The organism is Streptomyces sp. 8N114, from assembly GCF_052245835.1.
Classification (GTDB): domain Bacteria; phylum Actinomycetota; class Actinomycetes; order Streptomycetales; family Streptomycetaceae; genus Streptomyces.
Genome location: NZ_JBQQBT010000007.1, coordinates 227,076 through 284,746 on the forward strand (window position 1 = coordinate 227,076; position 57,671 = coordinate 284,746).

Consider the following 57,671-nt stretch of genomic DNA (forward strand, 5'->3'; position numbering starts at 1 on the left):
AAGGTCGGCGACTTCGTCGTCGGGTCGTTCGTCATCTCCGACAACACCTGCGAGATCTGCCGCTCGGGCTACCAGTCCGGCTGCGTGCACCGGGAATTCGTGGCGCAGACGATCGGCACCCAGGCCGAGAAGGCCCGCATCCCCCACGCCGATGGCACCCTCGTTCCCACGCCGGGGCAGCCGGGGCCGGAGCTGATCCCCTCCCTGCTGGCCGCCTCCGATGTGCTCGGCACCGGCTGGTTCGGGGTCGTCGCCGCCGAGGCCGGCCCCGGCAAGACGGTCGCGGTCGTCGGCGACGGTGCGGTCGGCCTGATGGCCGTCCTAGCCGCGAAGCAGCTGGGAGCGGAGCGGATCATCGCGATGTCCCGCCACCCCGAGCGCCAGGAGCTGGCCCGGTTCTACGGCGCGACCGACATCGTCGCCGAGCGCGGTGACGCGGGCGTGGCGAAGATCAAGGAACTCACGGGCGGCCTCGGGGCGCACTCGGTGATCGAGGCCGTCGGGACCCAGGAGGCGACCATGCAGGCGATCGGCGCGACTCGCCCGGGCGGGCATATGGGCTTCGTCGGCGTCAACCACGGCGTCTCGATTCCGGGCATCGACTTGTTCTTCGCCGGCATCCACACGCACGGCGGCCCTGCCCCGGTGCGCCGGTTCCTGCCCGACCTGATCCAGCTCATTTGGGACCGCAAGATCGACCCCGGCAAGGTCTTCGACCTCACCCTGCCGCTGGACCAGGCCGCAGAGGGCTACCAGGCGATGGACGAGCGGCGCGCCATCAAGGTGCTCCTCACTCTCTGACCCGCCTGCGCAACGCCCGCTCCGCACCTGCGCACCATGTCCGCACGCTCCCACCAGGTGGTCGGGAAACGATCCACGTCCTCGCGGGAGGGCATGGGGCCAGGGGAAACCTCCTGACCGGGGCAAGCTCAACCACCGTCCGCGAAAGACCCACGGCTACCGCCCTCCGGCAGAGGTCGACGTTGACTTCCTGAACAGCGGTGATGCGCTGACCGCTTGAGCCCGCCGTCGTTTGCCGACACCCCTGAGCCGGTCGGCTAGCTCGGGCAGATTGCGGCCTCGATGTGGGCGAGTTGGGCGGCGAGGATCTCTTCGAACGCAGCGCGGCGGTCCGCTCCGAGGGGGTGGAGGTCGCGGGCGAAGTGGGCCAGGGCGGGGAAGCGTTCGGGGTCGGCGCCGAATACCGCGACGCGAAACAGCTCCATGCCCTGTTCGTACTCTCCGGGGGGGACGGTGCTGACCCCGGCCTCGGAGGCGATCAACGCGGCGATGAGGATCGCGATCCGGTGGTAGCGCGCCGGGATCTCCTCGTCGGGCAGTCCCGACGCGCGCAGAGCCTGCAGCACCTCTTCCATGACCAGCCGGGAACCGGTGCCGCCTGACGCGTAGCGTCCCCAGACCGCGGCGAGCTGGGGCTGCTGACCGAAGGCCTCTCTCACGCGCAGGGCCAGGGCCGTGATGCGCTGCTTCCAGTCGCCCTCAGGGCGGTAGCCGTCCATGGCGGCCAGGAGGATCCGGTCGGCGACCGCGCGCAGCAGTTCGGTCTTGCTGCGGAAGTGCCGGTAAAGGCTGGAGGAATCGGTCCCGAGCACCGCGGCGAGCTTGCGCACGCTGAACGAGTCGGCGTCGCTCGTGCGCAGCAACTCCGCCGCCGCATCCAGGATCTCCTCGGTCGACCAGCGCCTTCGGCCTGCCATCTCACCCCTCTCGCCGAGGCTCAGCCTAACCTATGCACTTGGTGTTGCACGCACCGCGTGCATAATGAGGGCATGAGCGTACCGAGCAGCCCGGCAGCAGGCGGGCCGGCGTGCCACTCGTGCCCTGTTGCCCGGGTCAGCCGGCCGATGTGGAGCTCATCCCGGGGAATACGAAAGGACGCATGCCGTGAGGAACCCGCTGGATCCCGCAAAGCTGAACGCCGCCATGGAAAACGTCCACCGCGCCGGGGTGCCGGGCCTGTTCGCCGAGGTACGTGACGGCGACCAGGTCTGGCGCGGCGCGGCTGGCGTCGCCGATGTCGCCACCCGACGCCCCGTCACCGCCGACATGCGGCACCGCGTCGGCAGCATCACCAAGACCTTCACCGCCGCCGCGGTGCTGCAGCAGGTCGAGAGTGGTCAGATCGGTCTCGACGCGCCGATCGGCCGGTATCTTCCGGGACTGGTTCCCGGAGACCGCGGTGACGCGATCACGGTCCGGATGTTGATCAACCACACCAGCGGCCTCGCCGAGTACCTCCCTTATGCCTACCCCTCCCTCAAGGCGTTCCCCGCCCTCGCGGACACCGGGCCCCAGAGCCTGGAGGACAACCGGCTCACGCGGTTTCACCCCACCGAACTGATCGAGATGGGAGTCACCGCACCTGCCGTCGGCGCCCCGGGCGGCACTCCGGGGGTGTACTCCAACACCAACTACCTGCTCCTCGGCGAACTCCTGGCACAGGTGACCGGCACTACGGCCGAGCGGTACATCACCCGGAACGTCATCGAGCGCGCCGGGCTCCGGGACACCGAACTCCCCGCCGAACCGTACGTCCACGGGCCGCACTCGCAGATCTACGAGGCGTGGTTCGGCATGATCGACCCGCCGCGCGACTACAGCGTCTACGACATGTCATGGGTGGGGCCGGCGGCCTCGCTGATATCGACCGTCACGGACCTCAACCTCTTCTTCGGCATGCTGCTTGCCGGCGAGATCATCAGCCCGTCGTCGCTGGCGCAGATGCAACGCACCGTCCCGGTCGTCTCCCAAGAGGGAAAGACGATCGAGTACGGCCTTGGCCTGCACCCGACGGAGACTCCCGGTCAGGGCACCTTCTGGGGCCACGGCGGCACGGTCTGGGGTGCCGGAACGCTGGCCATGACCAGTGCCGACGGCCGGCGGCAGATGTCCGTCGCGGTGAATCTGCAGCGGTGGAACAGGCTCGACTCCTCGGGCAAGCCGCAGCCCCATCCCATCGACGACGCGCTTGCGGCTCTCCACCGCGTCGCGATGTACGGCTGACCGGACCGGAGAGAGCCGCTTTCACCAAGCCGGCAAGTATGCCGGGACGGGATAGTCGCCCTACAGGGGGGCGCGGGGCGGGCGCATCGACCGTGCCCGCCCCGCGGTCTCTCCGGTTGTCAGCTGGGTGTCAGCGCTTGACCTGCCACTTGAGCGAGCCGCTCAGGAGCTTCCGCAGGTGTGGGTCGCGCACCTTGTTGGTCGGGTCCGTAGCCCGCACGGTCAGGGTGTGGGCGTGTCCGTCGTCCGGGACGCCCAATGCGCGGGGAGTCATGGAGCGTTCGCCACGGGCATCGCGTGCCTCGCGGCCGTCGACGTACCAGCGCACGCGTGCCTTGTCGGATGCCTCGATGCGTATTCGTTGGCGGCCGTTCACCTGGCGTGTCGTGGGTGTGGTGCTGGAGACGGCCGGGGCGTGCTTGTGGAATCCCGCGATCATGGCTTCCCGCCCGGGGAGGTTGAACTCGCTGCCCAGGGTGCGCATGATCGAGTTCTCGGTGGGGCGGTTGATGCCGTGCGCGTAGTAGCCGCCGCCCTCGTACGCACCCACCTTGCCGCCGTCCGGCGAGTCCTGGCCGAGCCACTGGTGCCACTTCTTCTTCTGCGAGGCCATCTCCTCGGCGCTGAGCTTGGAGAGGTTGGACTGGCCCGGTTCGGGGCCGGTGTACGTGTCGTCGTTGTCCCAGTACTCGTCGGCGAGCTTGCCGAACGAGTGGCCGGTCTCGTGGACGGCGACCTGGTCGGAGTCGGCGTGGTCGGAGGAGGCGGTGGCGATGCCGTCGTACCCGGACGGCGAGGTGATGTCGTTGTAGCCCGCGCCGCCGTACTTGGTCGAGTTTGCGAGGACGATGACGAGGTCGGGGTCGGCGGCCTTGCGGGCATACGCCTCGACCTTGTTGGTGTCGATGCACAGCAGCCGCTCGGTGCCGTCGCAGAAGAACGACGAGCCCAGCGCGGTGTTCTTGCGCACGTCGGCGGTCGGGTCGCCGGAGACGCCGGAGTCCTGTGAGTGGGTGTCGACGGCCCAGACGTTGAAGAGGTCCCTGTACTCGGCGTACGGCTGGACGGCGGAGATCTCCTTCCACTTGGCGCGCACGTCGGCGTGGAAGTCCTCCTGCTGGCCTGCTGTGTAGCCGTCGCCGATGAAGACGACGTCAACCTTGGAGCCGACAGGCCCGGCCTCCACGATGGGCACGACATCGCCATCGTCCTGGATCCTGTCCCGCTGTTTCTCGGTGAGCGGTTCGGAGGCAGGCACATACCGCCGGCCGGGGTGGCCGTCGGGGCCGGAGAAGTACTCGACCTTGACCTGGTCGGTGGAGGGGGAACCGCCACTGTCGCCCGAGTCCTGGTTCGCCGCGACGGGGGCGGTGGCGGTGAGTGCCGCGGCGGCGGCGATGCCGACGGCGACGATCAGATGTGTGCGGGATCTGCGCGATGCGTTTCTGCGCATGGGGCCTCCCGGGGCTGCGCGGACCTGGTCGGCGATCCGCGAGATAAGTGGGGGATTAAGTTCGCTTAATGCGATGCTTAACATAGAGGGCGTGCGAGGCCCGGACAATGGTCTGGACGTAAGCTGCCTGTCGGGATGGCGAGTTCGCGCCACGGACACCCGCGTTCATCGCTCGGGACCCGCAGGACACAGCTCGGCACCCGGTCCCGGAGGATCTGGGGAGAGGTGAAAGTGGCGAAGAGCGGATCTGATGGTGGGCGGCCCGACGAGCCGGCCGCGGTCGGACGGAGAGTTCAGCTCCTCCGGGCTGAGCGCGGCCTCACGCAACGGCAGTTGGCCGAGCCCGCGTACACGCCCGCGTACATCTCCACGCTGGAGGCGGGGAAGGTGCGCCCCTCCGAGGCGGCGTTGCGGCACCTGGCCGCGCGGCTCGGCGTCACCCCCGAAGAGCTGGCCCCGGGGCGCCCTGCCCACCTCGCCGCCGATCTGCGACTGCGACTGACCGACGCGCGGCGCGCTCTGGCCACCGGGGCGCCTGAGGACGCTGCGACGCTGTTCCGTGGCCTGCGTGCCGAGGCCGTCGAGCACTCGCTCCCCACGGAGGAGGCCGGCGCCCTCCTCGGTCTCGGCGAGTGCCTCCTCGAATCGGGCGAACTCGCCGAAGCCCGTGACTGCTTCGGCGCCGCCGAGCAGCTGCTCGCCGACGAGCCGCTGACGCGCCGGGTCCCGGCCGTACGTGGACGCGCCTCGGCCCATCGTCTCAGCGGGGAACTCCGCTACGCCTGCTATCTGCTGGAAACCACCCTCGACGAACTCAACGCCTCCGGTCTGCACGACCCCGACGCGCTGTTGCTCCTCTACACGGCGTCCATTGCGCCCTACCTGGACATGGGCGCACGGGTCCGCGCTGCGCGCGCGGCTGAGCTGGCGCTGGCGCTGGCGCCACGTGTGGACGACCCGGTGCTGCTCGCCGGCATGCACCGCGGCGTGGCCCGTACCCATATCGCCGAGGGGCGCATTGCCGAGGCCGACGCCTCCCTGGCCAAGGCCCAAGCCCTCTACCAGCAGCTGCACATCAGCACCGACCTGGCTCACTGCCACTGGATGCGCGGCTACGTGCACGCCCAGCACGGTGACCTGGAACGCGCCGAGAGCGAGCTGTGCACCGCCCGCGCCATGCTCACCTCGAAGCGCGCCGTGCTCTTCACCGAGCAAGTGGAGGTGGAGCTGGCGGACGTGCTGCGACGCCGCGGCAAGGTCCATGAAGCGGAGGAACTGCTCCGGCCGCTGCTCACCACCGGGGAGGCGGACACCGAGCCGTTGCGTGTCGGACGCGGTGCCGTACACGCGGGCGCCGCACACCGTCTGCTTGGCCTCATCGCAGAGCAGCGCGGCGACGACACGGCCGCCGAGGAGCACTACCACGCCGCTCTGCCATTGCTCGAACGTGCGGACGCGACCGGCGACATGGCCGACCTGTGCCGCCTCCTCGGCGATCTGCTGCGCCGTGCCGGACGCGTAGAAGAGGCCCTGGACACCTATCGCACCGGCCTCGCCCACCGCGCAACGCCCGGCACGATCACGCTGGGTCCCGCGCCGGCCGGACTGCCGATGTGACGGAGGCGCCCGTCGCTCCCCAGCTCCACCGCGCAGGGTGGGCAGCGACGAGGCCGGAGCTGAGGGTTTCAGGGGGTGCCCGACTGGGTGCCGGCTCTCGCATGGTGCGAGTTCGACCTGACCAGCGATCAGATCGGGGCATCGTCGGTCAGCGAAAGCATGGCGCATGGACGGAGGACCATGAGCGAACCTTCCAAGGTCGCCACCATGGCAAAGGGGAACCGGTCGACCTCAAGACAGAGTGCAACGTCATCAGAGTGGACTCCTTGACGCACACCCTCCGCCAACTCGGCGGCGGCGCGCGACTCGGCAGCGCGGCGGACGAACTCAGCAGCATCCGTCCCAGCATCCGTCCCAGCCTCCGCGGCCCTCCGAGCGATGTATTGAGCACACGCCAGATCTTCGTCGGCCTGCCCATCGTCGCCAGTGACCACGAACGTGACACCGTCACTCCTGCGCGTCCGCAAGAGCCGAGCCGTTGCCTCCGCCACCACGAAGCCGGCGCACAGCACCAGCGACGCCTCCTTGACCGCGAGGGCGCCGACCGTCCCTGCCGTGGTCTTCTGCACAACGGTCCGTCCGCCAAGGTCCACAGACCGCAGCAGTCCCGGCGAGTTGACCATGTCGAACCCGGGCGCGGGCGGACCGTCTTTGAGCGCCACCCAATCCGGGTGGCGAGCCTTGAGCGCCAGGGCTTCGTCCAGCGACTCAGCAAGAACGATCTTTTCCGCCCCCTGGGCAAAGGCCCAGGCAGCCACGGTGAAAGCACGCATAACGTCGACTACGACCGCCACGGACGGGGCTTCCACCAGCTCAGCGATGCCAAGGAAACGAGCGTCCATTCCGATCATGATTGCGCATGCCTGACCCGAAGTACCCACGGAGTGGTCCAGGTCACATCGAGAGTAAGCGTCGGCAACGCAACTCTCCCTCTGAAGGCTTTCGAGTTAGCTGTCCTCTTGTTTGTGGGGTACCCATTCGCGCTCGCAGGCCACTACGACATGTTTGCCCCGCACTCAGGGACACTGCGACCACGACCGAGTGCTACAACCAGCGGGATCCACGGCCAATCGATGGCAGGTGAGGTTACTTCCCGCGGCGGAAGTCGAGCTGCGTCACGCCGTTGTACCCGTAACTCTCCGGGTGCATTTCATACAGCGCCACGCCGGCGACGGAGGGCAGCAATCCCAATGTGCTCCGCAAGAGGTCGTAGGTCTGGCTGATGAAGCGGGCTCTTTCATCCGCGCTGTTGGTGCCCGCCGTGATGCTCACTTCAACGTGTGCACCAGTGGCCTCACCGACGGGCTCCCCTCCGACGTAGTAGTGGTCGGCAGGCACCAGGTTGAGATGGACGGTGGTGCGCTCAAGCGGCTTGTTCAGGGTGGTGACAGCCAAGTCGGTCAATCCCTTGACGAGGACCTCCCGGGTGGCAGGGTCAAGCTGCGGGTTACTGATCGTTGCGCGAATGAATGGCATACGCAGACACTGCCCTGACCGGGCGCGACTCGTCCAACGAAATCCGCTATAGGCCCCAGGGCGGTTTGTGTACTGCTCGGTGTGGCGAACGGATCGAAGAGCCAGCCCCCAGCCGTCGCCGCGAGCCCCGCCTGCGCGGGTGGCCGGCGATTGAAAGGGCGGTTTCCGGCCGTGGGCCGTCTCGTCCGACGCCGGAGTCCTGCCATCTCTTCGAGAGTCTCTGAGGACCGGCTCGACCACACCCAGCAAAGGCACCGCGGATCGGAAACAGCAGCTCAGCTTGTTGTTCAGCCGTTGTGATCTGGTCGGCGGAACAGGTGCGGATACCAGAGCGTTGTCGTTGCATGTTGCAGTTGCTGACGAGTCCGCTCATCGTGCTGGTCATCGTGGTGCCGTTGTTTTTGTTGGCAGCGCTCCGGAAGGGGGCTCAGATGGCTCAGCGACGAGGCTGGCTTCCAGGTCGATTCAGAGACCCGGACATCGGGGCCCGGGGACCGGGAGCGACTGCGGTTGAGGAACTCCATGCGTTGATCTACCCGAGCAAGCGGGTTCAACTGGAACAACGCCGTATCGAGCTGGTGCTTCGGGAGGACGAGCAGGACGGCGCGCCCAGAAAGACGGGTATCGATCTCGATGCCGGCAGGGCTCGCTTCACGCACGGCCGGTCAGACTGACGGGAAGCGCGCCGAAGAGCCGAGAGCGGCCATGCCGGGAGCCCGGTCGGCGACAGCCATGCATGCTGCCCGAGTTGCCCGAGTGCGGGCCGCCGAGTTCCGGGTGGCTGCACCGCCCGCCGGGAGACCGTCGCCATCACGCGGCGCGTCCGCGTCATGAAGTTGCGGACCGCGGGCCGAGTTCCGTCTCGATGAAGCGGTTCAGATGGCGGCGGGCGTCCTGGGTGCTCAGAGGCGGGGTCTGGCGGAGCCGTTGCAGGGCCAGCCCGTCGGCGAGGGCTGCGAAACGGGCGGTGAAGCCGTCCAGGTCGTCGCAGGTGAACTCGCCGTCGGCGAGGCCGCGTTCGGCCAGCGTGCGGATCTGCCGGTGCCAGCTCTCATAGCGCCGCTCCTGACCGCGGGCGAACGCCGGATCAGGGTGGTGCTCGCCGGCGTTCCAGTATTCGAACCACATCCGCCAGTGCCGGTCGGTGTCCTCGGTGAACAGGGCGTCGACGAGGAGCCGCAGCCCCTCGGCACCGTTGGTCGCCTGGTCCGCGGTCTCGCTGAGGGCCGCGTAGTACCGCTCGATCTGCAGCACCATGGCCTCCGAGAGGATCTCCTGGACGCTGCCGAAGTGGTAGGTGACCGTGCCGACGGACACCCCGGCCGCACCGGCGACGTCCCGCACGCCGACCGAGGCATACCCCCGCTCGGCGATCAGCGGAACGGCCGCCTCGACGATGAGGCGGCGGCGCACCTCGGTGGGCTGCCGGGTGCGGTCGGCGGCGGCAACGGCGCGGCGCGGGCTTCTCCCGCCGTTCATCCTGACGTCCTCGGGGTGGTGCGGTGCCATGCGCGCTCGGCCACTGTCTCGCCGTTCGCCCGTGCCTCGAGGTGACTGTCCATCACGAACTCCGCTGCCGTGGCCCTCAGTTCCGTCCGCGCGACGATCTCCGCGTCCCATTCCCCACCGCGGGCCAGCCGGATCCTCCATACGGAGACGGCCGAGGCCGACAGCGGGTCGTCGCTGCGAATACGGTACGTCTCCCGGGCGTTCTCCTCGTAGCGCAGCCCGTCAGGAAAGGTGCGGGAGCCGCCGTAGCGGGGGTCGACCTCGAGGGTCCACTCTCCTGCCGCGACATCGTGGGTGACGAGCCGCTCGGGACGCGGCCGGTCCGGGATGTCGTACGTCACCGGGAGCGGCGGTGCCTGCTCGGGCTCCTCGAAGTGGACCGGCTCCTCTTCTCCTCGTTCCCCGGGTATTCGTACGGGCAGCAGGAGGGCGCTGTGTACGGGGAGCACGGTCAGCTGGCCGCGCTCGCCGTGCGGCCACACCCACGGCCAGTACGCGTTCGAGAGGGCGACGCGGATGCGGTGGCCCGGCGGAAAGGCGTACCCGGTGGCGCTGAGCTCGAACTCGACGTCTTCGTATGTCCCCGGGACCCACTCGACGGCCCGGTCCCGTCCGTGCCGACTGAGCAGGTTGAGCACGCCCCGGGTGACGAGGGTGGACGAGCCGTCGGGAGCCACGTCGCAAAGGCGGGCGATCACGTGGGCGCGCGGGGTGGAGCTGTCCAGCCGGAGCCGGACCCGCGGCCGGCCGAGGATCTCGACGCGCGCGTCGAGAGGCTCCGAGTCGAAGCAGACCGCGCGGCCGTCCTCCTCCCGCTGGTCGGGTGGCAGGTCACTGGCATTGCCGAAGGGGAAGAAGCGGCCGGCGTCGATGCCGGTGTGCTGCGGGGAGTGGACCACCAGGGGCGTGTCGTCCGAGCCCAGCGGGCGTTCCCACCGGCTCATCCTCGGCGAGGGCCAGGCCGTCTCACCGACCCAGCGGCCCGGCATCACCTCGTGGGACGTGGCGGGCGGAACAGGGTCGTTGATCCAGGCCCGCAGCAGTGGCTCCCGCATCACCCCGGTGTCGGCGCCCTTGAGGTGCTGGTCCCACCAGCGCAGGGTCTCCTGGAGGAAGCCGATGGCGGGGCCGGGGGGCAGTCCGCGGTCCGGATACTGGTGGGACCACGGGCCGATCAGCCCCCGGACGCGATCCTGCGGAAGGTGTCCGACGAGCCGTAGCACCGTGTCGCGGTACGGGTCGTTCCAGCCGCCGACCGCCAGGACCGCCGCACCGATGGCGCCGTAGTCCTCGCACACGCTGCCGTGCCGCCAGTAGTCGTCCCGCTGCTGGTGGGCCAGCCAGGTGTGCAGGAAGGGTTCGAGGGCCTCGAGACGTTCGCGCCACATCGGCAGCCAGCGGTCGGCGCCGACGTTCTCCGGGTCCGGTGGGCGGGCTGCGAAGGCGAGCATGGTGCCGGCCCAGGCGAGCATGTCGATGCCGAGGACGGCGCCGCCGGTGTAGTGCACGTCGTTGTCGTAGCGGTCGTCGGTGGAGCAGACCGTCACGATCGCCTTGAGAGGGGCCGGGGCGAGGGCGGCGACCTGGAGCGCGTTGAAGCCGCCCCACGATATGCCGAACATGCCGACCTTGCCGGTGCACCAGGGCTGCTCCGCCAGCCAGTTGACGACGTCGATGCCGTCAGCGAGCTCCTGCGCGTCGTACTCGTCGCCCGGCACGCCCTCGCTGTCGCCGTGGCCACGGATGTCGACCCGGACGGAGGCATAGCCGTGGCCCGCGTACCAGGGGTGACGCTGGGCGTCGCGGGGCGCTGTCCAGTCGCTCTTGCGGTAGGGGAGGTACTCGAGCAGCGCGGGCACGGGGTCGCCTTCCGCGTCGGCCGGGCGCCAGATGCGCGCGTGCAGTTGGACCTTTCCGTCCCGGGTGGGGATCCAGACGTCCTCCCGCACGACCTGGCGTTCGAACTGCTCGCGGTACTTCACGAATCTCCTTCGGTGTGGGGGGTACCGGCAGGGCGCCAGCGCCGGACTCGGTGGCCGCGGCCGTGGTCGCGCCAGACGCCGTCGGCGTCTGCCGCGTCGGCCCAGTCGGGAATGTCGTCGACGGGTGGCTGCGCGTCGGGGTCGGGCTCCAGTGCCGCCGCCATCAGCTCACGGGTGTAGGGGTGCCCGGGGTCGGCGAAGACGGCCTCGGTGGGGCCCTCCTCGACCACCACGCCGTGGCGCAGAACGAGCACACGGTCGGCAATGCCCCGTACGACGGCCAAGTCGTGGCTGATGAACAGGCAGGCCAGCTGCCGTTCCCTGCGCAGCTCGTCGAGCAGCCGCAGCACGTCGGCCTGTACCGAGACGTCCAGGGCCGTGGTGATCTCGTCGGCGATCAGCACGTCCGGCTCGCCGGCCAGCGCCCGCGCGATGCCGATACGTTGCCGCTGGCCGCCGGAGAGCTGTGCGGGCAGCCGGTCGACGAGCGCCGGGTCGAGTTGTACGTCCCGCACGAGCTCGCGGGCCCGTGCGGTGGCCGCCCTGGGGTCCGGCGCTGTGCCGAAGAAACGCAGGGGGCGGCGGATGGCGTTGCCCACCGAGCGGCGCGGGTTGAGGGAGGTGTCGGCGTTCTGGAACACCAGCTGCACTCGGCGCCGCAGGGCTGGTGGACGTTTGCGCGCTGGACGGGCGAGGTCGCCCGTTTGGTGGGTCATCGTGCCGCCGGAGGGAGTGCGCAGACCGGCGAGGGCCCACGCAAGGGTGGACTTCCCGCTGCCCGACTCCCCGACGAGGGCGACGGTCTCGCCGCGCCGGACGTCGAAGGAAACGCCGTGCACGGCGCGGGCCGAACCGTAGTCCACGGTGACGTCCTTCGCGGAGACGGTCACGGGCGCTTCCGGTGACACCACGGCTCTGGCGCGGACCTCCCGCTCGCCGGATTCGCTCACCAGGGCGAGCCCGTCGTCCGTCAGGCGCGGCACGCTGGCCAGCAGCCGCCTGGTGTAGGGCTGTTCGGGGTGGGAGAAGAGCCGTCGGGTGGGCGCCGACTCCACGACCCGGCCCAGCCGCAGCACGCTCACCTCGTCGGCCATGCGCGCCACGACACCGAGGTCGTGGCTCACCAGCAGGGCGGCCAGGCCGAGTTCGTCGCGCAGGGAGGCGACGAGGTCGAGAATGCCGCGCTGGGTGACGACGTCGAGACCGGTCGTGGGCTCGTCGAGGACGAGGACCTTGGGGCGGGCCGCCAGGGCCATGGCAATGGAGATCCGCTGCTGCTGGCCGCCGGACAGTTCGTGCGGGTAGCGGCGCGCGAGGTCGGCGGGCCTCGGCAGTCCGACCTGCTCCAGCAGGTCGAGCACCGGCACGTCGCCGCCGGCCTCCGCGATCTGCCGTCCGACACGCATGGACGGGGTGAGCGAGTGGCCCGCGTTCTGGGAGACCATCGCCACGGTCCCGCCGCGCAGCCGCCTCAACTCTCCCGGGGCGAGGGCGAAGACGTCATGGCCGTCCACCCGGACGGTCCCGCCGTCCAGGCGTGAGCCGTGCCGCAGGTGACCGAGCAGGGTGGCCGCGACGGTCGACTTGCCGCTGCCGGACTCGCCGACGAGGGCGAGCGTGCTTCCCTCGGGCAGTTCGAAGGACACGTCCTGCACGACCGGGACGTCCTGCCCGCCCGAGCGGTAGGAGACGGAAAGGGAGCTGACGGAGACGAGAGGGTTCATCAGGAACCCTCCCTGATCCGGTCCACGCCCCAGGCTTTGGACAGGCCGTCGGCCGCGAGGTTGATTCCGACCACCAGTGTGGCCAGGGCGATGATCGGCGCGAGGCTCGCCATCGGGACGACGGTGATGGCGGTGCGGTTCTCGGCGACCATGAGCCCCCAGTCGGGGGTCGGCGGGTCGGCGCCGAAGCCGAGGAAGGACAGCGAGGAGATCAGCAGGACGACCCAGGAGGCCCGCATGGCGAACTCCACGCACACCACGTCGACGATGTTGGGCAGGACTTCCCGCCAGAGGATCGCCCAGGTTCCCTCTCCCCGGGCGCGGGCCGCGGTCACGTAGTCGGCGGGCACGACGGCGAGCGCCGCACCGCGCACCACCCGTACGACCTGCGGCACGAACACCACGGCGACGGCGCAGACGATGACCGTGTAACCGGTCCCCAGCACGGTCACGACGACGAGCAGCGCGAGGATCGCCGGTACCGAGAGCACCGCGTCCAGCACCCGGCCCAGGAGGTCGTCGAACCAGCCTCCGCGCAGGGCCGCAGCACAGCCGATCACCGTGCCGAGTACGACCCCCAGGACAGTGGACGCGGCGGACACACCGAGCGCGTACCGGCCGCCGTACAGCACCCGGGCAAGGACGTCCCTGCCGTACTGGTCCGTACCGGCCCAGTGTTCCCAGCCGGGGCCGAGGAGCGCATGCGAGGGGTTGTTGGCGATGGGGTCGTACGACGTCAGCAGCGGGGCGAGAAGCGCGACCAGCACATGGACGCCCACGATGGCGAGGCCGACGACCGCGGTGCGGGAGGAGCGCAGAGTGCGCCAGGCACGGGCGGTGCGTGCCCGGACCGTCGCGGATGCCGGGGACGGGACGGTGTCGAGGGGGGTCATCGGGTCCTCCCGCGCGTACGGAGCTTGGGGTTCAAGGCCATGGCGCCGAGGTCGGCGGCGAGGTTGCACACGACGTAGACGACGGCGCTGATCAGCGCGACGGCCTGGATGACGGGCAGGTCGCGGTTCTGCACCGAGGTGAGCAGCAGCTTGCCGATGCCCGGATAGTTGAAGACGTTCTCGACGACTGCGACCCCGCCCACGAGCCAGGCCACGTTCAGGGCGATCACATGCAGGGTGGGCAGGAGGGCGCCGGGCAGGGCGTGCCGGGTGACGACCCGCCAGGTGGACAGGCCCTTGAGCCTGGCCGTGGTGACGTACTCGCTCGCCATCACATCGATGACCGACGTACGGGCCATGCGGACGATGTACGCGGCCATGACGATCGCCAGCGAGAGCGCGGGAAGCCAGACGGCGGGCAGCAGTTGGCCGACGCTCGCGTCGGGGCCGTACAGAACGACGGCGGGGAACCACGGCAACGCGATCGAGAAGCACAGCACCAGCACCGTGGCGACGACGAACTCGGGGATGCTCATGCCGACGAGACCGACGGTCGAGATCAGGTGGTCGGCCCAGCGGTCGCGGTACAGACCGGCGACGATGCCCAGCACCAGGGACCCGGTCACCGCGAACAGGACCGTGACCAGGGCGATCAGCGCGGAGTTGCCGAGGTACCCGGCCACTTCGCCGGCGACGGGCTTTCCGGAGACCAGGGAGGTGCCGAAGTCCCCGTGCAGCGCGGCCTGCACCCAGTCGGCGTAGCGTTCCCAGGCGGGCCGGTCGAGCCCCAGCTGCTGCCGCAGGCCGGCCACGGCGTCGGGTGTGGCGTCCTTGCCGAGGATCTGGGTGGCGACGTCGCCGGGCAGGGCCTGGACGGCGAGGAAGACGAGGACGGAGGCCAGCAGCAGGGTGCCGAAGGCGGACGCCGTGCGACGGGCGATGAACGAGAGCATGCTCAGGCTCCCTTCAGGCCGATGGCAAGGTAGTCGAACTCGAACCCGTGCTCGGCATATCCGCGTACCTTGCGGGAGATCCCGACGAGCCGGTCGGCGAACATCGGGGTGATCGCCCCGCCCTTCTCGATCACCATCGTCTGCCCCTCGCCGTAGAGCTCGCGGCGCCGCTTGTCGTCGGTCTCGGCGCGGGCGCGGTCGAGGAGCGCGTCGAAGTCCTTGTCGGACCAAGCGGTCTCGTTGTACGACGAGCCGCTGCGGAAGATCTGGGTGAAGAGCTGGTCGACGGGCCGGCCCGTGTACCAGTAGGTCGCCATCAGCGGCTTCTTCATCCAGATCTGCGTGTAGTACGAGTCCGCAGCTGCCGTCTTGACCCGGACGCGGATGCCGGCCCGCCGGGCGGAGTCCTGGTAGGCCAGCGCCATGGGGGTGAACACCGGGTCGTAGGAGGAGGTGTAGAGGTCGACGGTCAGCCCCTCGTGGCCCGCCTTCTTCAGCAGGTGGCGGGCTTTGTCGGGGTCGTGCTGGGGGTGCGCCCGGATGTGCAGCGGGTCGTTCGGCGGCACGGGGTTGTCCCAGCCGGCGGTTCCGGCGCCCTGAAGCGCGACCTTGATCACGTGCTCGGGGTCGTAGGCGAGCTTCATCGCCTGGCGCACGCGTACGTCCGTGAAGGGCTTCTCCGTGGTGAGCATCGGCAGCACGTACCACTGGGAGTTCTTCACGCGGGCGATGGTGGCGCGGTCCGACGCCGCGACCACGCGGGCCGTCGCGAAGTCGAGATTGGTCTGCGAAAGCAGGTCGACCTGGCCTGCCAGCAGAGCATTGGCGCGGGCCGACATGTCGGCCACGGAGGAGAAGGCGATGGCGTCGAGAACCGGACGCCCGGCCCAATGATCCGCGAACGCGGTGACCCGGCCGGGGCCCGCGGGCGCGAACGACTCCAGCTTGAAGGGGCCGGTGCCGATGCCGGTGCGGCCGACGGACGTCCCGCTCCCGTCCGGGACGACGTAGCAGTTGTAGTGCGTCAGCAGGCTGGGGAACTCCGCGTTCGGTGACTTCAGCGGGACGACAAGCGTGTGGGCGTCGGGGGTGCGCAGCGTCTTCGGGTCGACGAGCGGGGCGAGGACGGCCGCCTGCGGGGACTTGGTCGCCTTGTCGAGGATGTGGCGCAGGGTGTACGCGGCGTCGGCCGAGGTGAACCTGCGGCCGTTGTGGAAGGTGACGCCCTTGCGGAGGCGGAACGTCCAGGTTCGGGCCTTGGCGTCCGCTTCCCAGGATTCGGCGAGGTCGGGGACGAGGTCGCCGTTCGTGTCGACGCGGACGAGACGGTTGTACAGGGCGCCCAGGTACTCGTACGCCGACAAAGAGCTCGCCGGGTCGAGTGTCTCGGCGTCCGACGCGGGCGGGCGGGCTATTCGGAGGGTGCCGCCGCGATCCGGAGCGCCCTTCGGCACCGCCGCGGGCAGGGCGGCGGTGGCCGCTGTGCCCGTGCATCCGGACAGCAGCCAGGACGCACCGAGGCCGGCGGCACCGGCAAGCAGTGACCGCCGTCCTGGGCGGTGGGTGTCGGTCATGGGGCAACCGTCCTCCCCGCTATTCGTTCAGCTGAACGATTGAGTGAAGTGCGTGAACGATAGCGGGCCGACGGTTTCCAGCCAACCCTCAAGCGCGGAAAATCAGAGCGCGGGGATGAAAAGGGGTAACCGGGCCGTGTGGGTCTAGTGGCCCGGCCCCCGCGGACGCCTGCTCGCCGCATCGGCGGATGTCCGCGGCCGGGCTCGGCGGGCTCGCCGCTTCGTGGCGAGATCTTGCCTGTCGCCCCCCCATCGGTCGGCTGGGCGGGGCCCGCGATCGGTGGTGCGCGAGTGTGGAGGGGGTGCCCCTATGCGCTGGAGCGCACCGGACCGTGATCGGCCGCCGCCTCCACCTGACCTGCACCCGTTCAGGGCGGCGGTGCTGCAGGCTGGCATGATCGGGGGATGTCAGAACGTTTGGTTGCGGCTTGTGACGGTGCCGCCAAAGTCAATCCCGGGCCGGCGGGCTGGGCGTGGGTGCTTGCTGACCCTGCCGGCACTCCGCAGCGTTGGGAGTCGGGTCCGCTGGGCCGTACGACGAACAATGTGGCCGAGTTGACCGCGCTCGCAGAGTTGTTGGAGGCCACCGATCCGGCTGTGCCGCTGGAGATCCGGATGGACTCGCAGTACGCGATGAACGCGGTCACCAAGTGGATCGCGGGGTGGAAGCGCAACGGCTGGCAGACCGCATCCAAGAAGCCCGTCGCCAACAAGGACCTGGTCGTCCGTATCGACGCCTTGCTCGAAGGCCGCGACGTGGTCTTCCAGCACGTTCTCGCTCACCAGGTGAACGGCGACCCGCTCAACGCCATCGCCGACGCCGCTGCCGGCACCGCGGCCACCGAGCAGGCCCCCGCAGGCACCGCACACGGCGCCACCGGCATTCCGCAGCCGCGCCCCGCGACCGAAGACAAGCCCCGCGTCACCCGCTCTGGGAAGGCACGGACTCGCCGCTTGCCGGGTGGCGGTGCGGGCCCGGTGGTCAAGGCGAAGTTCCCCGGCCGCTGCGGACACTGCAAGTCCCGTTATGAGACGGGCGAGCAGATCGCCAAGATCGCGTCAGGCTGGGGTCACCGGGCCTGCCGCGACAGCGCGACCCCGTAGCGGAAGGCCAGGGGAAGCAGCGGGACTGAAGAGCGGCAACCGTGTGAGGCGGAGGAAGACGCGCCCAGGCAACGCGGGCTCGTACCGGGGAAGGTGGGTGCTTCGCGGGGAGGGGTCCTTGCCGTGCCACGCGGTGTCAGTACCGCTGGTTAGGATGCCCGGTCATGAGCATGGGATTGAGTGTGTATCTGGTGGACTTGCGTGTCGCACGGGGTGCGATCGGCTCCGGCGATGTGAAGCTACGGCGGATGATCGGCGGCCGCTTCAAACGCAAGATAGCCTCCGCCGACGAGCAGTTCTCCCACGAAATCGAGCAGGGCGCGCCCAGCCGCTATGAGGCGCTGAGCGCGGTGATCGACGGCGGTCCCTTCGATGACCGGCACGGCTTCCAGTACGGATACGCCTACCAGTTGGTCTGCGAGTTCTATGGCAAGGCGCTGTTCAACAACGACTTCTCGCCGTACCGGGGCAGTTGGCTGGAGGACGTCGATGCCGGGCTCGCTCAGCTGGGCATCAAGGCGGTCGAGCTGACGGAGTTCGCGTACGGCTCTCCTCCCTCGCCGCTGCCGCAGCCCGAATGGGTGCCGGGGTACGGGGAATGGAGCCCTGAGTCCTGCCGAGAGGCGCTGGCGCAGTGGGAGAGCACCACGCCGGACCAGCGCCAGGACGTGGACCGCGAGGTGCGGGAGGCGATCGAGAGCTGCGTCGGCTGGTTCCGTGAGGCGCAGAAGAAGGACGGCTTCGGGATCGCGGGCTTCAATTACTGATGGGGTGCCAGGGCGGCGCGCCACCGCCGCAGGACGTCCGCGCACCGGCGCCCCCCCCCGGCCACCCTGACCGACGCCCGCGACACGAACTGCACAGTCGCTTACCTCGCACCACGGAATTTTGAACTGAGCGGTGGGTCGTTGTCATCAGTCCGCCAACGACCCACCGTCAGCAGGAATCAGGCTCAGACCTTCACTGCAGGGCTGTGGACGGCGCCCAGCCCATCACCACGGTAGAAGGTGACTTCATAGCGACCGCGCGGCACCTTCTTGGAAAGACTCTTTCCAACGTGAACACCGTACTTCTTACCGGTGGACGTGTTAACTGCCTCTATCCACACTACTGCACCATTTGCCGAACCCCTGGTGTAACCCTTGCCGTGGACTTTTCCGCCGGAGGCAGAAGCGCACACCTTCATGGTGTCTGCATCACCTGGTCCCCAGGCACTACACCGTTGAGCCGAATCCGCAGAAGCCGCAGGGACAGCCGCCAGCAGGGCAACGCCTGCCAGCGCCCCAGTCAATGCTGTACGGCCGAGAATACGAGACAACATTTGCACCTTTCGCAGTGATCGAGATCGCTGTCGCCGACAGGGCTGACCCGGTCGACTCGTTCAAGGACGCGCAGGTGAGGCTTGCGGTTGCCATGGATACGTACGCCCTGAACCTCGCAGAGGATGCGGTGGAGACCATGGAAGAGGTGTCTGTCGCGCACGGGCAGTCAGAAAGAGCAGATGACTGGACGGCGATCGCCGGCCTCGTGGCCCAGGCCGAGGCAAGGGCGTTGGGCGTGGCGGTGGTTGATGAGGGAGGTGCGAGGCCGAGGAAAGCTTCATGGATGTCGTCGCGGCGCTCCCAGCGGATGCGCAGGCGGCAGAAGCCGTGGAGCCAGGAGATGGTGCTTTTGACGACCCAGCGGAAGATGCCCGGGCCGGAGCCGTGCGGTTGGACGCGTACGGCGACCACCCGGCGGATGCCTCGCTTCCTGAGCAGACGCCGGTACTTGTCGTGGTCGTAGCCGAGGTCGGCCGGCAGTGTGTCCGACCGGTCGGTATGGTCGGCCGACAGGTCCGGCAATTGCTGGGACCTTGTCCGCAGGGGCAGCAGTTGGGTGACATCGTTGCGGTTGCCGCCGGTCAGGGGACACACCGCGAGCGGGATGCCCTTGGCGTCGGTGAGGACATGGTGCTTGCTGCTGCCCGGACGTGCTGTGACGCCCTCGGAAGAGGGTCGGTCCCCGTCCGTCCCGGCTCCGCCCGATCAGCGGAGCATTGCCTGTCGCTCCGTGATGCCATGGCGTGAGCGGAGCCGCCTGAGTTCCCACAGACTCACTGCGGTGATGGACAACGGTGCACCGAAGGTGAGGGCCATCCGCGCACCGAAGAACGCGGCGTCGTAGGCGCCGGTGAACAAGTCAGAGACGGCGAGTTCCCACACGAGCACCGTCGCCAGCAGCGGCGGCAGCGTTTCGTGGATATCAGCGGTGCGGAACACATGAACCAGGACCATGGCAATGCCGTAGAGGATGAACGGCACCACCCACATCAGGAAGAAGAGCGAGAAGGCAAGGCGTGCGTAGGCCCCAGGGGACGGCGTCGCGTCACTGGAGATGAGAACGTCCCCGAACACGCCGTTGCCGAGCAGCAGCACGAAGACGATTGAGCAGAGCAGCGCGCACAGCGCTCCCAGCGGTTTCAGCGCGCGCCACAGGAACAGCCGCCGGTTGGGCGGGCGGGTCGCCACGATGAACCCTGCCACGCAGACCGGGGGACGCTCTCGTATTCGACGGGATTGAGGCGGTGACCGCTGCCTTCGGCACGGTCGATGTAGTGGCGAGAGGCCGGACGGCCGGGCGGCATGCCCGGATTGCGAGAAGTACCGTGAGCTGGTCGCCGTCGCATGTGTCCTCATCACCCAGCGCGTGTATTGCACCGAGGACCACGTCACCTCCTGCGAAGATGGTGGGTGTGACCAAGGAGTAGATCGCCGAAGCGGCGCTCTTGGCCGCAGCCTGCGCGCCGGCAGCTCCGGTGCACACGGGGCTCTGCACTCAAGCTCTTCAACGCGGCGGAGAGGGACCGTGCGGACAGCGCCGGAGCTGGATAACTCCAGCGCGGGAACGGAGCCAACGCCAACGGTAGGGAGCCACCGCCTACTCCGGCCTTGGCGACGGCGGCGGAGATCGCCGGAGGGCTTCGCGCTCGATCTGTCCCGACACCGGTCAAGCAGCCTGACGTGACGTGACGTCGGGCGATGTTCCGAGGGAGGCTCGATGACTTACTACTACGACCTCGGCCGCTACACCCGGCCGGTGTCGACCGGGGTGGGCGAGGCGCAGACCTGGTTCGACCGCGGCCTGCTGTGGAGCTATGCCTTCAACCACGAGGAAGCGATCGACTGCTTCGAGCGGACCCGCGAACTCGACCCGGAGTGTGCCATGGCTTCCTGGGGCATCGCCTACGCCTTGGGACCCAACTACAACAAGCCCTGGGAACGCTTCGACCCGGCCGATCTCGAGACCAGCGTCTCCCGGGCGTTCGAGGCGTCTGCCCAGGCGGAGCGTCTCGCGCACAGGGCCACGCCCGTCGAGCGGGCGCTCATCGGCGCGCTCCGGCATCGTTATCCCCGGTCGGAGGCGGTGTCGGACCTCTCGGTGTGGAACCACCGTTACGCCGAGGCGATGCGCCCGGTGTACGCCGAACATTCCGAGGATCTCGACGTGATCACGCTGTTTGCCGACGCGCTGATGAACCTCACCCCGTGGCAGCTGTGGGACCAGCGCACCGGTGAGCCGGCCCCGGGATCCTTTGCTGTGGAGGCGCGTGCCGTACTTGACCACGCACTGGAACTGCCGGGCGGGCCGGATCACCCGGGCGTGCTGCACATGTACATCCACCTGATGGAGATGTCGTCCGTGCCGGAGCAGGCCCTGCCGATGGCCGATCGACTGCGCGATCTCGTCCCCGATGCCGGCCACCTCCAGCACATGCCCACGCACCTGGATGTCCTTTGCGGTGACTACTCCCGCGTGGTGTCCTCCAACGCGCGCGCGATCGAGGCGGATGAAAAGTCCGTGACGCGTTCCGGCCCGATGAACTTCTACACGCTCTACCGCTGCCACAACTATCACTTCAAGATCTACGGCTCGATGTTCCTCGGGCAGCGGGCAGTCGCGCTGCAGACGTGCAGCGAACTCGAGGCGGCGGTTCCTGAGGAGCTCCTCGGCGTGCAGGTGCCACCGATGGCGGACTGGCTCGAGGGCCTTCTCCCCATGCGCATGCACGTGCTGGTCCGCTTCGGCATGTGGCAGGAGATCCTCGACGCAGAACTGCCGAGGGACCCTGAGCTCTACTGCGTGACCACGGCGATGATGCACTACGCGAAGGCAATCGCCCACGCCGCCTCCGGCCGGCTGGAGGCAGCCGAGGCTCAGCGGGCGCTCTTCGAGGAGGCGGCGGGGCGGGTCCCGGAGTCGCGCACGCTGTTCAACAACACCTGTCAGGACATCCTTGCGGTGGCGGCCGCGATGTTGGAGGGCGAGGTGGAGTACCGCAAGGGCAACGTCGATGATGCCTACGCCGCGCTGCGGCGGTCGATCGAACTCGATGACAACCTTCCGTACGACGAACCCTGGGGGTGGATGCAGCCGACCCGACACGCCTACGGGGCACTGCTGTTGGAGCAAGGCCACGTCGAAGAGGCCGCAGCGGTGTATCGGGCCGACTTGGGCCTGGACGGCACCATCCCACGGTCCCAGCAGCACCCGAGCAACGTCTGGAGCCTGCACGGCTACCACGAGTGCCTGGTCCGGCAGGGCCGCGGGGGAGAGGCCGCCATCATCGAACAGCAGCTACGCCTCGCCCAGGCCAGGGCTGACGTCCCGATCAATGCCTCCTGCTTCTGCCGACTGTCGGCTGTCGGGGAATCGCCCTGTGGCACCGGGTTTGCCGGAGGCTGCCACTGACAGATCCCGCTGCCCGCGTGGACGGTCCGACGGCGGGACCGAAGCGGCACCGGCACACACAGCTCGTCCGGGAGGCGCTCGATACGGCAGTCACACAGCGCAACAAGTCCTTTCGCCGGCCTGTACCAGAGCAGTGCCGCGACTCCCACCGCCACTTGCGGCACAGACACCTGAGCGCGCAGATCGGGCAGGACAATGGGGCGCATGGTCAGGGGAGAGTGGACGTATGCCGGTACGGAGCTGGCGTGGCTCCAGGAGCGTCTCGACGAGTCTGATGGCGGGCAAGAGCACGTGGTGTCCGAGCTTGTGCCGGTCGGGTTCGAGGCGTACGTGCGCGTCTTTCACCGGTTCGAGGCCACGGACGGGTCGGGCCGTACCCGCACGTGGCAGGTGATGGCCGACGACCATGGCATCTCCTTCCACGCGGAGCTTTCGCATCTGTCGCTCCCCAACGAATGCCGCATACCAGGGGAGCTGCTGTGGCAGACAGAGGAAGGGGCTCTTGATGACCGCAGCCGGCGGGCGCTTGCGAGGCTCCTTGAGGCGGTAACGGGTGACCAGGCCGTCTACTTCGCTTATGACCTGGCGGCTCTCTGCCGTGGCGCGGAGGAGCCGCTTGTTTACTGTTCCTCGATGGCCGGCCTGGAGTCCGTGCGTGAGGGGACGGAGGAGACCGTGGGGGACAGCGGACCTGAGTTCTGGTGGCCGCAGGACCGCAGATGGGTGGTCACGACCGACTACGACCTTCTCTCTACGTACATCGGCTGCTCGGCTGCGACCGCTGAACTGATCCTGGGCGATGACGAGCTCGAGGCTCTGCCCGTCACACCCCGGACACGCGTCGACTGGTACGCCGACCGGCAACAGCCTCGGCCGTAAAAGCGATCCGCGGCCCAGCCGGCCGACGCTACGAGCCGCCGGACCGCGCTCACCAACGCGCGCTCGGTCACCACCCGGCTGTTTCACCCATGCCGAACAGGGCTACAACCACTGCCGGATCGGCAATTTCGGTGCCCCCCGGTGGAGGCGCGGGGTCACCCGGCCGCTTCTTTCAGTCTCTTGAGGTCCGCCCTGAGCTTGTCCTCCTGCTCGGAGTTGAGCGGGATGAACTGGGTGCTCGCCGTGATCTGGGCGTGATGCTCGACGAAGTATTCGACGAAGTCCTCCACCTCCGGACGCTTGAGCGCCTTGACGGTGGGATAGATGAACAGCGGCCGGGACAGCGGCTTGTATGTGCCGTTCTGCACGCTCGTGATGCTAGGGACGACACAGCCACCCCCACCGTTGATCATGAGGGATTTGAGGTCGCTCTGGTTCTCCTCGAAGTAGGAGAAGCCGAAGTAGCCCATTCCGCCCCGGGATCCGGAGACGCCCCGAACCGTGTCGTTGTCGTCCGCGGTGGACTTGTAGTCGGTGCGGGAGGCACCCTCTTTTCCGTTGATGGCCTTGGTGAAGTAGTCGAAAGTGCCCGAGTCGGTGTCTGGACCGAAGAGCTTGAGGGGCTCGTTGGGGAATCTCGGGTCGACCTGCTGCCAGTTCGTGATCCCAGAGCCGGGTTCCCAGATCTTCTTCAACTGCTCGGTTGACAGGCAGTCCACCCAGTGCACGTTCTTGTTGACCACGACGGTCAGAGCGTCATTGGCGACGGAGAGTTCGTCGTGCCTGACGTCGTTCTTCTCGCATGCCGCTTTCTCCGTGTCTTTGATCACGCGCGATGCATCGGCAATGTCCGTGGCGCCCGCACAGAACTTCTTGAAGCCCCCACCGGTCCCGGAGGTCCCCACGGTGACCTGGACCTTGGGCTGCTCATCGGCGTAGGACTCCGCGGCGGCCGTGGACAGCGGGGCGACAGTGCTGGAGCCGTCCACCGTCACCTTGCCCGCGAGTTCCTCGTCCTTTGCCGATCCGGACCAGGCATCGATGGTCCCGCATCCGCTCAACGCGAGGACGGTGATAAGGGCCAGTATGGTGATCCCGACGATCGCTCTCGGCCTCCTGGATGCATCCACGTTTCCCGTCCCTTGGCATCGGCCTAATGCAGACGGCTGGCGCGGAGGAATTGCCTGAGATGGTTCCCGGCCAGCAACTCGATAGAAGAGTGGCCATACGAATTCCAGGTGCACGGAGTGTGGCCCAGGAGTGAACCGTGGACGTGACCATATCGACGGTCCCTGTTACTGAGGGTGACTGCGACCTCTCTGGTCAGGGGATCCGGAACCCATGCTGGAACGGGGGGATCGCGCTGCGGCCCGTGCCTAGTTCAGCCTCCTCTCCGGGACACGCCTGTGCGTGATCGCCCCACGTCGAGGGAATCGCCGCCCGAACCGGCCACACCGTCGGCATGCCCGAGGGAGCCGCCGTACGGGACATGATCAGCACCTTCTCCGAGCATGATCAGTGCCTTCTCCGAGATGGACGAACGCCACGGCGGCCAGCACGGCCGCAGCGCCCTGGTCACCTACCTGCGCGATGACGTCGTCCCCTGTGCCGGGCCCGCTTCCCGCCCGCATCGACCTACAGGATCGGCCAGGGAGGGAGCGTGGGCTGTGCGGGAGAGGGAGCGGGTCCTGAGGCTGTCCATTCCGAGGGTTGCGACGGGCGGCAGTCAGGCCACCAGAGCGCGCCCGCGAGCTTCGTGGATGATCTGATCGGCAGTTTCGTCGGGAGTGAGAGCCGCGGTGTCGAACCACCAGCCGATCTCGCCGAGCTCGCGCTTCATGCCGGCGTCAAGGGCTTCATAGCCGTCGAAGTCGAACCGCTCGCGTGGATCCCTGATGGTGTTGCGGTGCCTGCACACGTTGATGCCCGGCGCAAGGACGACGAACAGGACCTGCCGAGCCGGGAGAAGGCTCAAGAAGAAGTCCAATTGCCTGCGGTCGGGAATCACCCAGTCGATCACGGGCGTGAAGCCGGCATCGGTGAAGTTGTTCGCCAGTATGCACAGGTTGCGGTTACACAGCTCCACTTGCCGCGCTGCTTCGTCGGCAGGTTCGCCCAGGGCTCCGACACGACCACTGACGATCAGCCTGCTGATCTGGTCGCCGTCGAGCCGGGCGGAGCGTGGCAGGCGCTGGGCGACAAGCCTGGTCACCGTCGACTTCCCGGCCCCGGGCATCCCCGTCACGATCAGGCAGCTCGACGTCTCAGCAGCGATCATGCCGGCAGCCTGTCAAAGGGGCGTGCTGGTCGACAACCGCCTTCCCAGGGCGTGATCACTGGCTCAGGAGAGGGGATGAGCTGCCTGGGCTGGGCGGCCGGGTGCGCCATTACTGGCGGTCTCGCCTTCCTCTCCCGCAACATCATCCCCGACCAGTTCACCACCTGGTTCGGCATGAAGCCGGCCACCGGCGGTCGTGTGGTCGGCGCTCGGGCCGACCGAGGACCACGGAGCAGGGTGGTCCCTTCCGACGTTCGTGACGGTGTCGCAGACGAAAGTTGCTAGTGGCCCGGACGCAGGCGGTGGTGCGGTTGTCGGCATGATCGAAACCTTCCATCTCACGAAACGACATCGAGCGATCACCGCTGTCGATGACCTCTCGCTCACCGCCCCGGACGGGAAGGTGACCGGATTCGTCGGACCTAACGGCTCGGGCAAGACGTCCACGATGCGTATGTTGGTCGGCTTGGACCGTCCGACCTCCGGCAGCGCCACCATCGACAGGCGTCCGCTGCGGGAAGGCCGGCGGCCGCAACATGTGGTGGGGGTCGTCCTCGATGCGCGCAGCGCGCCGGAGGGCATGAAGGCAAGGGCTCACTTGCGTTGGCTGGCTGCCGCCGGCCGCATTCCCGATCGGCGGGCCGATGAGCTGCTGGAAGAGGTCGGCCTCGCCTCGGCGGCGTCACGGACGATCGGCGCCCTCTCGATGGGGATGCGGCAGCGCCTCGGGATCGCGGCGGCCCTGCTGGGCGACCCGGGCACGCTCATTCTGGATGAGCCGGTCAACGGGCTCGACCCCGACGGTGTGCGATGGCTGCGCAGTCTCGTGCGCCGGCTCGCGGCGGAGGGCCGCTGCGTACTGGTCTCGAGCCACCTGATGGCCGAGATGCAGCAGACAGCGGACCGCGTGGTCGTGATCGGGGCGGGGAAGCTGCTGGCCGAGTTCGAATCGGCGATCTGGACGAGCAGACCTCGCTTGAAGACGCCTACATGAGCTCACCGCGGGCGTCGCCCAGTACCGTGCCGGCACGACGGGGGGGGGACCGGGCGTTGAGTGCCCCGGTACCCGTCGGGACCACCCAGGCGCCGGGGATCGAGGCGACGTTCCTCTCGGAGTGGCGCAAGATGCGTGCTCTGCGTTCGACCCCGATCGGCGTCGTGGTGATGCTGCTGGTCAGTGCCGGTGTCGGGGTCTTCCTGACGTTGGTCGGTGACAGCGGGGCCATCGCCAAGGCGCAAGCGCGGGGGGACTATTCGGTCATCTTCTACAGCTCGGGGGTGACCACATGGGCGTTCGCGTTCCTGGCCGCGGGTTTCGTCGCCTCAGAGTTCCGCGGGATGGGCGAATCGACGTTCGTGGCGACCACCCGGCGCGGCGTGTCCTCGCCGTCAAGCTCCGGGAGCGGTAGCGCCTCCAGCGGTCACGACCTGAGGTACGGCACAAGCCGGACCGGCGATATTCCATCGGCGTTTAGGGACGGCTGCACCGGTCTTGGTGGCGAAGGTGCGGTCGACGGGCACCTTCGCCGTCCGGCACCGCTCGCGGTCCCCGTACCGGCGTCGGCCGCCGGCCAGCGGCCGTGTTGGAGCAGGCGGGATCACCCTTCGGAGGAACAACTCTCCCAGCTCGTCCGGCACCATGCGCTCGACCAACTGTTCATGGGGGAGTGGGTGGTTGGGGTGAATTGTGTCAGGGGGTTTATGGGAATTTGCGCGGTGGCTGCTGCCACTTGCGCGGGTGGGGTCCGGGGCCGCACGGTTCGGGGCGGTCCTGTACGTGCACAGCGCCGCAGGCGGTGACGTTTGCGAGCGTCGGCGCCGCAGTACCGCGGGTCACCATCGGCCGACCGAGGCAATGGCGGCCGTCAGCGCCAAGGACAGTGCGGCGTACAGGGCGTCGGCCTTCGTGAAGCGCATTACGGTGCGCTCGGTGCGATGCTGGTGGGCGCCGAAGCCGCGGGCGTCCATCGCCAGTGAGACCCGCTCGGCGTGCCGGATGCCACCGGCCATGAGGGGCACCATCATGCGTGCCCATCGGCGCGCGGCGTTCAGCGGGCCGCGGCCTACAGTTGCCCCGCGGGTGCGGTGGGCGTCCTGGATGGTTGCGGCCTGTGCGCGGAAGACTGGGACGAACTGCAGCCCAGCCAGGGCCGCGTAGGCGAAGCGATAGGGGACGCGGGCCTGCGTGACGAGTGCGACGCGCAGCCGCTCGGGTGAGGTTCCGGCACCGGCCAGCAGGGACAGGACGACGATCGCCCCGAGCCGGAAGGCGATGAGTGCCCCGTAGCGCACGGCGCCTTCGCTGAGGTTCAGCGGTCCCCAGGAGACGGCCGTCGGGGTGCCGGCGGCCGTCTCCGCCGAGGCGAGCAGCGAGAACAGCACGGTGAACCAGCACAGGGCGAGACCGGCAACGGCCAGCGCCGCCACGGCGGGCCCGGGACGGGGCAGGGTCCCCGCGAGGTAGGCCACCGCCGCAGCGCAGAGCAGGCCCGCCGGTACGCGTGGGTCCTGGGCCAGGTAGGCGACGCCCATGGCCAGGAGGGCGACACCGAGCTTCACCAGCGGGTTGATGTGGCCTAGGAAGCCGCGGTGGGAAGGCGGAGGCGGGAGGGGGCCGGGTGTACCGGTGCCTGCGGAGTGGGTCGCGTGCGTCATGTCCGGTCCTGCTTGCGTCATGTCGGGTCCCGTTCGAAGGCGTTGGCTGGCAGATCCCGGAAGCCGCAGACCCGGCCCCATGAGGGATACCGACCGGCCAGTATGGAGGCGAACCTGCGTACTGGCGGGGGACGAAGGCCCGCCCGCTCCAGCAGCGCGTCGTCGCTCAGGAGCTCCCGCACTCCTCCCTGGGCGAGCAGGCGGCCGTCGGCCAGTACCGCGAGCTGCGTGGCGTGGTCGGCCACCAATTGCAGGTCATGGGTGACGGCCACCACAGTGGTGCCCGCTTCACGTATCTGTGCGACCAGCTCGAGCAGTTCTCGGCTGCTGGCCTGGTCCTGGGCGAACGTGGGCTCGTCCATCAGCAGCAACGCGGGACGGGTGATCAGGGCGGTCGCGACAGAGAGGCGGCGCTTCTCCCCGTGCGAGAGGAGGAAGGGGCTGCGGTCGGCGTGAGCGGTCAGACCGAAACGCTTCATGGCGTCGGCCACACGGTCTGCGGTCTCTTTCTCGCCCACTCCGCCGACTTGCAGGCCGTGCGCGAGCTCGGCCAGGACCGAACCGGTGACAAACTGGTGCTCCGGATTCTGGAAGACGTATCCCATCCGGGACGGGGACCGCACCGTTTGCTTTCTGCTGACAGGCTGACCATCCACCAGCACTGCTCCCGACGCCGGGCGTATGAGTCCCGCCATGGTGCGCAGCACCGTGGTCTTTCCCGCCCCGTTGGGGCCGACGACGGCGAGGAAGTCACCGGGCGCAGCGGCAAGGGAGACCTCCTTGAGCACGGTCCGGCCGTCGCGGCGCACGGTCACCTCGCGGAGCGCTGCTGCCGGGCCGTCACCGTCCGGCGTACGGATGGCGTCGCCGGTGCCCACCGGACGCGGCGGCTCCGGGACGGCCGCATGGGCGAGGACCGATTCGGCGAGGTCTTCCGGTGTCAGCGGCGGGTCCGTGGCTTCGGCGAGCGGGAACCCGGTGCGCTCCGCGATCTCCACAGCTGCCGGACGCCAGCAGCCCAGTTCGTGGAGCAGTCGGGCATGGCGGCCGAAGACCTGTCCGGGCGGGCCTTCGGCACGTACCCGGGCCCGGGCGTCGAGCACGATGACGCGGTCGACCGCGGATACGGCGTCGTCCAGCTGGTGTTCGATGAGCAGCGTCGTGGTGCCCTCGGTGCGTGTGCGGGCCAGTACGCGGTAGAAGTCGCGGACTCCGAGGGGGTCCAGATTGGCCGTCGGCTCGTCGAGGACCAGCACTGCGGGGCGTAGCGCCAGCGCGCAGGCGAGCGCCAGTCGTTGCCGCTGGCCGCCGGAGAGGGTGCCCGGATCGCGGGCAAGCCCTGCCGGGTCCGTGCCCAGTCCCACGGTGCGCAGTGCCGCGACAGCGCGCGGGACGATCTCCTCGGCCGGCACAAGAATGTTCTCCAGGCCGAAGCACACCTCATCCAGCACGCTGCGCGTGACCACCTGGGCGTCGGGATCCTGGAAGACCATGCCGACCTCCGCACACAGACGGGCGACCGTCGTGGTGCGGCTGTCCATGCCGCGAACGGTGACGGTGCCGTCCAGGTCGGCGGGAACGCTGTGCGGAACGAGCCCGTTCAGGGTGAGCGCGAGGCTTGACTTCCCCGCGCCGGAGGGACCGAGTAGCAACACGGTCTCGCCGGTGCGCAGTTCCAGATCCGTGCCGTCGCCCGTCCAGTCCTCGGATGCGTGATGACGTACCCGGACCCGGTGCAGCCGGACCAGTGGTTCGGCGCCCGGGAGAGCGGGGTCACCGGGCGGCTTCGGATGCGTCCGCGTACGCTCCATCAGCTGCGACCCTCCGTGGCCGAGCCGGGCGTGGGGGAGTCGGGCGCACGGTGCACGACCGTGCCGACACCGGCCTTGCGCAGCCGCGCGGCCAGCCGTGCCGATGCGACGGCGAAGACAACGGAGCTGGCCAGCGCGGCGACGATCATGCTGATGAGTACCAGCGGGGAGAGGCTGTTGAAGCCGAGGAACCCGGCTGTCCACAGGCCACTGATCACGCCGATCACCGCTCCGGAGAGGGCGAACATCCCGGTGCCGAGGCGGCGGAAACGCGTGATGAGGAAGGGCAGTTCCAGCAGCAGCCCCCACAGCGCCATCATCACGATCATGAAAGGCCCGTAGCCGGAGCCGAAACCGGCCACCAGGCCGGAGACGGTACTGGCCATGATGCCGGCGCCCGCCCTCGGCAGCAGGGCGACCGCGACGAGCGCGGGGAGCACCCACAGTCCGTAGCAGAGCGCTACCAGTACCGGGAGCGCTGCCGTCGCGTTGGCCAGCAGGTTCGCCGGGATCAGGACGAGGCCGAACGCGGCGCCGACGGCCACACAGGTCATGGATGTCCGGGTGTTGAAGGGTACGGCGTTCGAGGCCATGGCGACTCCAAGGTCGTGACTGGGTGACTGGGGCATGAGCGGTGCTCGGGGCCGTGAACGTGCGTACGTACGCGGCAGGTTGGGGTGCACCTGTGCCGGGCGGGGCAAGCGCGGCGACAGTTTATAGTATTGACAATCATTTTCAATAAGCCTTGTATGGGGTTGCGCGCCCATGCCGCTCCCGCACCTCTGGGCGATCGACGCACCGCGTGCACCGGGCGTGCGCTGCGGGCGGCCATGGAGCGGCCAAGGAGAGGAGAAGCTGTACGTGACGGACCGATGGTTGCGCTGCCGAACAGCGCGCACCGGCGCTGAAGTCCGCGTTGTCTGCCTGCCCCACGCCGGCGGCACGGCCGGTCCGTACGCGGCGTGGGGGACGGGGCTGCCGGAGAGCGTCGAGCTCTCCGCGGTGCAGTACCCCGGGCGCGAGGACCGGATCTCGGAGCCGCCGGTGGGGGAGCTGGAGCCGCTGTTGTCCGGCTTGTGCTCCGCGCTGCTGCCGCTCACCGACCGCCCACTGGTGCTGTTCGGGCACAGCCTCGGAGCCCTGGTGGCGTATGAGGCTGCCCGTCGCCTGACGGCACTGGGCGCCGCGCCGGCGCATCTGGTCGTCTCCGGGCGCCGCGCCCCGTCGCTGCCCGTCGGCGGTGATCTGCACACCCGCTCCGACGACGCTCTGGTCGCCGAGCTGCGCAGGCTGGGCGGCACCCACGACGCACTGCTGCGCGACCCGGTCTTCCGCTCGGTGTATCTGCCCGCCGTCCGCGCCGACTTCCGGCTCGCCGAGACCTACCAGCACGTGCCGGGACCGCCGCTGGACTGTCCTGTGACGGCCGCGATCGGCGACAGCGACACCGAGGTCGACAGCCCGCAGGCGGAGCGCTGGTCGGACCACACCGCCGGACGGTTCGCGCTGCGGACCTTCTCCGGCGGTCACTTCTACTTCAACCCCGGCCGGGAGCCGGTGCTGGGCCTGCTGCGGGACGTCGCCCGCTCGGCCGGCACTCCCGCCGTCCCCGGCCGCTCCGCGGAAAGCGAGACACTTTCGTGAGACACCAGCACGTCCTGCTCGAACGGCAACTCCTGTTCGACGGCGATCCCGTCGCCACCGCAGCCGCGTTGAGCGCGGAGACGGCCGAGCCGTACCTCCTGTACGAGTCGGGCGGTGCGGTCTCCTGGGCGGAGGGCGAGGCGGCCGTGGTGGAGGTCGGCGCCGATACGGTCCGGCTGAGCGGACGGGCCGCACCGCAGGAACGAAGCGTGCCCGCCGGGACCCATCCGCTGGCCACCGCCGGGCAGCTGCTGGACTCGCTCGCCGAGGGCGGCGCGGGTGTACACGGATGGATAATGTTCGAACTCGCCCACGCCTGCCTGGGCGTTGCCCCTGCGGGGCGGCCACTGGCCCGGTTCGTCCTGCCCGAACGGGAGGTCCGGCTGGGCGCTTCGGGGACGATCCTGCGAGCCGCGGACATCGGCGGCCTGGATGTGCTGGAGCGCCGCCTGTACGCGGCGGCCGAACGTGCCGAGGCCCCGGCCGCCTCCCGGATCAGCGTGGACCTGGACGAGAACGCGGCGCGTTACCAGGACGGCGTCCGTGCCGCAGTGCGTGCCATCCGGGCCGGAGAACTGGACAAGGTCATCCTCTCCCGGACAGTGCGGGTTCCCGGCGCTGTGGACCTGCCCGCCACCTATCTGGCGGGGCGCCGCTCGCATGAGCCCGCCCGGTCCTTCCTGCTGGCCCAAGGCGGTTGGGAGGCTGCCGGGTTCAGCCCCGAGATCGTCGCCAGGGTCGGCGCCGACGGCACCGTCACGGCGCAGCCCCTGGCCGGAACCCGCGCGCTGACCGGAGACCGGGCCCGGGACGCGGCACGCCGCGCCGAGTTGTACCGCGACGCGAAGGAGGTCTACGAACACGCCGTCTCCGTGCGGCTCGCCCAGGCCGAACTGGAGACGGTGTGCTCCGCGGGGACCGTACGCACCGAGGAGTTCATGGCCGTCAAGGAGCGCGGCAGCGTGCAGCACCTCGCCTCCGTGCTGCACGGCCGGCTCTCGCCCGGAGCCACCCGGTGGGACGCGCTCGCCACGCTGTTCCCCGCGGTCACCGCCTCGGGTATACCCAAACCGGCCGCCGCTGAGCTGATCCGTCGCACCGAAGGAGAGGCACGGGGCCTCTACAGCGGTGCGGTCGTCACCCTGGATGCCGAGGGTGTCCTGGACGCCGCGCTCGTCCTGCGCGCCGTACTGCGCCGCGACGGCCGCACCTGGCTGAGGGCGGGCGCCGGGATCGTCGGCGACTCCACACCGGAGCGGGAGTTGGAGGAGACCCGGGAGAAACTGCGGGCGGTCAGCGGCCACTTGGTCCCCGCTCCGGCGCCGGAGCAGCCGGCCCGTACTCGGCCCATGGCCACCGTGGAGGCCGCCTCATGAGCGCCCCGCGGCGACCGCTGCGGGTGGTCGTGGCCGGAACCGCCTTCGGCCGGATCTACCTGGATGCCGTACGTGCCGACCCGGCCGGCTTCGAACTCACCGGCGTACTGGCCCGCGGCGGCGACTACTCCCGCAACCTGGCCCGCCGGGCGGGCGTTCCGCTGTACACCGCAGCCGACCAGATACCCGACGACACCGATGTGGTGTGCGTCGTCGTCCGGTCCGGGGCGACCGGAGGCCCCGGCTCCGAAATCGCACGTGCCGTACTGCGGCGCGGCATGCATGTGCTCCAGGAGCACCCCGTACACCCCGGGGAACTCGCGGACAACATCCGGGCAGCGCGCGAGGGGGATGCGGCCTACGCGGTCGGCACCCTCTACCCGGACCTGGCGCCGGTGCGCGCGTTTCTCGCGGCAGCCGAGGTGCTGCGCGCCCGCGTTCCGGTCCGGTTCGTGGACGCCGCCTGCAACAGCCAGGTCGCCTACCCGCTGCTGGACGTACTCGGCCGAGCCGTCGGCAGCCTGCGCCCCTGGGCGTTCGACGCCGACGCGGCGCCCGGCCCGGAACTCGCCGGCCCCGCACAGGGGCCGCAGCCGTTCCGGACGCTGCATGCCGTGACGGGCGGGATCCCGGTCACCCTCCGGGTGCAGAACGAGGTGCACCCCGACGACCCGGACAACCACTCCCACCTGCTGCACCGCATCGCACTGGGCACCGATGCCGGGGTGCTCACCCTCGCCGACACCCACGGTCCCGTCCTGTGGAACCCCCGGCTGCACGCCCCCCGGGACGCGACCGGCCGCCTGGTGCTCTCCGGACCCGGTACGGAGCGTCTGGCCACGCCCTCCACTGTCCAGCTGTACGGCGCCGCCGACAGCTACCACCAGGTGTTCGCCCGGCTGTGGCCGGAAGCCGTGCTGGCCGCCTTGCACCGGCTGCGGGACGCGATCGCCGACCCGGCGCTGCGCCCCGTCGCCGGTCAATGGGCGCTGTCCGTCTCCCGCTGCTGGGCCGACCTGACGGCACGGCTGGGCATGCCGGAGCTGATCCGGCCCGGCGAACCGCCGACAGTGCCGGTGACCGAGCTGGAGAGTGCGGTCGCCTCCGCCGTCGCCTCCGCCTCCGCGGGGGGTGTCACCCGATGAGCGACAGCATCCCGGCCCCCGGCGGTGGGGCCACCCTCGGCTGCAGTCACGTCCTGCTCCGGGTGCACGATCTGCCCCGGGCGGTGGCCGACTTCCGCGCCGCCGGGTTCGAGGTTGCCTACGCCACCGCGCCGGAGGACAAGGCGCTGCACGCCCATGTGTGGTTCCCCGAGGGGCCGGTGATCGAGCTGCTCAGCACGCCGCGCGGCGCTCGCTGGTTGCGGCTTCCGGTCAGCCTCCGCTTCGGGCGGGGAGCGGGCGGGCGGATGGTGCGCTGGGCGCGGCAGGAGGAGGGCTTCTGCGATCTCGCGCTGCTCGTCGATCAAGCCGCTCTCATCGCCCGGCTGCGTGAACTGGCCGCACAGGGCGTGCCGTTCGGACGCATCGTGCGCTGGAACCGCCGCCGCCCGGACGGCGCCACCACCCGCTTCAGCTTCGCCTACCCGCGCGCCGGACGGCTGCCGTTCCTGGTCACGCCCTACGACCCGCCGCAGCATCCGGCTCACGTACGGCATCCCAACGGTGCGCGGGCGCTGACCACCGTCGTGCTCGGTGTCAGTGCGGCGGACCTGCCCGCCGTACGGCGGCTGGTCGGCGACGCACCCGGCATCCGGCTGGAGGAGGCCCCCACCACCGGCGTACGCGCCCTCCACCTGGCCGGACTGACCGCACCGCCTCAACCGGAACTGCTGCACGGCGCCGTACTCCGCCCCGCCGGTGCCGAAGTACCGCACACTCCACACCACGAGGGACCGAGCACATCATGACCGCACCCACCACCACCGCCACGACGGCGGCCGGCATCATCGACGAACTGCTCGCCCTCGGCGTCGAGTTGTGGAGCGACGAGGGACAGATCCGGTTCCGTTCGCCGCAGGGCGTGCTGACCGCGGAACGGCGGGAGGCACTGCGCGCCCACAAGGCGGAGATCGTCGCGCTGCTGGAGGCCGAGGGCACGGCCGGCACGGTCGTCGCCGATCCCGAGGCCGCGGCCGAACCCTTTCCGCTGACCGATGTGCAGACCGCCTACCTGCTGGGACGCCGTGACTCCTTCGGACACGGCGGGGTCGCCTGCCACGGCTATCTCGAGGTCGGATACCCGTCACTCGACCCGCGCGCCCTGGAGGACGCCTGGAACGCGCTGATCGCCCGGCACGGGATGCTGCGCGCCGTCGTCTCGGAGGACGGCTACCAGCGCGTACTGCCCGAGGTGCCGCGCTGCCGGATCGCCGTCACCGACCTGCGTGAGAAGTCGGAAGTGGTGGCGGACCACTTCGAGTCCGTACGTGCGCAGCTGGGACACCGTACGTATGACACCACCCACTGGCCCCTGTTCGAGCTGCGGCTGAGCCGCACCCCGGACGGCGATGTACTGCACTTCTCCCTTGACTCCCTGGTGGCCGACTGGGGCAGCGCGGCCATCCTGCTGGACGAACTGGATGTCCTCCTGGCCTCCGACGACCCGGCCGACACCTCGTCGCTGCCGCAGCCCGCCATCTCGTTCCGCGACTACGTCCTCGCCGAACGGGGCCTGCGCGAGACCGCGCGCTACCGCCGCGACCGGGACTACTGGCGATCCCGTCTCTCCGCCCTGCCCGCGGCACCCGACCTTCCCCTCGCCACCGGCCCGCAGGCCGGGACCCAGGGCCCGCCCCGCTTCGAGCGGCTCACCCACCGGATGGCCGCCGACGCCTGGGACCGGCTGCGCGCCCACGCCGCCGAGCGCGGGCTGACCCCCACCAACGTGGTGCTCGCCGCCTACGCCTCGGTGCTGGACCGGTGGAGCCGCCGCTCGTCGTTCACCGTCAACCTCACCCTGCTCAACCGGATGCCGCTGCACCCCGATGTGGACCGGCTGGTCGGGGACTTCACCTCCGTCACCCTGCTGGCAGTCGACGGCCTGGCGGACAGCGGGTTCGCCGAGCGTGCGGCCCGGCTGGGGGAGCGGCTGTTCGCCGACCTCGACCACCGGCTGTACTCCGGCATCGAGGTGATCCGTGATCTGACCCGGGAGCGCGGCTCCGAAGCCGCCCTCATGCCGTACGTCTTCACCAGCGCGCTCGGCTGCGGCCCCGGCTCCTCGGCCGAGAGCGGACGCACCCTGGGCGTGGGCATCACCCAGACACCGCAGGTCTTCCTCGACTGCCAGGTCGGCGACGGCTCCGGGGAGCTGGAGGTCAACTGGGACGTACGGCAGGGGATCTTCCCCCACGGCATGGTCCAGGACATGCTCGAAGCGTTCGCCGCGCTGCTCACCTCCCTCGCCGACGACCCGGAAGCCTGGGACCGGCCTGATGCGGTCGCGCTGCCCGACTGGCAGATACGCGAACGTCAGCAGGCCAACGACACCGCAGGGCCGCTCCCCGACCGTCTGCTGCACCAGGGATTCTTCGCCCAGGCGGACCGCACCCCCCACGCGCCGGCGCTCGTCGGCTCCTTCGGCACGGTGACCTTCGGTGAACTCGCCCGCCGCGCGGGCGCGGTGGCCGAAGCGCTGCACGCGTCCGGATGTGCGGCGGGCGACCGGGTGGCGGTGGTGACCGACAAGGGCCCCGAGCAGGCCGCCGCGGTGCTCGGCACGCTGCTGGCCGGCTGCGGCTACGTCCCCGTCGACACCACCCAGCCCGCACTGCGCGCCCACCGGCTCCTCACCGACGCGCAGGTGCGGCACGTGCTCACCCAGTCGTGGGTGACAGCGCAAGAGTGGCCCGAGCACCTCGGGCACACTGACGTCGACCGCCTGGAACCCGTGGCCCGCATACCGGCAGCGCAGGACGCGTACCCGGGCCCGGACCCGGACCCGGACGCTCCCGCGTACGTGATCTACACCTCCGGCTCCACCGGCGACCCCAAGGGCGTGGTCACCTCGCACCGAGCCGCGGTCAACACCCTGGACGACATCACCGAGCGGTTCGGCATCACAGGCCAGGACCGGGTGCTCCAGCTCGCCCAGCTCGGCTTCGACCTGTCGGTGTACGACGTCTGCGGCGCTCTCGCCGCGGGTGCCGCGCTCGTGCTGCCCGACCCGTCCCGGGGCGCGGACCCCTCGCACTGGGCGGAGCTGGTGGCCACGCACGGCGTCACCGTGTGGAACTCGGTCCCCGCCCAGCTCCATATGCTCGCCGACTACTTGACCGGTGAAGGCGGCGACCTCTCCACGCTGCGGCTCGCGCTGCTGTCGGGCGACTGGATCCCGGTGACGCTGCCCGCGCGCATCGGCAGCCACGCGCCCGGCCTGGAGCTGATCTCCCTCGGCGGCGCGACCGAGGCCGCGATCTGGTCGATCCACCACCCCATCACGGAGGCCGACGCGGAGCGGACCAGCATCCCGTACGGCCTGCCCCTGCGCAATCAGGGCTTCCGGGTGCTCGACGAGGAGGGACGGGACTGTCCCGTCTGGGTGCCGGGGGAGTTGTGCATCACCGGGGACGGGCTCGCCCTCGGCTACTTCGGTGACGAGGAGCTGACGGCCCGTCGCTTTCCCCGCCATCCGCGCGACGGTCAGCGGCTGTACCGGACCGGAGATGTGGGCCGGTATCTGCCCGGCGGGGAGATCGAGTTCCTCGGCCGGGAGGACACCCAGGTCAAGCTGCGGGGCCACCGGATCGAACTGGGCGAGGTCGAGGCCGCCCTGCTCGCCCATCCCGGAGTCGGCACCGCCGCCGCGGTAGTGAGCACCGGTGACAGCGACCGGATACTGCTCGGCTTCGCCGAACCCGCCCGCCGAGCCCCCGACGACGCGCACGCGACGAACACCCGCCTGCGTGAGGCGGCGGCCCGCTACGCCGACCGGCAACTGACCGGCGTCGACCGGAGCACAGTCGCTGAGCACCATGCCGCACTCCACCACGCAGCGCACCTGACGATGCTGCACGCGCTGCACAGCCGTGGCGCCTTCGTCGACCAGGCGAGAGCGCATACCGCGGACGAGGTACTGGAGTCCGCCCGCGTCGCGCCACGGCACCGCTGGCTGGTACGGCGCTGGCTGGCCTCCCTGACCGGCGCAGGGCTGCTGGGCAGGGATGCCGAGGGCCGGTACCGCGCCGCCCGCCAGGTCACGGAGCACGAGGTGGCCGAAGCATGGGAGCGCACCGCGGAAGGGGTGAGCCACGGCCTGTGCACGCCCGCGTATGTGGCCTACCACCGGGCACACGCCGACCGGCTCGACGCGCTGCTGGACGACACCCTCAACCCGTTCGAACTGCTCTTTCCAGAGGGCGAGGATGCCCCGGCGCACGCCGTGTACCGGGACGACGCGCTCTCCCGTTACCTCAACCATGCAGCCGCCGCACTCGTGCACCGCGCCGCCGCCGACCACCGGGCGCAAGGGCCACTGCGGGTCGTGGAGTTGGGCGCCGGTACCGGCGCCACCACCGCGGCCGTGCTGCCGCTGCTCGACGGCTTCGACGTGGACTACCTCTTCACCGACATCAGCCCGTCCTTCCTGCCCCGCGCCAGGAAGACGTTCGAGGGCACCGGTCTGCGGTACGGCGTCTTCGACGCCGACGGCGAACTGCTGCCCCAGGGGCTGCTGCCCAACTCCGCGGACGTGGTGGTGTGCGTCGGCATGCTCAACAGCGCGCACGACACCAGGCAGGCGGTGCGCACCGCCGTGGAGCTGCTGTCTCCTGGCGGGCTCCTGCTTGTCACCGAACCGACCGCGGAGCACCCGCACATCCTGCTCACCCAGGGCTTCATGATGGAGCCGACGGGCGGCGACCGGGAGCTGGGGCAGTGCCCGCTGCTGACGGAGGGCCGCTGGCGGCACCTGTTCGCCGAGGCGGGTCTGGAGGACGTGCTCGCCCTCCCCGGCACGGACCACGCCCTCGATGCTGCCGGGCACCGGCTGTTCGTCCTGCGGGCCAAGGCCGACCGGGCAGCCCTGCGCCCCGACGAGCTGACCGCGTTCTTGGCCGAGCGGCTGCCCGCGCCCATGGTGCCCACCCACCTCCAGCTCGTCGACGCCCTCCCCACCACGGCCAACGGCAAGATCGACCGCAGGTCCCTCGCCCTGCGCCTCCCCGGGGAACTCGCCGGAGCCGCCATGCCTGGCCCCGCCGAACAGGGCGGCCTGGAAGGCCAGTTGTGCGCACTGTGGGCAGCTGCTCTCGGCGCGGCTGCAGTCCGGCCCGACGACAACTTCTACGACCTGGGCGCCGACTCGCTGATCCTGGCCCGGGTCGCGGGACGGCTGCGCGAGGAGATCCCCGAGGCCGCCTCCTTCAGCTACGACGCCCTGCTGCGCCAGATGCTCAACGAGCCCACCGTCACGGCCCTGGCCCGGGCCCTGCGGCAAGCGACCGAGCCCCTTGCCGAGGCCCGGGGCGAAGCGCCGGACACCACCGGCAACGCCCTGCTGGTCCCCTTCGGCGGCAGCCACGGCACGGAAGGCGCAGCGGAGAGGGACGGCACCGTGCGGGTGATGTTCCACGCGGCGCTGGGCACGCTCGACTACTTCCAGCACCTCGGCCGCGCCCTCGCCGGACAGGACCTTGGACCCGTGATCGGCGTCGCCGTCGCGGACGCCGGGAAGTACACCGCGACCGAACCGGAACGCCTGGTGGCCACCGTCGCCGATCAGTACGCCCGGCGGCTGGCCGACGAGGGCTGGACCCGCTTCCAGCTCATCGGCTACTGCCTCGGCGGACTGCTGGCCACCGAGGTGGCCCGCAGGCTGACCGAACGCGGGCTGCAGGTGGTGGATCTGACGCTGGTCGACAGCATCCCGATGTTCTTGGCCACCGACGAGGAACTCGCCTACGAGTCCATCTTCGTCCCCAACCTCGGGCTGGACCCGGTGCCTGCGGTCTTCGGGCCCGACGTTGCCGCCGCCGACGTCTACCGCGCCGTGGAACTGCTCACCGAACGCCACGACGGCGCGATCCCCGCCGGAGCCCTGGCCGCACTCGACGGCGACCCCGGGCTGGCCGCCGTCGCTGCGGCCGCCCGCCGTGCCGCAGCCCGCGACCAGGACGAGCGGCTGGCCGGATACGCCCGCGCAGCGCAGGACAACGCCCAGGTCCCGGTCGACGCCGAACTGGTGCCGGCGCTCTTCCGTACATGCCGGCACAGCATGAAGGCCGCTCACCTCGAACTGGAGCCGTACGCCGGGGACATGACGTTCCTCCGCGCCAAGGAGCAGCAGTCCTTCGGGGTCACCGGAGGCGTCGGGCACCTCGCCGCACCGTTCTGGGAGCGCACCTGCCTGGGCCGGTTCACCGTCACCGACGTGCCCGGCAACCACTTCAGCGTCATCGAGCCGCCCCACGTCCACACCGTCGCCGAACACCTGGCCGCCCCGCTTCGCGCGGCCGGCACCACGCCGCGAGGAGGCGGCCGATGACACAGACACAGGCACAGGCAGAGACTTCAGAAACGTCACCACTTGAACCGGTGACGAAAGAACAGGACCCCCGGCCCGCCACTCAGCCCACGGAGCCGGACAGGGACGAGCAGCGCGAAACCGCCCGCGCCCTGAAGGAACTGCGGCGCCCCGTCGCCTGGATGACCCGGCTCGGCGTCGTCCTGGGCGGCATCGGCGCTCTGACGACCCTGATGCCGTTCGTCGGCATCGCCGAAATCGGCCGCGCGCTGCTCGCCGAAGGACCGCTGGACCGCGGCCGGGTCGTCACGGCTGCCGTCGTCGTCGCCGTCACCTTGGTGCTGGGCTGGAGCTGCAACGGTGCGGCGCTGTGGATCACCCATCTCGCCGACGGCAGACTCCAGGCGGATCTGCGGCGGCGCATGGTGGGCAAGCTCGGCAGGGTCCCGCTGGGCTGGTACTCCGCCACCACCTCGGGGCGGGTGCGCAAGGCTGCCCAGGAGGATATCGACGACCTGCACCATATGGTCGCCCACCACGACGTCGAACTGTCGGGCGCGATCGTGCTGCCGGTGGCCGGGCTGGGCTATCTGTGCTGGGTGGACTGGCGGCTGGCCCTGCTCGCCCTGGTCACACTCCCGGTGTACTTCACCGCGTACGCCTTCATGATGCGCGGCTTCACGGACAAGATGCGTCAGCTGGACGCCGCCTTCGGGCGGGTCAGCGCCGCCGTCGTGGAGTTCGTCCACGGCATCTCGGTGGTGAAGGTCTTCGGCGGCACTCGCCGGGCCCACGCCGGATACCGCGATGCGGTGCGCGCCTACAGCGACCAGTACACCGGCTGGGTGCGGCCGGTGCTGAAACTGGAGGCGTACACCTCCATGGCGCTGTCCGTCCCGGTGATCGCCCTCGTGGGACTCGCGGGCGGCACATGGTTCACCGCCCAGGGCTGGGTCACCCCCGCGGACGTCCTCGCCGAGATCCTCGTCGCGGCTGTGCTCCCCTCCACCCTGCTCACCCTGAACCAGGGCCTGACGGCGCAGCGCAAAGCAGTTGCCGCCGCCGGCCGGATCACCACACTGCTGGGCACCCCGGAACTTCCGGAGGCCGACAGCCCGCACAGCCCGCAGGGGAACGACGTGGTGTTCGACAACGTCACCTTCGGCTACGAGCAGGGCACCCCCGTGCTGCACGGCATCAGCCTCACCTGCCGCCCCGGCACCGTGACGGCGCTCGTCGGCGGCTCCGGCACCGGCAAATCCACCCTCGCAGCGCTGGTCCCGCGCTTCCACGACGTCGACAGCGGCACGGTCCGCATCGGCGGGACGGACGTGCGGGAGATCGCGCCCCGCGACCTGTACCGGCACGTGGGATTCGTGCTCCAGGACATCCAGTTGCTGCACGGAACCGTCGCGGACAATCTGCGCCTCGGCCGACCGGAGGCCACCGACGCGGAACTCGCCGAGGCGGCCGCAGCAGCGCGGATCCACGACCGCATCACGCGGCTGCCACGTGGCTACGACGCGGTCATCGGCGAGGACGCGATCTTCTCCGGCGGTGAGGCGCAGCGGCTCACCATCGCCCGCGCCCTGCTCGCCGACACCCCCGTCCTGGTCCTCGACGAGGCCACCGCCTACGTCGACCCCGAGTCCGAGGCCGAGATCCAGGACGCGCTGTCCACCCTCGTGCGCGGCCGCACCGTCCTGGTCGTCGCCCACCGGCTGTCCACCATCACCGACGTCGACCAGATCGTGGTACTGGACGGTGGACGGATCGCCGAGCAGGGCGCCCACGACGAACTGCTCGCCGCCGGCGGACAGTACGCCCGCAGGTGGGCGGCCCACCACCACCCCGACGACGGCGTCGTCCCGCCCGGCGGCCGACCGGGGGCCGCCGCGCCGTCCGCAGAGGAGAACGAGCGATGATCCGCCACCTGGCCACGATCCTGGGCCCCGATCACCGGGGCGCACTCCGTCGCTACCTGGCGTGGCTGTTGGCCTACGCCATGCTCGAAGGCATCGCCATGGCCTTCCTGGTACCGGTGCTGCGGGCCGTCTTCGACGGCGACACCGACGCCGCGCTGCGCCGACTCGCAGTACTGGCCGTTGTCGTCCTGGCCACCTGTATCGCCCGCTACCAGCAGGCAATGCGCGGCTTCAACCTGGCAGTCACCACCCTCACGACCCTGCACGAGCGGCTCGGGGACCACCTGGTCACCCTGCCGCTGGGCTGGTTCACCTCGGAGAAGGTCGGACGCCTCGCCCGCAGCGCGACCACCGGCACCTTCACCGTCACCAACGTCTTCGCCCACCTGCTGACCCCCGTCGTCAGCGGCATCGTCACCCCCGTGACGGTGGTGGCCGCCATGCTCGTCCTCGACTGGCGACTGGGTCTGGTCCTGGTGTGCTGCGCCCCGCTGCTGTACGTCACCCACCGCTGGTCCGCATCCTGGATCGGCCGCTCCGAGGAGCAGCGGGAGGCGGCCGACGCGCTGGCGGGCAACCGGGTCGTGGAGTTCGCCCGGGCCCAGAAGACACTGCGCGCCTTCGGCCGGGACCGCGAGGGGCACGCGCCGCTGGAGGACGCGGTCGAGGGCCGTACCCGGGCCGGTGGGCGCATGCTCGCCGAGACCATGCCGCGGCTGCTGGCCAACGGCCTCGCCATTCAACTGTGCTTCGCGGCGCTGGTCGTCACCGGCGTAGCGCTCGTGCTGAACGACGCCACGGAACCGGCCGCGCTGGTCGCCCTGCTCGCGCTCGCCGCCCGGTTCGTCGGTCCGCTCTCGGAGGCCGCCGGGATGAGCGGCATGCTGCGCATGGCGGGGAACGATCTGAGCCGCCTGGCCGCCCTGTTCGACGTACGGCCGCTGCCCGAGCACACCGGCCCTGTGGCCCTGGACCGGCCCGGCGAGATCGTCTTCGAGGACGTCACCTTCGGCTACACCGAGGAAGCGCCGGTGCTGCGCGGGGTGTCTCTGCGCGTACCGCCGCGCACCATGACGGCGGTGGTCGGTGCTTCCGGCTCCGGCAAGACCACCCTCACCCGGCTCATCGCCCGGTTCTTCGACGTGGACCAGGGCACCGTACGGGTCGGCGGTGCGGACGTCCGCGAGACGCCCACCGAAGAGCTGATGGCGCAGCTCTCCCTCGTCCAGCAGGACGTCTACCTGTTCGACGACACCCTGGCCGGCAACATCCGCGTCGGCCGCCCCGACGCCACCGAAGCGGAGATCCATGAGGCCGCGCGGATCGCCGGGGTGCCCGAGATCGTGCACCGGCTGCCGCAGGGCTGGGACACGCCCGTCGGCGAGGGCGGCGCCTCGCTGTCCGGCGGCGAACGGCAACGGGTCTCGATCGCCCGCGCCGTACTCAAGCGCGCCCCCATCGTGCTGCTGGACGAGGCGACCGCGGCCCTGGACCCCGAGATCGAGACGTACGTGCAGCGGGCGCTCCGCACCCTGATGCGCACCTCCACCCTGGTGGTGATCGCCCATCAACTGCCCACCGTGGTCGCCGCCGACCAGATCGTCGTCCTGGACGAGGGGCGCGTCTGCGAACGCGGCACCCACGAGGAACTCCTCGCGGCCGACGGACGCTACGCCCGCTTCTGGGAGCAGCGCCGCCGCAGCCGCGGCTGGCGGCTGGTTGGCGACGACGCTGCGGACGGCGTGGGACGAGGCGGCGCGGAGGTGACCCGTTGATCGGCGTCCTCGGCGGCTACGGCGACGTCGGCCGGCACGCCGCGCGCACCCTGCACCGGGCCGGACAGCCCTTGCGCATCGGCGGACGCTCCGCCCGGTCCGCTGCCCACTTCGCGGACCGCCACCTGGAGGGCGCCGCCGAGCACCGTGCCGTGGACGCCCGCGACCCCGAGAGCGTACGGGCCTTCGCCGCGGGGCTCGGCGTCCTGGTCAACTGCGCCGGACCGTCCTACGCGACCGGCGTGGTGGCAGCCGACGCGGCGCGGGAGACGGGGTGCGACTACGTGGACGCGGCCGGGGACGATGCGCTGTACGCACGGCTCTCCACCGGCCGCTACCAGCGGGCGGGACGGAGCGCCGTGCTGTCGGCGGGGCTGCGGCCGGGCCTGACCGGGCTGTTCCCCCGGGCGGTCGCCGCACGGGTCCGCGACGCCGGCCTGTCACGGGTGCGCGCCCTGGCCATGTACACCCAGGTGATCGACCGCTTCACCCGCGTCGCAGCCCTGGAGTACCTCTACGGCGCCGCCGAAGGCGTGGCCCGCCCCCTTGCCGCCTGGCGCGACGGAGCCCCGCGCGCCCGGCAGCTGACCCGGCGTCAGAGCGCCGGACTGCCCTTCTTCCCCGGCGCCTGTCTTCTGCTGCCGCAGCTGGGCACCGAAGACGAACGCACGGCCCGCACCCTGGGCCTGGAGCGCGGCGACTGGTGGACAGTGGTGGCCGGAGAGCACACGCCGGCCGCGTTCGACCGCGTTCACACCCTGCCGCGCGAAGAGGTGGCCGACCTGCTGTGCCGGGCGAGTCAGCTCGACCTCACCGGGCGGCGCCCGTCGGTCACCCTGGCCGTCGTCGTGGAGGGCGACGGGCCGCAGGGCCCCGCTGCCCGGACGGCAGTCCTGAACGGGCCGGGCAACGCTCTCCTCAGCGGTGCCGTCGCCGCACTCTCCGCGCTGGCCGTGCTGGACGGCTCCGTGCCGCCGGGCCGCCATTACGCCGCGGATGTACTCGACCCGGAGGGAGTACTCCAGGCCCTCAGCGGGGTCGGTCGCCCCGCGGCGGCTACGGACGGCACTCCTGCGGCCCGAATCGAACTGCTGCCGGCGGACGTAAACCCCTTCCGGCGCGACGCCGTCCTTGAGGAGGGAGCGCTGTGACGGAGTCCGCCCTCGCCCCCGCCGACAGCCAGGAGATGCGCCACGCGCTTGGCCGGCTCGACGGCATCAGCCGTGCCGCCATGGCCGCCGTGCTCGGCCCCGCGCTGCCCGCCGACGAGCCCGGGCTCGCCGCCGCGCTGCGCGTGGCACCCCGGCACCGAGGGCTGCTGCGCCGCTGGCTGGCCGCGCTCTGTACGGCCGGACTGCTGCGGAGCGACCCGGACGGGGTCCTGCACCGCAGTGGCAGCACGACTGCTCCGGAGGTTGCGGAACTCGCGGACAGCTACGCCCAGTTGGGGTTCCCGCCTGAGATGGCCCGCTTCCACCGGGCCGCGCTCGCACGCCTCCCCGAGCTGCTCAGCGACAGGATCACCGCCCAGGAACTGCTGTTCGCCGAGACGGACGTACTCGCCGCGCTCGGTGCCTACCAGCGCAACCTCTTCACCGGCCGACTGCACGCCCAGTGCGCGGAACTGGTCCTGGACGCCGTACGCGGCCACCCCGGGCGGCCGCGCGTTGTCGAACTCGGCGGCGGTACGGGAGCGACCACCGAAGCCGTGCTCGCCGCGCTGGCCGGGGAGTCGGCCGAGTCGGCTGAGTCGGCCGAGTTGGCTGAGTATGTCTTCACCGACGTCTCACCGCTCTACACCGGCGCGGCCACCGAACGGTTCGGGGTGACCTCGGCACAGCTCGACATCGACACCGACTTCGCGGCACAGGGCTTCGCCGCCGGCGGCGCGGACGTGGTCGTGCTCGGCAACGTGCTGCACAACGCCACCGACATCGCCGCCTCACTGCGCCGCATACACCGGCTGCTGGCCCCCGGCGGCACGCTCCTGCTCCTCGACTCGGTGCGCGCCACCGACGCGGTGCTCACCTCCATGGCATTCCTGCTCTCCCCGCAGCCCGGCACCCCGTACGCCGCCGAGCCGCGGCAGCGGTTCACCGACCAGCGGGCCGGCACCGACACGGTGTTCCTCTCCGCCGAGGAATGGCGCGCCGAACTCGACGCCGCCGGATTCGCCGTGCGGGCCCAACTGCCCTCCGACGACTCGCCTTACGCTGCCGCGGGGCAGTACCTGTGGCACGCCGTCGCCGCACCGCCGCGGGTGGCCGACGCGGCGCCGAACGCCACACTGGAGCGGGCGCTGGCCGACCGGGGGAGGGAGACCGTCTGCTCCGTGGAGGGGATGGATTACCCGGCAGCGGCAGTGCTGGCAGCGGTCTCGTCCGGCGCGGGCACGGACCTGCCGCCCCCGGCGCGGCGCTTCTTCGCGGAACTGGCCGGCGCCCGGCGCGCTGCGGAGCAGCCCGGATACGGAGACGGAGAGGGAGACGGAGAACCGCCCCGCACCGCCGTCCTGGCCGACGACCCCGTCGGCGCCCACGCGGCGCTGGAAGCGTGGGCCGCAGGTGGCCATGTGACCGTGGCCGCACCGGACATCCCGCCCGCCCGGCTGCTCGCCCTGCTGGAGCGGGAGGGCATCACCGAGGCGGTGCTGCCACTCGCCGCTGTACGCGCCGTGCCCGACGCACCGTCGGCCGCCGTCACGGACCTGTCCGCACTGGCCCGGGTCCGCTGCTGCGAGCCAGGCGTCACGGCGGCAGACATCGCGGCGTGGGCAGCACTGGGCCCGGCGCTGGAGAAGACATCGGCCGCCCACGTGCCCTTCGGCCCGTCCGGGCAGACAGCCGACGCCGCCGCGCACGCCGGTGCAGTCGGGGACGCGGCCCTGCGGGACGTCGACCTCGGCGCGGCAGTGGCCGCCATCCACACGGTGGGCCGCGCCGCGCTGCACAGCATGCTCAACGCGCTCTACCGGAGCGGCTGTTTCACCCGCGAGGGAGACGTCCACACGACCGAGGGCATCCTTGCGGCGACCGGCACGGCCCCCGCTCACCACCGGCTCCTGCGGCGCTGGCTCGTGGTCCTCACCCACGAGGGGCTGCTCGCTCTGGACGCGGCGGAGGGCTTCCGGTGCACCGTGCCGGTAGCGGCGTACGGCGACCTGGACCGGGTGTGGGGCCCGGCGTGGCAGCAATGGCACGCCGCCTACGGTGCGGTCGGAACCGTCGAGTACGCGCAGCGGTGCGCCCAGGAACTGCCCACGCTGCTGCGCGGGGACCGGCAGGCCGCTGAACTGCTGTTCCCCCAGGGGCGTGTCGATCTGGCCCGCACGCTGTACGCGGAGAGCGTCACAGCCCGCTACCAGCACCATGCCGCAGCCGCGCTGGTCGCCCAGGAACTGCGGGGCGGGTCGCACTCGGGCCCGCTGCGGGTGCTGGAGGCGGGCGGCGGCACCGGAACGACCACCGAGATCGTGCTGCCGGAACTGGCCCGCCTGACCGGGGAGCCATCCGTCACGTACACGTTCACCGACATCTCGCCGTTCTTCCTGGGGCACGCCCAGGAGCGCTTCGGGAACCGCATCACCTACGGCTTGCTGGACATCGACAAGGACCCGCTCGCCCAGGGCTACGCCGCTGACTCTTGCGACGTGGTGGTGGCCGGGGGAGTGCTCAACGCGGCTGCGGATACCGACTGTTCGGTACGCGGGCTCGCCCGGCTGCTGGCTCCGGGCGGGCTGCTGGTGCTCACCGAACCCACGCGTGAGGAGTACTGGGTGCTCGCCTCGCAGGCGTTCTTGATGACGCCGCCGCAGGACGCGCGGGCGGCCACCGGCGCCAGCTTCCTCACCCACGCGCAGTGGCGGTCGGTCCTGGACGACGCCGGACTGTTGCCGGTGGCCGATCTGCCCGAGCCCGGGCACCCCCTTGAGGCGCTGGGCCACCGCGTGTTCGCGGCCCGGAAGCCGCCCACCACCTGACCCTTCCGACCAGCTATGACTACCCCGGCCGTCCACCGGCCGGACCAGACGAATTGAGGACGACTCATGTGCGGAATCACCGGCTGGGTGGCGTTCGACCAGGATCTGACCCGGCAGGGCGAGACCGTCGAAGCAATGACCGCGACCCTCGCCGACCGCGGCCCCGACGAGAGCGGGGTGCGCCTCTACCGGCATGGGGCGCTCGGCCACCGCCGACTCGCGGTCATCGACCTGCCCGGCGGCGTACAGCCCATGACGACCCGGACCCCCGAGGGCGAGGTCACGCTCGTCTACTCCGGCGAGACCTACAACTACCTCTCCCTGCGCGACGAACTCGTCCGCCGCGGGCACCGGTTCACCTCCCGCAGCGACACCGAGACGGTGCTCCGCGGTTACCTGGAGTGGGGCGAGGCGGTCGCCGAGCGGCTGACCGGCATGTACGCCTTCGCGGTGTGGGACGAGCGGCAGGAGAAGCTGGTCCTGGTCCGTGACCGGATGGGCGTCAAGCCGCTGTACTACCACCACACCCGGGACGGGCTGCTCTTCGGCTCCGAGCCCAAGGCCATCCTCGCCAACCCGGCCTTCCCACGCCGCGTGGACACCGGCTGCCTGCGCGAACTCGTCGGCTTCACCAAGGCGCCCGGCTGGTCACTGTGGAAGGATATGCACGAAGTCGAACCCGGCACCGTCCTGACCGTGGATCGCGGCGGCGTCCGGGAGCACACCTACTGGCGGCTGGAAACGGCCGAGCACACCGACGACGCGGAGGCGACCATCGCCCGTGTCGCCGCACTCCTCGGCGAGATCGTCCCGCAGCAGCTCGTCTCCGACGTGCCGCAGTGCGTGCTGCTCTCCGGCGGCCTGGACTCCAGCGCCGTCACCGCGCTCGCCGCACGCCACCAGCAGCGCAGCGGGGAGAAGCCCCGCACCTTCGCCGTCGACTTCGCCGGCTACGAGGATAACTTCCGTCCCGACGAACTGCGCGAGACCCCCGACGCGCCCTACATCCGCGACATGGTCGCGCACGTCGGCGCCGACCACAGCGACGTGGTCCTCGACTCGGGCGCGCTCCTCGACCCCGCGCTGCGGCGGGCCGTCGTCGGCGCCCGCGGCATGCCGATCGGGCTCGGCGATATCGACAGCTCCATGCTGCTGCTGTTCCGGGCCATCAGGGAACAGTCGACGGTGGCGCTCTCCGGCGAGTTCGCCGACGAACTCTTCGGCGGCTATGCCTGGTTCCATCACCCGGCCGCCCGTGACGCCGACACCTTCCCCTGGCTCGCCTTCCAGAACACCTACACGGCGGACCGCACTGAACCGCTGCGCCCGGAGCTGCGGGCCGCGCTGGATATCGGCGGGTACGTGGCCGACGAGTACGCGGGAGCCGTCGCGAAGGTGGAACACCTCCCGCACGAGGACGCGTTCGAGCGCCGGATGCGCACCAGCAGCCATCTGCACATCACGCGGCTCGTACGGGCGATGCTGGACCGCAAGGACCGGATGTCGATGGCCACCGGCCTGGAGGTGCGGGTCCCCTTCGCCGACCACCGACTTGTGTCGTACGTCTACAACGCCCCCTGGGCGCTGAAGACGCTCGACGGGCGGGAGAAGGGGTTGCTGCGGCAGGCCGTCGCCGATCTGCTGCCGCGCTCGGTCACCGAACGTGTCAAGAGCCCCTACCCCTCGACCCAGGACACCGGATACGCCGTCGCCCTCCAGGAGCAGACCCGTCAGGTGCTCGCCGACGACAGCCACCCGGTCTTCGCCGTCTTCGACCACACCTGGGCGCGCCGCGCCGCCGACGCGGACCCGGCGAGCGTGACCGGCGCCGTGCGCACCGGCCTGGAACGGCTCCTCGACTTCCACGTCTGGGCGGACCTGTACCGCCCGGAGCTGATCCTGCCGTGACCGCCTCCCTCACCCCGACCTTCCGGAGAACCACATGAGCACCACAACCCCGCACGCGCCCCTCCCTCTGAGCGAGGACTTCATCCAGGACGCCCACACCGTCGCCGCGCAACTGCGCGCCTCGGCGCCCGTACGCTTCGTGGAACTGCCCGGCGGCTTCCCCGTCTGGCTGGTCACCGGCCACGCCGAAGCCCGTGCCGCCGTCACCGATCCGAGGCTCAGCAGTGACGGCGTCTACGACCGGCTGGAGCGACTGCGGCTGGGCGGCGGCGAGGACACCGAGAGCCACTTCGCACCAGAACTGGCCAAGAACCTGCTCAACCTCGACCCGCCGGACCACACCCGGCTGCGCGCCCTGATCACCAAGGTGTTCACCGCAGGCGCCGTCGCGCCGCTGCGTCCGCGTATCGAGGCGATCGCCGACGAACTGCTCGACGCCATGGACGCGGGGGGCGACCAGGCCGAACTCCTCGCCGACTACGCCCTGCCGCTGCCCATCCGCGTCATCTGCGAACTCCTCGGCATTCCCTTCGCCGACCGGGACCGGTTCACCGCCTGGTCCCGCACCATGGTCGCGGCCTCCACGCCTGAGGAGATCGGCGCGGCCTCCGTTCAGATGGCCGGCTACCTCGGCGAACTGGTGGAGGACAAGCGCCGCACCCCCGGCGACGATCTGCTGACCCGCCTGGTGCACGTCAGCGACGACGACGGGGACCGGCTCTCCCGCGACGAACTCATCGCCACCGCGGTCGTCCTGCTCACCGGAGGCTTCGAGACCACGGTCAACCTCATCAGCAGCGGCACCCTCGCCCTGCTGCGCCACCCCGACCAGCTCGCGCTGCTGCGGGCCGAGCCGCAACTGCTGCCGCAGGCCGTCGAGGAGTTCCTGCGCTACGAGACCCCGAACAACCTCTCCAGCCCCCGCTACGCCACCGAACCGGTCGAACTCGGCGGAGTCACCATCCCCGAGGGCCACTTCGTGATGGTCTCCTGGCTGGCCGCCAACCGCGACGGGCGGTTCGCCGATCCCGACCGGCTCGACATCACCCGCACCGCCGGCGGCCACCTCGCCTTCGGGCACGGCATCCACTACTGCGTCGGAGCCGCCCTGGCCCGTCTGGAGGGCGAGATCGCCTTCGGAAGGCTGCTGGAGCGCTTCCCCGACCTCGCCCTCGCCGTGTCCGAGGACGCGCTGCGGTGGCGGTTCTCCACCGCCATGCACGGCCTGGAAACCCTGCCGGTGCGGCTGCGCCCCGGGCACTGACGCCACCGTCACCCCCAGACGCCACCGACCGCTACGGAACGAGGACCCACCGTGCCCCTGCTCGACGGATTCACCCCCTGGCCCGCGGACATCGCGGCGCGCTATCGCGCCGAGGGCTACTGGACCGGCACCACCCTCGGCAGCGTGCTGCAGGACAGCGCCCGCCGCACCCCCGGCCGCACCGCGCTCGTGGCCGACGGTCGGCGGCTGACGTACCGCGAACTCGACGCCGCCGCCGACCGAGTCGCGACCGGGCTGCTTGCCCACGGACTCAAGCCGGGCAACCGCCTGCTGGTCCATCTGCCCAACGGCGTCCCCTTCGTCACCCTCCTGTTCGGCTGCTTCCGCGCGGCCGTGGTGCCCGTGCTCGCCCTGCCCGCCCACCGGGAGAGCGAACTGGTCCATCTGGCACGGCTGTCCGGAGCCGCCGCCTGTGTCATGCAGTCCGGCGGACCCGCCGAGCGGAAGCTGGCAGAAGCGGTACGGGCCGCCGCCCACACCGTCCGCCGCGTCTTCGCCGTCGGCGATCCTGACGCCGAGGGGCCGTGGACGCCGTACGAAGCGCTGCTCACCGAAGAACCCGCTCACCCGGACCAGGCGTCCGACGCGGCCCGGCCCGAGGACGTCGCCGTCCTCCTGCTGTCCGGCGGCACCACCGGGCCGCCCAAGCTGATCCCGCGCACCCACGACGACTACGCGTACAACCTGCGGGCCAGCGCCCGCGTCACCGGGCTCGACGAGGACACCGTCAGCCTGATCGCGCTCCCTGCCGCGCACAACTTCGCCCTGGCCTGCCCCGGTCTGCTCGGCACGCTGTACGTGGGCGGCACAGTGGTATTGGCCCCTGGCCCGGATCCGGACACAGCCTTCCCGCTCATCGCCCGCGAACGGGTCACCACCGTGGCGCTCGTCCCTCCGCTGGTGCTGGCCTGGCTGGACGCCGCCGAACTGCTCGCCCCCGACCTGAGCAGCCTCACCTTGATCCAAGCGGGCGGCGCCCGGCTGAAGGAGGAGGCGGCCCGCCGGGTGCGGCCCGTCCTCGGCTGCGCGTTGCAGCAGGTGTACGGCATGGCCGAGGGCCTGCTGAATTTCACGCGCCTGGACGACGCCGAGGACCTGGTGCTCACCACCCAGGGCAGACCGCTCGCCGCCGACGACGAGATACGCGTTGTCGACCAGGACGGCCGTGCCGTTCCCGACGGCCAGACCGGCGAGCTGTGGGTACGCGGCCCGTACACACTGCGCGGCTACTACCGGGCCGAGACCCACAACGCCACCGCGTTCCGTGCGGACGGCTTCTTCCGCACCGGCGATCTGGTGCGCCGACTGTCCAGCGGCCATCTCGTGGTCGAGGGCCGCGCCAAGGACGTCGTCAACCGCGGCGGCGACAAGGTCCCGGTCGAAGAGGTCGAGAACCATCTGCTCGCCCATCCCCAGGTGCACGACGTCGCACTGGTCGGTTTCCCCGACGAGGCCATGGGGGAGCGCACCTGTGCCTTCGTCGTGCCGCGCGGTGCCGCGCCGACCCGCCGCGACCTGGTCGACCATCTGACCCGGCGAGGTGTCGCCGCGTTCAAGCTGCCCGACCGGGTCCGCGTCGTCAAGACCTTCCCCCGCACCGGCGCCGGAAAGGTCGACAGGACCGCGCTGGCCCGCGCCCTCGCCGAAGCGGGGGAGAAGCTGTGACCGATCCGGTGCCCTACCCGTTCAACGCCGGGCAGGGGCTCGCTCTGGCCGAGGCGTACCGGGAAGCGCAGCTCACCCCGCGCCCCATCCGTGTCCAACTGCCGTACGGCGAGCCGGCCTGGCTGGTCACCCGCTACCAGGAAGCGCGTTTCGTCCTCACCGACAGCCGGTTCAGCCGGGCCATGGCGACCCGGCGGGACGCGCCGCGCACCACACCGGTCAGCCCGATCGGGCTGGTCGCCACCGACCCGCCCGACCACACCCGGCTGCGCCGGCCCGCAGCACGCGCCTTCACCGCGCGCCGCGCGGAGGCCCTGCGCCCCCGGGTACGGGAGATCGCCGAGGCGGCGGTACGGCGCCTGGCCGCCGAGGGTGCCCCGGCGGACCTGGTGGAGAACGTCGCCCTCCCCGTCCCCATCGCGGTGATCTGCGAACTGTTGGGAGTGCCCGTCGAGGACCGGGCACGCTTCCGCGGCTGGAGCGACACCGTGCTGTCCACCAGCGGTGCGACCCCGCAGGGCTTCATGGCCGCCACCCGCGAACTCAAGGCGTACATGGGCGCCCTGCTGGAGCGGCGCCGCGCCGAACCCGCCGACGATCTGATGACCGCGCTCCTGCGGGCCCGCGACGAGGAAGCGGCCCCCGAGGGTGAGGGTCAGGCGTCGCACGAGGAACTGGTGGAGCTGTGCATCGCGCTCCTGCTGGGCGGCTACGAAACCACCGCCACCCAACTGGCCAACTTCGTCTGGGTGCTGCTCACCGAACATCCCGAGGCGCTCGCACGGCTGGCCGACCATCCCGACGAGGCCCGCTCGTGGGTCGAGGAGTTGCTGCGGTTCGTCCCGCTGGCCGCCTCCGCCTCCCTCCCGCGCTACGCCGTCCAGGACCTCGACGTCGGCGGCGTCCGCGTCCGTGCCGGAGAACCGGTCCTGGTGGCCATCGGTGCGGCCAACCGTGACGCGCTGCGCTTCCCTGGGCCCGACGACCTCGACCCGGGCCGGGACACCTCCGGCCATCTCGCTTTCGGCCACGGCATCCACCGGTGTGCCGGAGCCGCGCTGGCCCGGGTCGAACTCCAGGAGGGACTGCGCGCCCTCGCCCGGCTGCTGCCCGGCCTGCGCCCGGCCGGTGATGCCACCTGGAAGTCGGCCGCGTTCCTGCGCGGCCCGGCCACCCTGCCCGTGCGCTGGTGACAGCCCCGTCAGAGCGCCTCCCACAGCCCCGTATGCCCGCCCTGCCGGGTCCGGGTTCCGGCACCACGCCGCTCCGGGCCCCGGTGAGACAGAAGGAAGACCGTGCTCCCCGACGTGACTGATCCGGCGACCGCCGAGACCACCGACCCGCAGGCACTGCGCGCCCGCCTCGCGGACGTACTCGACATGCCGGCCGAGACGATCCGCGACGACGACAACCTCATCACACTGGGCCTCGACTCCATCACCCTGATGAAGCTGGCAGCCCGCTGGCGGCGGGCCGGGGCCCCGGTCACCTTCGGTGAACTCGCCGCCGATCCGAGCCCCGCCGCCTGGCACGCCCTGCTGGCCTCCCGCGCGGCGACCCCGCGCCCCGGCCCTGCCGCTTCCGTCGCGGGTTCCGTCCCCGGCAGCGAGCCGGACGACGTCCCCGGCGGTGAGCCGGACGACGACGCCCCCTTCCCGCTCGCCCTTATGCAGCACGCCTACTGGGCCGGCCGGTCCCCCGGGCAGCAACTGGGCGGCGTGGCCGCCCACTTCTACCACGAGTTCGACGGCAGGGAAGTGGAGCCCGCCCGCCTGGAGTCGGCGGTGCGTGTCCTCTTCACCCGGCACGGCATGCTGCGCGTCCAGGTGTACGACGACGGCACCCAGCGCATCCTCGACAACCCCAACTGGCCCGGGCTGCACGTCACCGACCTGCGCGAGACCACCCAGCAGGAGGCCGCACAGGAACTGGAACGGATCCGCGCGGCGCTCTCGCACCGCAGCATGGACGTCGCGGCCGGCGAGGTCTTCGACGTCCGGCTGACGCTGCTGCCGGACGGCCGTACCCGCACCCACGTCAACCTGGACATGATCGCCGCCGATGCGCTCAGCCTGCGGGTGCTCCTCGCGGACCTGGCCGACGCCTACGAGGCCGGCGGTCATCTGTCACGCGCCCCGCTCGACTACAGCTTCCCCCGCTACCTGGCCGACCGGGAAGCGCACCGGGCCGGGCCCGGCAGTGCCGCCCTGGAGACCGACCGCGCTTGGTGGCGCGAGCGGCTGGCCGACCTGCCAGGGCCTCCGCAACTCCCCGCAGCGGGCAACGACTCCAAGGCGACCACCGTCGTCCGCCGGCACCGCATCCTGGCACCGGAGCAGGCCGCCGCCTTCGCGGAGCGTGCGCACGCACACGGACTGACCCCGGCCCTGGCACTCACCGCGGTCTTCGCCGAGACGCTGACGACGTGGAGCGCCGAGCCGTCGTTCCTGCTCAATCTGCCCCTGTTCGACCGCGAGCCGCTGCACGCCGATGTCCCGTCCCTGGTCGGGGACTTCACCTCCTCGGTGCTGCTGGCCTGGGACGGCACCGCGCCGGGCGGTTTCGCCGACCGGGCCCGGCGCCTGCAGGAGCGCTTCCACACCGATGCGGCACACGCCGGGCACTCCGGCGTGGAGGTCCTGCGCGACCTGACACGACAGCGCGGCGGACAGACCCTCGCCCCCGTCGTCCACACCAGCGCCCTCGGCCTCGGGCCGCTCTTCCCGGCCTCGGTACGGCGCTGCCTGGGCGAACCGGTCTGGATCATCTCGCAGGGCCCGCAGGTGTGGCTCGACGCGCAGATCACGGAGCTCGACGGCGGGTTGCTGGTCAACTGGGACGCCCGCGAGGCCGCCTTCGCGCCGGGGGTGCTGGACGCGATGTTCACCGCCTACAGCACGCTGCTCGACCGACTGACCAGCGACGACCAGGCATGGCAGACCCCCGTCGACGACCAACTGCCCGCCGCCCAGCGCGAGGTGCGGGAACGGGCCAACGCGACGGGGGCGGCACCCGGCGCCGGACGACGGCTGCACGACGGCTTCTTCGAACGCGCCACCACCACGCCCGAAGCGCCCGCGCTGCTGTGGGGCGAGGGGACCGACCAGGGCAGTTACAGCTACGGCGACCTGGCAGCCCGCGCCCTGGCGGTCGCCGGTCAGCTGCGCGCCCGCGGCGCAGGACCCGGCGACCTGATCGCCGTCAGCCTGCCCAAGGGGCCGGACCAGGCGGTCGCCGTCCTCGGCGTACTCGCCGCGGGTGCCGCATATCTGCCCGTCGCCGCGGACCAGCCGCAGCACCGCAAAGAGCGCATCCTGCGCGCGTCCGGCGCCCGCCTGATCCTGGACGACCTGGCCCCGGCGCCGGACGCCGAGCCGCTGTCGGCTCCGGTTCCCGGCTCGCCCGACGACCTGGCGTACGTGCTGTACACCTCCGGGTCGACGGGCGAGCCCAAGGGCGTCGAGGTTCACCACGCGGCGGCCATGTGCACCCTCGCCGACCTCACCGAGCGGTTCGCCCTGGACGCCATGGACCGCACACTCGCGCTGTCGGCGCTGGAGTTCGACCTCTCCGTCTTCGACCTGTTCGCCCCGCTGACCAGCGGAGGCGCGGTGGTCTGCGTACGGGAGACGGAGCGCCGGGACGCCCATGCCTGGCTCGGCCTGCTGCACCGGCACGGCGCGACGGTGCTCAACTGCGTCCCCGCGCTGCTGGACATGCTGCTGACCGTGCTGGAGACGGAGCCGGCCACGGACGGCGCACCGGTGCCGCTGCGCGCCGTGCTGCTCGGCGGCGACCGGGTGACGGTGGACCTGCCCCGCAGGCTCGCCCGGTACGCGCCCGAGTGCCGCTTCGCGGGGCTGGGCGGAACCACCGAGACCGCGATCCACTCCACCGTCCAGGAGACCGACAGCCGGCGGATACCCGAGGACTGGACCCTGGTGCCGTACGGTCTGCCGCTGCGCGGCGTGAGGTGCCGGGTGGTGGACGCGCTGGGGCGGGACTGTCCCGACTGGGTGCCGGGAGAGCTGTGGATCGGCGGTGGGGGAGTGGCCCGCGGCTACCGCGGGGACCCGGAACGCAGCGCCGACCGTTTCGTGGAGCACGCCGGCCACCGGTGGTACCGCACCGGCGACCGTGCCCGCTACCGGCCCGACGGCACCCTCGACTTCCTCGGCCGTACCGACCACCAGGTCAAGGTCCGCGGCCACCGCATCGAGCTCGGCGAGATCGAGGCCGTACTGGCAGCCCACCCCGCCATCGTCCGCGCCGTCGCCGTGCAGCTGCCCACCGGCCGTCTCGGCGCGGCCGTGGTGCCCACCGCCGCCGCCCCGCAGCCCGAGGAACTCCGCGCGTTCGCCCGCACCCTGCTGCCGAACGTCATGCTGCCGGACACCGTCGCGGTGCTGCCCGAACTCCCCCTCACCCCCAACGGCAAGACCGACCGCGCAGCCGTCACCGCCGCCGTGGCCGCAATGTCACCGCACGAGGGTGCATTCGCCCCCGACGCGCCGCACCACGAGCCCCTGCAGACCGACACCGAACACCTGGTGGCCGCCGCCTGGCGGGACGTACTGGACGTGCCCGCTCCGGGCCCCGGACGCGGTGACGACTTCTTCGCCCTCGGCGGCGACTCCCTGCTCGCCACCCGGCTGCTGGCACGGCTGCGCGCCGAGGGCGCCCAGGGAGCAGCGCTCAGTGCGCTGTTCGCGCATCCGGTCCTCGCCGACTTCGCCGAGACGATCCACCTGGGAGCGGCCCGCCCGGCCCCGGCCCCGCCGCTCGCCGACCCGGCCAACCGGCACGAGCCCTTCCCACCCACGGACGTACAGCTGGCCTACTGGCTGGGCCGCAAGGAGCAGTTCACGCTGGGCGGTGTCGGTTGCCACTTCTACCGCGAGTACGACGTTTCCGGCCTCGACGTGGCCCGGCTGGAAGAGGCCGTCAACCTCCTCGTACAGCGGCACGAGATGCTGCGCGCCGT

General features: G+C 70.8%; 40 protein-coding genes (2 of these 40 cut by a window edge). 23 read left to right on the top strand and 17 right to left on the bottom strand.

Going from position 1 to position 57,671, the window contains the following annotated elements:
- Positions 1 to 801 carry the 3' portion of a zinc-dependent alcohol dehydrogenase family protein gene (locus ACTWQF_RS17730; protein WP_443280375.1) on the top strand. It extends 222 nt beyond the left edge of the window, so only the last 801 of its 1,023 coding nucleotides appear in the window; the start codon falls outside the window, past its left edge; the stop codon is at positions 799 to 801.
- Between the two features lie 257 nt (positions 802 to 1,058).
- On the opposite strand, the gene ACTWQF_RS17735 is transcribed toward ACTWQF_RS17730, so the two are convergent.
- The gene (locus ACTWQF_RS17735; RefSeq protein ID WP_443280376.1) at positions 1,059 to 1,718 is read right to left on the bottom strand and encodes a TetR/AcrR family transcriptional regulator; all 660 of its coding nucleotides are present in this window, start codon (positions 1,716 to 1,718) and stop codon (positions 1,059 to 1,061) included.
- Between the two features lie 187 nt (positions 1,719 to 1,905).
- Between ACTWQF_RS17735 and ACTWQF_RS17740 the strand changes: the two genes are divergently transcribed.
- A complete protein-coding gene (locus ACTWQF_RS17740) occupies positions 1,906 to 3,024 on the top strand; it encodes a serine hydrolase domain-containing protein (protein ID WP_443280377.1) in 1,119 nt (372 codons plus the stop codon).
- A 130-nt stretch (positions 3,025 to 3,154) separates the two neighbouring features.
- On the opposite strand, the gene ACTWQF_RS17745 is transcribed toward ACTWQF_RS17740, so the two are convergent.
- Positions 3,155 to 4,477 carry a M64 family metallopeptidase gene (locus tag ACTWQF_RS17745; RefSeq protein WP_443280378.1) on the bottom strand — a complete coding sequence of 441 codons (1,323 nt, stop codon included), beginning with the start codon at positions 4,475 to 4,477 and terminating at the stop codon, positions 3,155 to 3,157.
- Positions 4,478 to 4,708: 231 nt separating this feature from the next.
- Here ACTWQF_RS17745 and ACTWQF_RS17750 point away from each other — a divergent pair, with 231 nt between their 5' ends.
- Positions 4,709 to 6,094 carry a helix-turn-helix domain-containing protein gene (locus ACTWQF_RS17750; RefSeq protein ID WP_443280379.1) on the top strand — a complete coding sequence of 462 codons (1,386 nt, stop codon included), beginning with the start codon at positions 4,709 to 4,711 and terminating at the stop codon, positions 6,092 to 6,094.
- Between the two features lie 128 nt (positions 6,095 to 6,222).
- On the opposite strand, the gene ACTWQF_RS17755 is transcribed toward ACTWQF_RS17750, so the two are convergent.
- Both ACTWQF_RS17755 and ACTWQF_RS17760 read right to left on the bottom strand, forming a co-directional pair.
- Positions 6,223 to 6,936 (bottom strand): 2-phosphosulfolactate phosphatase, encoded by a 714-nt coding sequence (locus ACTWQF_RS17755; protein WP_443280380.1) that lies wholly within the window; start codon positions 6,934 to 6,936, stop codon positions 6,223 to 6,225.
- Between the two features lie 244 nt (positions 6,937 to 7,180).
- On the bottom strand, positions 7,181 to 7,570 hold the full coding sequence (locus ACTWQF_RS17760; protein WP_443280381.1) for a tautomerase family protein: 390 nt from the start codon (positions 7,568 to 7,570) through the stop codon (positions 7,181 to 7,183).
- 431 nt (positions 7,571 to 8,001) lie between these two features.
- Between ACTWQF_RS17760 and ACTWQF_RS17765 the strand changes: the two genes are divergently transcribed.
- The gene (locus tag ACTWQF_RS17765) at positions 8,002 to 8,244 is read left to right on the top strand and encodes a DUF6191 domain-containing protein (RefSeq protein WP_443280546.1); all 243 of its coding nucleotides are present in this window, start codon (positions 8,002 to 8,004) and stop codon (positions 8,242 to 8,244) included.
- Between the two features lie 154 nt (positions 8,245 to 8,398).
- On the opposite strand, the gene ACTWQF_RS17770 is transcribed toward ACTWQF_RS17765, so the two are convergent.
- The 6 genes from ACTWQF_RS17770 to ACTWQF_RS17795 are packed head-to-tail and all read right to left on the bottom strand — an operon-like array spanning position 8,399 to position 16,205.
- Complete coding sequence (locus tag ACTWQF_RS17770) at positions 8,399 to 9,049, bottom strand: TetR/AcrR family transcriptional regulator (protein WP_443280382.1); 651 nt, start codon at positions 9,047 to 9,049, stop codon at positions 8,399 to 8,401.
- Complete coding sequence (locus tag ACTWQF_RS17775) at positions 9,046 to 11,061, bottom strand: CocE/NonD family hydrolase (RefSeq protein ID WP_443280383.1); 2,016 nt, start codon at positions 11,059 to 11,061, stop codon at positions 9,046 to 9,048. The genes ACTWQF_RS17770 and ACTWQF_RS17775 overlap by 4 nt, the downstream gene beginning before the upstream one ends.
- Entirely contained in the window at positions 11,058 to 12,785 is a 1,728-nt protein-coding gene (locus ACTWQF_RS17780; RefSeq protein ID WP_443280384.1) for a dipeptide ABC transporter ATP-binding protein, read from the bottom strand. The genes ACTWQF_RS17775 and ACTWQF_RS17780 overlap by 4 nt, the downstream gene beginning before the upstream one ends.
- Complete coding sequence (locus ACTWQF_RS17785; protein WP_443280385.1) at positions 12,785 to 13,678, bottom strand: ABC transporter permease; 894 nt, start codon at positions 13,676 to 13,678, stop codon at positions 12,785 to 12,787. Before ACTWQF_RS17785 ends, ACTWQF_RS17780 begins: the two co-directional genes overlap by 1 nt.
- A complete protein-coding gene (locus ACTWQF_RS17790) occupies positions 13,675 to 14,631 on the bottom strand; it encodes an ABC transporter permease (protein WP_443280386.1) in 957 nt (318 codons plus the stop codon). The genes ACTWQF_RS17785 and ACTWQF_RS17790 overlap by 4 nt, the downstream gene beginning before the upstream one ends.
- Before the next feature lie 2 nt (positions 14,632 to 14,633).
- Positions 14,634 to 16,205, bottom strand: coding sequence for an ABC transporter substrate-binding protein (locus ACTWQF_RS17795; RefSeq protein WP_443280387.1), 1,572 nt, complete (start codon positions 16,203 to 16,205; stop codon positions 14,634 to 14,636).
- A 405-nt stretch (positions 16,206 to 16,610) separates the two neighbouring features.
- Here ACTWQF_RS17795 and ACTWQF_RS17800 point away from each other — a divergent pair, with 405 nt between their 5' ends.
- Positions 16,611 to 17,309: a ribonuclease H family protein gene (locus tag ACTWQF_RS17800; protein WP_443280388.1), complete on the top strand. Its 699-nt coding sequence runs from the start codon at positions 16,611 to 16,613 to the stop codon at positions 17,307 to 17,309.
- 164 nt (positions 17,310 to 17,473) lie between these two features.
- Positions 17,474 to 18,076: a DUF7691 family protein gene (locus ACTWQF_RS17805; protein ID WP_443280389.1), complete on the top strand. Its 603-nt coding sequence runs from the start codon at positions 17,474 to 17,476 to the stop codon at positions 18,074 to 18,076.
- A gap of 447 nt (positions 18,077 to 18,523) precedes the next feature.
- Here the strand turns inward: ACTWQF_RS17805 and ACTWQF_RS17810 are convergent, their stop codons facing one another.
- Together ACTWQF_RS17810 and ACTWQF_RS17815 are read right to left on the bottom strand one after the other, a co-directional pair.
- On the bottom strand, positions 18,524 to 19,225 hold the full coding sequence (locus tag ACTWQF_RS17810) for a hypothetical protein (RefSeq protein ID WP_443280390.1): 702 nt from the start codon (positions 19,223 to 19,225) through the stop codon (positions 18,524 to 18,526).
- A gap of 111 nt (positions 19,226 to 19,336) precedes the next feature.
- Complete coding sequence (locus tag ACTWQF_RS17815) at positions 19,337 to 19,834, bottom strand: hypothetical protein (protein ID WP_443280391.1); 498 nt, start codon at positions 19,832 to 19,834, stop codon at positions 19,337 to 19,339.
- A gap of 514 nt (positions 19,835 to 20,348) precedes the next feature.
- Between ACTWQF_RS17815 and ACTWQF_RS17820 the strand changes: the two genes are divergently transcribed.
- Positions 20,349 to 22,040 (top strand): tetratricopeptide repeat protein, encoded by a 1,692-nt coding sequence (locus ACTWQF_RS17820; protein WP_443280392.1) that lies wholly within the window; start codon positions 20,349 to 20,351, stop codon positions 22,038 to 22,040.
- A gap of 204 nt (positions 22,041 to 22,244) precedes the next feature.
- Positions 22,245 to 22,919: a hypothetical protein gene (locus ACTWQF_RS17825; protein WP_443280393.1), complete on the top strand. Its 675-nt coding sequence runs from the start codon at positions 22,245 to 22,247 to the stop codon at positions 22,917 to 22,919.
- 155 nt (positions 22,920 to 23,074) lie between these two features.
- Here the strand turns inward: ACTWQF_RS17825 and ACTWQF_RS17830 are convergent, their stop codons facing one another.
- Together ACTWQF_RS17830 and ACTWQF_RS17835 are read right to left on the bottom strand one after the other, a co-directional pair.
- Positions 23,075 to 24,049, bottom strand: coding sequence for a PstS family phosphate ABC transporter substrate-binding protein (locus tag ACTWQF_RS17830; RefSeq protein WP_443280394.1), 975 nt, complete (start codon positions 24,047 to 24,049; stop codon positions 23,075 to 23,077).
- 596 nt (positions 24,050 to 24,645) lie between these two features.
- A complete protein-coding gene (locus ACTWQF_RS17835) occupies positions 24,646 to 25,197 on the bottom strand; it encodes an AAA family ATPase (RefSeq protein ID WP_443280395.1) in 552 nt (183 codons plus the stop codon).
- A 319-nt stretch (positions 25,198 to 25,516) separates the two neighbouring features.
- On the opposite strand from ACTWQF_RS17835, the gene ACTWQF_RS17840 reads away from it, so the two are divergent.
- Entirely contained in the window at positions 25,517 to 26,191 is a 675-nt protein-coding gene (locus tag ACTWQF_RS17840; RefSeq protein ID WP_443280396.1) for an ABC transporter ATP-binding protein, read from the top strand.
- A gap of 839 nt (positions 26,192 to 27,030) precedes the next feature.
- Here the strand turns inward: ACTWQF_RS17840 and ACTWQF_RS17845 are convergent.
- The 3 genes from ACTWQF_RS17845 to ACTWQF_RS17855 are packed head-to-tail and all read right to left on the bottom strand — an operon-like array spanning position 27,031 to position 30,256.
- The gene (locus ACTWQF_RS17845) at positions 27,031 to 27,852 is read right to left on the bottom strand and encodes an energy-coupling factor transporter transmembrane component T (protein WP_443280397.1); all 822 of its coding nucleotides are present in this window, start codon (positions 27,850 to 27,852) and stop codon (positions 27,031 to 27,033) included.
- 17 nt (positions 27,853 to 27,869) lie between these two features.
- Complete coding sequence (locus ACTWQF_RS17850; RefSeq protein WP_443280398.1) at positions 27,870 to 29,663, bottom strand: energy-coupling factor transporter ATPase; 1,794 nt, start codon at positions 29,661 to 29,663, stop codon at positions 27,870 to 27,872.
- Positions 29,663 to 30,256, bottom strand: a complete 594-nt coding sequence (locus tag ACTWQF_RS17855) for an ECF transporter S component (protein ID WP_443280399.1) — start codon at positions 30,254 to 30,256, stop codon at positions 29,663 to 29,665. Before ACTWQF_RS17855 ends, ACTWQF_RS17850 begins: the two co-directional genes overlap by 1 nt.
- Before the next feature lie 268 nt (positions 30,257 to 30,524).
- Between ACTWQF_RS17855 and ACTWQF_RS17860 the strand changes: the two genes are divergently transcribed.
- From ACTWQF_RS17860 to ACTWQF_RS17925, 14 genes are all read left to right on the top strand, one after another.
- Positions 30,525 to 31,307 carry a thioesterase II family protein gene (locus tag ACTWQF_RS17860; RefSeq protein ID WP_443280400.1) on the top strand — a complete coding sequence of 261 codons (783 nt, stop codon included), beginning with the start codon at positions 30,525 to 30,527 and terminating at the stop codon, positions 31,305 to 31,307.
- Positions 31,304 to 32,683 (top strand): salicylate synthase, encoded by a 1,380-nt coding sequence (locus tag ACTWQF_RS17865; RefSeq protein WP_443280401.1) that lies wholly within the window; start codon positions 31,304 to 31,306, stop codon positions 32,681 to 32,683. Before ACTWQF_RS17860 ends, ACTWQF_RS17865 begins: the two co-directional genes overlap by 4 nt.
- Entirely contained in the window at positions 32,680 to 33,828 is a 1,149-nt protein-coding gene (locus ACTWQF_RS17870) for a Gfo/Idh/MocA family oxidoreductase (protein WP_443280402.1), read from the top strand. Before ACTWQF_RS17865 ends, ACTWQF_RS17870 begins: the two co-directional genes overlap by 4 nt.
- Positions 33,825 to 34,595 carry a VOC family protein gene (locus ACTWQF_RS17875; RefSeq protein WP_443280403.1) on the top strand — a complete coding sequence of 257 codons (771 nt, stop codon included), beginning with the start codon at positions 33,825 to 33,827 and terminating at the stop codon, positions 34,593 to 34,595. Before ACTWQF_RS17870 ends, ACTWQF_RS17875 begins: the two co-directional genes overlap by 4 nt.
- Complete coding sequence (locus ACTWQF_RS17880; RefSeq protein ID WP_443280404.1) at positions 34,592 to 40,171, top strand: amino acid adenylation domain-containing protein; 5,580 nt, start codon at positions 34,592 to 34,594, stop codon at positions 40,169 to 40,171. Before ACTWQF_RS17875 ends, ACTWQF_RS17880 begins: the two co-directional genes overlap by 4 nt.
- A gap of 50 nt (positions 40,172 to 40,221) precedes the next feature.
- Complete coding sequence (locus ACTWQF_RS17885; RefSeq protein WP_443280405.1) at positions 40,222 to 42,075, top strand: ABC transporter ATP-binding protein; 1,854 nt, start codon at positions 40,222 to 40,224, stop codon at positions 42,073 to 42,075.
- Positions 42,072 to 43,850 carry an ABC transporter ATP-binding protein gene (locus ACTWQF_RS17890; RefSeq protein WP_443280406.1) on the top strand — a complete coding sequence of 593 codons (1,779 nt, stop codon included), beginning with the start codon at positions 42,072 to 42,074 and terminating at the stop codon, positions 43,848 to 43,850. The genes ACTWQF_RS17885 and ACTWQF_RS17890 overlap by 4 nt, the downstream gene beginning before the upstream one ends.
- Positions 43,847 to 45,001, top strand: coding sequence for a saccharopine dehydrogenase NADP-binding domain-containing protein (locus ACTWQF_RS17895; RefSeq protein ID WP_443280407.1), 1,155 nt, complete (start codon positions 43,847 to 43,849; stop codon positions 44,999 to 45,001). The genes ACTWQF_RS17890 and ACTWQF_RS17895 overlap by 4 nt, the downstream gene beginning before the upstream one ends.
- Positions 44,998 to 47,829, top strand: coding sequence for a methyltransferase (locus ACTWQF_RS17900; RefSeq protein ID WP_443280408.1), 2,832 nt, complete (start codon positions 44,998 to 45,000; stop codon positions 47,827 to 47,829). The genes ACTWQF_RS17895 and ACTWQF_RS17900 overlap by 4 nt, the downstream gene beginning before the upstream one ends.
- 66 nt (positions 47,830 to 47,895) lie before the next feature.
- Complete coding sequence (gene asnB / locus ACTWQF_RS17905; RefSeq protein ID WP_443280409.1) at positions 47,896 to 49,737, top strand: asparagine synthase (glutamine-hydrolyzing); 1,842 nt, start codon at positions 47,896 to 47,898, stop codon at positions 49,735 to 49,737.
- A gap of 34 nt (positions 49,738 to 49,771) precedes the next feature.
- Entirely contained in the window at positions 49,772 to 51,001 is a 1,230-nt protein-coding gene (locus ACTWQF_RS17910; protein WP_443280410.1) for a cytochrome P450 family protein, read from the top strand.
- Positions 51,002 to 51,052: 51 nt separating this feature from the next.
- Positions 51,053 to 52,687 (top strand): (2,3-dihydroxybenzoyl)adenylate synthase, encoded by a 1,635-nt coding sequence (locus tag ACTWQF_RS17915; RefSeq protein ID WP_443280411.1) that lies wholly within the window; start codon positions 51,053 to 51,055, stop codon positions 52,685 to 52,687.
- Complete coding sequence (locus tag ACTWQF_RS17920; RefSeq protein ID WP_443280412.1) at positions 52,684 to 53,880, top strand: cytochrome P450; 1,197 nt, start codon at positions 52,684 to 52,686, stop codon at positions 53,878 to 53,880. Before ACTWQF_RS17915 ends, ACTWQF_RS17920 begins: the two co-directional genes overlap by 4 nt.
- Positions 53,881 to 53,994: 114 nt before the next feature.
- A protein-coding gene (locus ACTWQF_RS17925; protein ID WP_443280413.1) for an amino acid adenylation domain-containing protein crosses the window boundary here: on the top strand, positions 53,995 to 57,671 show its 5' portion. 3,007 nt of this gene lie beyond the right edge of the window; the window shows 3,677 of its 6,684 coding nt (coding positions 1-3,677); it begins with the start codon at positions 53,995 to 53,997; the stop codon falls past the right edge of the window.

What these genes read in the sequence shown, in the direction of transcription:
- ACTWQF_RS17780 (WP_443280384.1), bottom strand. Translation starts at nt 12,785, where the DNA reads ATGAACCCTCTCGTCTCCGTCAGCTCCCTTTCCGTCTCCTACCGCTCG.
- ACTWQF_RS17805 (WP_443280389.1), top strand. Translation starts at nt 17,474, where the DNA reads ATGAGCATGGGATTGAGTGTGTATCTGGTGGACTTGCGTGTCGCACGG.
- ACTWQF_RS17765 (WP_443280546.1), top strand. Translation starts at nt 8,002, where the DNA reads ATGGCTCAGCGACGAGGCTGGCTTCCAGGTCGATTCAGAGACCCGGAC.
- ACTWQF_RS17755 (WP_443280380.1), bottom strand. Translation starts at nt 6,936, where the DNA reads ATGGACGCTCGTTTCCTTGGCATCGCTGAGCTGGTGGAAGCCCCGTCC.
- ACTWQF_RS17790 (WP_443280386.1), bottom strand. Translation starts at nt 14,631, where the DNA reads ATGCTCTCGTTCATCGCCCGTCGCACGGCGTCCGCCTTCGGCACCCTG.
- asnB (WP_443280409.1), top strand. Translation starts at nt 47,896, where the DNA reads ATGTGCGGAATCACCGGCTGGGTGGCGTTCGACCAGGATCTGACCCGG.
- ACTWQF_RS17890 (WP_443280406.1), top strand. Translation starts at nt 42,072, where the DNA reads ATGATCCGCCACCTGGCCACGATCCTGGGCCCCGATCACCGGGGCGCA.
- ACTWQF_RS17845 (WP_443280397.1), bottom strand. Translation starts at nt 27,852, where the DNA reads ATGACGCACGCGACCCACTCCGCAGGCACCGGTACACCCGGCCCCCTC.
- ACTWQF_RS17835 (WP_443280395.1), bottom strand. Translation starts at nt 25,197, where the DNA reads ATGATCGCTGCTGAGACGTCGAGCTGCCTGATCGTGACGGGGATGCCC.
- ACTWQF_RS17880 (WP_443280404.1), top strand. Translation starts at nt 34,592, where the DNA reads ATGACCGCACCCACCACCACCGCCACGACGGCGGCCGGCATCATCGAC.
- ACTWQF_RS17760 (WP_443280381.1), bottom strand. Translation starts at nt 7,570, where the DNA reads ATGCCATTCATTCGCGCAACGATCAGTAACCCGCAGCTTGACCCTGCC.
- ACTWQF_RS17745 (WP_443280378.1), bottom strand. Translation starts at nt 4,477, where the DNA reads ATGCGCAGAAACGCATCGCGCAGATCCCGCACACATCTGATCGTCGCC.
- ACTWQF_RS17770 (WP_443280382.1), bottom strand. Translation starts at nt 9,049, where the DNA reads ATGAACGGCGGGAGAAGCCCGCGCCGCGCCGTTGCCGCCGCCGACCGC.
- ACTWQF_RS17795 (WP_443280387.1), bottom strand. Translation starts at nt 16,205, where the DNA reads ATGACCGACACCCACCGCCCAGGACGGCGGTCACTGCTTGCCGGTGCC.
- ACTWQF_RS17875 (WP_443280403.1), top strand. Translation starts at nt 33,825, where the DNA reads ATGAGCGACAGCATCCCGGCCCCCGGCGGTGGGGCCACCCTCGGCTGC.
- ACTWQF_RS17910 (WP_443280410.1), top strand. Translation starts at nt 49,772, where the DNA reads ATGAGCACCACAACCCCGCACGCGCCCCTCCCTCTGAGCGAGGACTTC.
- ACTWQF_RS17735 (WP_443280376.1), bottom strand. Translation starts at nt 1,718, where the DNA reads ATGGCAGGCCGAAGGCGCTGGTCGACCGAGGAGATCCTGGATGCGGCG.
- ACTWQF_RS17825 (WP_443280393.1), top strand. Translation starts at nt 22,245, where the DNA reads ATGGTCAGGGGAGAGTGGACGTATGCCGGTACGGAGCTGGCGTGGCTC.
- ACTWQF_RS17840 (WP_443280396.1), top strand. Translation starts at nt 25,517, where the DNA reads ATGATCGAAACCTTCCATCTCACGAAACGACATCGAGCGATCACCGCT.
- ACTWQF_RS17785 (WP_443280385.1), bottom strand. Translation starts at nt 13,678, where the DNA reads ATGACCCCCCTCGACACCGTCCCGTCCCCGGCATCCGCGACGGTCCGG.
- ACTWQF_RS17870 (WP_443280402.1), top strand. Translation starts at nt 32,680, where the DNA reads ATGAGCGCCCCGCGGCGACCGCTGCGGGTGGTCGTGGCCGGAACCGCC.
- ACTWQF_RS17850 (WP_443280398.1), bottom strand. Translation starts at nt 29,663, where the DNA reads ATGGAGCGTACGCGGACGCATCCGAAGCCGCCCGGTGACCCCGCTCTC.
- ACTWQF_RS17800 (WP_443280388.1), top strand. Translation starts at nt 16,611, where the DNA reads ATGTCAGAACGTTTGGTTGCGGCTTGTGACGGTGCCGCCAAAGTCAAT.
- ACTWQF_RS17820 (WP_443280392.1), top strand. Translation starts at nt 20,349, where the DNA reads ATGACTTACTACTACGACCTCGGCCGCTACACCCGGCCGGTGTCGACC.
- ACTWQF_RS17855 (WP_443280399.1), bottom strand. Translation starts at nt 30,256, where the DNA reads ATGGCCTCGAACGCCGTACCCTTCAACACCCGGACATCCATGACCTGT.